This window comes from Rhizobium sp. Root1204 (genome assembly GCF_001424965.1).
GTDB lineage: Bacteria > Pseudomonadota > Alphaproteobacteria > Rhizobiales > Rhizobiaceae > Pararhizobium.
On the sequence record NZ_LMCZ01000043.1, the window covers coordinates 172,618 to 230,288 of the forward strand.

At 60.0% G+C, this 57,671-nt stretch carries 46 protein-coding genes (1 of these 46 running past the window's edge); 31 read left to right on the forward strand and 15 right to left on the reverse strand.

The window, feature by feature from the left end:
• The 3 genes in view from murG to murB are tightly spaced (each overlapping or abutting the next) and all read left to right on the forward strand, a layout consistent with a single transcriptional unit that may run on beyond the window.
• Positions 1-809, forward strand: the 3' portion of a protein-coding gene (murG, locus tag ASC96_RS30170) for an undecaprenyldiphospho-muramoylpentapeptide beta-N-acetylglucosaminyltransferase (protein ID WP_060506744.1). The gene continues 316 nt to the left of window position 1, outside the view; only the last 809 of its 1,125 coding nucleotides appear in the window; its start codon lies beyond the left edge, outside the window; the stop codon is at positions 807-809.
• Positions 806-2,221 (forward strand): UDP-N-acetylmuramate--L-alanine ligase, encoded by a 1,416-nt coding sequence (gene murC, locus ASC96_RS30175; protein WP_060506745.1) that lies wholly within the window; start codon positions 806-808, stop codon positions 2,219-2,221. Before murG ends, murC begins: the two co-directional genes overlap by 4 nt.
• Complete coding sequence (gene murB, locus ASC96_RS30180; protein WP_060506746.1) at positions 2,218-3,192, forward strand: UDP-N-acetylmuramate dehydrogenase; 975 nt, start codon at positions 2,218-2,220, stop codon at positions 3,190-3,192. Before murC ends, murB begins: the two co-directional genes overlap by 4 nt.
• 81 nt (positions 3,193-3,273) lie before the next feature.
• On the opposite strand, the gene ASC96_RS30185 is transcribed toward murB, so the two are convergent.
• Complete coding sequence (locus ASC96_RS30185; RefSeq protein ID WP_060506747.1) at positions 3,274-4,578, reverse strand: MFS transporter; 1,305 nt, start codon at positions 4,576-4,578, stop codon at positions 3,274-3,276.
• Between the two features lie 381 nt (positions 4,579-4,959).
• Between ASC96_RS30185 and aqpZ the strand changes: the two genes are divergently transcribed.
• From aqpZ to ASC96_RS30265, 16 genes are all read left to right on the forward strand, one after another.
• On the forward strand, positions 4,960-5,646 hold the full coding sequence (aqpZ, locus tag ASC96_RS30190; protein WP_060506748.1) for an aquaporin Z: 687 nt from the start codon (positions 4,960-4,962) through the stop codon (positions 5,644-5,646).
• A gap of 303 nt (positions 5,647-5,949) precedes the next feature.
• A complete protein-coding gene (locus tag ASC96_RS30195; RefSeq protein ID WP_060506749.1) occupies positions 5,950-6,888 on the forward strand; it encodes a D-alanine--D-alanine ligase in 939 nt (312 codons plus the stop codon).
• A complete protein-coding gene (locus ASC96_RS30200; RefSeq protein WP_060506750.1) occupies positions 6,876-7,808 on the forward strand; it encodes a cell division protein FtsQ/DivIB in 933 nt (310 codons plus the stop codon). Before ASC96_RS30195 ends, ASC96_RS30200 begins: the two co-directional genes overlap by 13 nt.
• The gene (gene ftsA, locus ASC96_RS30205) at positions 7,805-9,136 is read left to right on the forward strand and encodes a cell division protein FtsA (protein WP_060506751.1); all 1,332 of its coding nucleotides are present in this window, start codon (positions 7,805-7,807) and stop codon (positions 9,134-9,136) included. Before ASC96_RS30200 ends, ftsA begins: the two co-directional genes overlap by 4 nt.
• A gap of 93 nt (positions 9,137-9,229) precedes the next feature.
• Positions 9,230-11,011, forward strand: a complete 1,782-nt coding sequence (ftsZ, locus tag ASC96_RS30210; protein WP_060506752.1) for a cell division protein FtsZ — start codon at positions 9,230-9,232, stop codon at positions 11,009-11,011.
• 346 nt (positions 11,012-11,357) lie between these two features.
• Entirely contained in the window at positions 11,358-12,290 is a 933-nt protein-coding gene (gene lpxC, locus ASC96_RS30215) for a UDP-3-O-acyl-N-acetylglucosamine deacetylase (RefSeq protein WP_060506802.1), read from the forward strand.
• Positions 12,291-12,491: 201 nt separating this feature from the next.
• Positions 12,492-13,358, forward strand: coding sequence for an outer membrane protein assembly factor BamD (locus ASC96_RS30220; protein ID WP_060506753.1), 867 nt, complete (start codon positions 12,492-12,494; stop codon positions 13,356-13,358).
• A gap of 34 nt (positions 13,359-13,392) precedes the next feature.
• Complete coding sequence (recN, locus tag ASC96_RS30225) at positions 13,393-15,066, forward strand: DNA repair protein RecN (RefSeq protein ID WP_060506754.1); 1,674 nt, start codon at positions 13,393-13,395, stop codon at positions 15,064-15,066.
• A gap of 83 nt (positions 15,067-15,149) precedes the next feature.
• Complete coding sequence (gene ligA, locus ASC96_RS30230; protein WP_060506755.1) at positions 15,150-17,309, forward strand: NAD-dependent DNA ligase LigA; 2,160 nt, start codon at positions 15,150-15,152, stop codon at positions 17,307-17,309.
• A 106-nt stretch (positions 17,310-17,415) separates the two neighbouring features.
• Positions 17,416-18,060, forward strand: a complete 645-nt coding sequence (locus ASC96_RS30235) for a DUF47 family protein (protein WP_060506756.1) — start codon at positions 17,416-17,418, stop codon at positions 18,058-18,060.
• Positions 18,060-19,061, forward strand: coding sequence for an inorganic phosphate transporter (locus tag ASC96_RS30240; RefSeq protein ID WP_060506757.1), 1,002 nt, complete (start codon positions 18,060-18,062; stop codon positions 19,059-19,061). The genes ASC96_RS30235 and ASC96_RS30240 overlap by 1 nt, the downstream gene beginning before the upstream one ends.
• Positions 19,062-19,210: 149 nt before the next feature.
• Positions 19,211-19,957 (forward strand): fumarylacetoacetate hydrolase family protein, encoded by a 747-nt coding sequence (locus tag ASC96_RS30245; protein WP_060506758.1) that lies wholly within the window; start codon positions 19,211-19,213, stop codon positions 19,955-19,957.
• 192 nt (positions 19,958-20,149) lie between these two features.
• Entirely contained in the window at positions 20,150-21,025 is an 876-nt protein-coding gene (gene panC / locus ASC96_RS30250; RefSeq protein WP_060506759.1) for a pantoate--beta-alanine ligase, read from the forward strand.
• A 2-nt stretch (positions 21,026-21,027) separates the two neighbouring features.
• Positions 21,028-21,849, forward strand: a complete 822-nt coding sequence (gene panB / locus ASC96_RS30255) for a 3-methyl-2-oxobutanoate hydroxymethyltransferase (RefSeq protein WP_060506760.1) — start codon at positions 21,028-21,030, stop codon at positions 21,847-21,849.
• 182 nt (positions 21,850-22,031) lie between these two features.
• Complete coding sequence (locus tag ASC96_RS30260) at positions 22,032-22,748, forward strand: AzlC family ABC transporter permease (protein WP_060506761.1); 717 nt, start codon at positions 22,032-22,034, stop codon at positions 22,746-22,748.
• Between the two features lie 2 nt (positions 22,749-22,750).
• The gene (locus ASC96_RS30265) at positions 22,751-23,062 is read left to right on the forward strand and encodes an AzlD family protein (protein WP_060506762.1); all 312 of its coding nucleotides are present in this window, start codon (positions 22,751-22,753) and stop codon (positions 23,060-23,062) included.
• Positions 23,063-23,100: 38 nt separating this feature from the next.
• Here the strand turns inward: ASC96_RS30265 and ASC96_RS30270 are convergent, their stop codons facing one another.
• The 6 genes from ASC96_RS30270 to ASC96_RS30290 all read right to left on the reverse strand — a co-directional run bounded on the left by ASC96_RS30270 (position 23,101) and on the right by ASC96_RS30290 (position 28,534).
• Entirely contained in the window at positions 23,101-24,936 is a 1,836-nt protein-coding gene (locus tag ASC96_RS30270; protein ID WP_060506763.1) for an aminopeptidase P family protein, read from the reverse strand.
• A 345-nt stretch (positions 24,937-25,281) separates the two neighbouring features.
• Positions 25,282-25,461 (reverse strand): hypothetical protein, encoded by a 180-nt coding sequence (locus ASC96_RS33115; RefSeq protein ID WP_156393892.1) that lies wholly within the window; start codon positions 25,459-25,461, stop codon positions 25,282-25,284.
• A complete protein-coding gene (locus ASC96_RS30275; RefSeq protein ID WP_060506803.1) occupies positions 25,448-26,326 on the reverse strand; it encodes a 50S ribosomal protein L11 methyltransferase in 879 nt (292 codons plus the stop codon). Before ASC96_RS30275 ends, ASC96_RS33115 begins: the two co-directional genes overlap by 14 nt.
• Positions 26,327-26,412: 86 nt before the next feature.
• Positions 26,413-27,543, reverse strand: coding sequence for an NAD(P)/FAD-dependent oxidoreductase (locus tag ASC96_RS30280; RefSeq protein WP_060506764.1), 1,131 nt, complete (start codon positions 27,541-27,543; stop codon positions 26,413-26,415).
• A gap of 20 nt (positions 27,544-27,563) precedes the next feature.
• Entirely contained in the window at positions 27,564-28,163 is a 600-nt protein-coding gene (locus tag ASC96_RS30285; RefSeq protein WP_060506765.1) for an SCO family protein, read from the reverse strand.
• 104 nt (positions 28,164-28,267) lie between these two features.
• A complete protein-coding gene (locus ASC96_RS30290; RefSeq protein WP_060506766.1) occupies positions 28,268-28,534 on the reverse strand; it encodes a hypothetical protein in 267 nt (88 codons plus the stop codon).
• Positions 28,535-28,702: 168 nt separating this feature from the next.
• Here ASC96_RS30290 and ASC96_RS30295 point away from each other — a divergent pair, with 168 nt between their 5' ends.
• The 3 genes from ASC96_RS30295 to pncA all read left to right on the forward strand — a co-directional run bounded on the left by ASC96_RS30295 (position 28,703) and on the right by pncA (position 31,933).
• The gene (locus tag ASC96_RS30295; protein ID WP_112834599.1) at positions 28,703-30,676 is read left to right on the forward strand and encodes a methyl-accepting chemotaxis protein; all 1,974 of its coding nucleotides are present in this window, start codon (positions 28,703-28,705) and stop codon (positions 30,674-30,676) included.
• A gap of 2 nt (positions 30,677-30,678) precedes the next feature.
• On the forward strand, positions 30,679-31,143 hold the full coding sequence (locus ASC96_RS30300; RefSeq protein WP_037096270.1) for a chemotaxis protein CheW: 465 nt from the start codon (positions 30,679-30,681) through the stop codon (positions 31,141-31,143).
• A gap of 160 nt (positions 31,144-31,303) precedes the next feature.
• Complete coding sequence (pncA, locus tag ASC96_RS30305; RefSeq protein ID WP_060506768.1) at positions 31,304-31,933, forward strand: bifunctional nicotinamidase/pyrazinamidase; 630 nt, start codon at positions 31,304-31,306, stop codon at positions 31,931-31,933.
• Between the two features lie 6 nt (positions 31,934-31,939).
• Here the strand turns inward: pncA and ASC96_RS30310 are convergent, their stop codons facing one another.
• Both ASC96_RS30310 and ASC96_RS30315 read right to left on the reverse strand, forming a co-directional pair.
• Positions 31,940-32,437: a CreA family protein gene (locus ASC96_RS30310; protein ID WP_060506769.1), complete on the reverse strand. Its 498-nt coding sequence runs from the start codon at positions 32,435-32,437 to the stop codon at positions 31,940-31,942.
• 71 nt (positions 32,438-32,508) lie between these two features.
• The gene (locus tag ASC96_RS30315) at positions 32,509-33,759 is read right to left on the reverse strand and encodes a GGDEF domain-containing protein (RefSeq protein ID WP_060506770.1); all 1,251 of its coding nucleotides are present in this window, start codon (positions 33,757-33,759) and stop codon (positions 32,509-32,511) included.
• Between the two features lie 873 nt (positions 33,760-34,632).
• Between ASC96_RS30315 and ASC96_RS30320 the strand changes: the two genes are divergently transcribed.
• Both ASC96_RS30320 and ASC96_RS30325 read left to right on the forward strand, forming a co-directional pair.
• Positions 34,633-35,712: a DUF2778 domain-containing protein gene (locus tag ASC96_RS30320; protein ID WP_244482380.1), complete on the forward strand. Its 1,080-nt coding sequence runs from the start codon at positions 34,633-34,635 to the stop codon at positions 35,710-35,712.
• 226 nt (positions 35,713-35,938) lie between these two features.
• On the forward strand, positions 35,939-36,886 hold the full coding sequence (locus ASC96_RS30325; RefSeq protein WP_060506772.1) for a FecR domain-containing protein: 948 nt from the start codon (positions 35,939-35,941) through the stop codon (positions 36,884-36,886).
• Positions 36,887-36,929: 43 nt separating this feature from the next.
• On the opposite strand, the gene ASC96_RS30330 is transcribed toward ASC96_RS30325, so the two are convergent.
• Complete coding sequence (locus ASC96_RS30330) at positions 36,930-39,146, reverse strand: adenylate/guanylate cyclase domain-containing protein (protein ID WP_060506773.1); 2,217 nt, start codon at positions 39,144-39,146, stop codon at positions 36,930-36,932.
• Between the two features lie 192 nt (positions 39,147-39,338).
• On the opposite strand from ASC96_RS30330, the gene ASC96_RS30335 reads away from it, so the two are divergent.
• From ASC96_RS30335 to ASC96_RS30345, 3 genes are all read left to right on the forward strand, one after another.
• Entirely contained in the window at positions 39,339-41,141 is a 1,803-nt protein-coding gene (locus ASC96_RS30335) for a diguanylate cyclase (RefSeq protein WP_060506804.1), read from the forward strand.
• Positions 41,142-41,341: 200 nt separating this feature from the next.
• Positions 41,342-42,838 (forward strand): nucleobase:cation symporter-2 family protein, encoded by a 1,497-nt coding sequence (locus ASC96_RS30340; protein ID WP_244482382.1) that lies wholly within the window; start codon positions 41,342-41,344, stop codon positions 42,836-42,838.
• Positions 42,839-42,952: 114 nt separating this feature from the next.
• Positions 42,953-43,237, forward strand: a complete 285-nt coding sequence (locus ASC96_RS30345) for a GIY-YIG nuclease family protein (RefSeq protein ID WP_060506806.1) — start codon at positions 42,953-42,955, stop codon at positions 43,235-43,237.
• A 203-nt stretch (positions 43,238-43,440) separates the two neighbouring features.
• Here ASC96_RS30345 and ASC96_RS30350 read toward each other — a convergent pair whose 3' ends face one another.
• Both ASC96_RS30350 and ASC96_RS30355 read right to left on the reverse strand, forming a co-directional pair.
• On the reverse strand, positions 43,441-45,912 hold the full coding sequence (locus ASC96_RS30350) for a UvrD-helicase domain-containing protein (RefSeq protein WP_060506807.1): 2,472 nt from the start codon (positions 45,910-45,912) through the stop codon (positions 43,441-43,443).
• A gap of 103 nt (positions 45,913-46,015) precedes the next feature.
• Positions 46,016-46,426: a carboxymuconolactone decarboxylase family protein gene (locus tag ASC96_RS30355; RefSeq protein WP_060506774.1), complete on the reverse strand. Its 411-nt coding sequence runs from the start codon at positions 46,424-46,426 to the stop codon at positions 46,016-46,018.
• A gap of 209 nt (positions 46,427-46,635) precedes the next feature.
• Between ASC96_RS30355 and ASC96_RS30360 the strand changes: the two genes are divergently transcribed.
• The 4 genes from ASC96_RS30360 to ASC96_RS30375 all read left to right on the forward strand — a co-directional run bounded on the left by ASC96_RS30360 (position 46,636) and on the right by ASC96_RS30375 (position 56,467).
• Positions 46,636-47,853 (forward strand): efflux RND transporter periplasmic adaptor subunit, encoded by a 1,218-nt coding sequence (locus ASC96_RS30360; protein ID WP_060506775.1) that lies wholly within the window; start codon positions 46,636-46,638, stop codon positions 47,851-47,853.
• Positions 47,850-50,990: an efflux RND transporter permease subunit gene (locus tag ASC96_RS30365; protein WP_060506776.1), complete on the forward strand. Its 3,141-nt coding sequence runs from the start codon at positions 47,850-47,852 to the stop codon at positions 50,988-50,990. The genes ASC96_RS30360 and ASC96_RS30365 overlap by 4 nt, the downstream gene beginning before the upstream one ends.
• A gap of 225 nt (positions 50,991-51,215) precedes the next feature.
• A complete protein-coding gene (locus ASC96_RS30370; RefSeq protein ID WP_060506777.1) occupies positions 51,216-52,625 on the forward strand; it encodes an FAD-linked oxidase C-terminal domain-containing protein in 1,410 nt (469 codons plus the stop codon).
• Between the two features lie 83 nt (positions 52,626-52,708).
• Positions 52,709-56,467, forward strand: coding sequence for an AsmA-like C-terminal region-containing protein (locus ASC96_RS30375; protein ID WP_082512323.1), 3,759 nt, complete (start codon positions 52,709-52,711; stop codon positions 56,465-56,467).
• 43 nt (positions 56,468-56,510) lie between these two features.
• On the opposite strand, the gene ASC96_RS30380 is transcribed toward ASC96_RS30375, so the two are convergent.
• The 3 genes from ASC96_RS30380 to ASC96_RS30390 form a co-directional block, all read right to left on the reverse strand.
• Entirely contained in the window at positions 56,511-56,738 is a 228-nt protein-coding gene (locus ASC96_RS30380; RefSeq protein WP_060506809.1) for a ribbon-helix-helix domain-containing protein, read from the reverse strand.
• Positions 56,739-56,831: 93 nt separating this feature from the next.
• Positions 56,832-57,035 (reverse strand): DUF4169 family protein, encoded by a 204-nt coding sequence (locus ASC96_RS30385; protein ID WP_060506778.1) that lies wholly within the window; start codon positions 57,033-57,035, stop codon positions 56,832-56,834.
• 25 nt (positions 57,036-57,060) lie between these two features.
• Positions 57,061-57,591: an SspB family protein gene (locus ASC96_RS30390; protein ID WP_060506779.1), complete on the reverse strand. Its 531-nt coding sequence runs from the start codon at positions 57,589-57,591 to the stop codon at positions 57,061-57,063.
• Positions 57,592-57,671 lie beyond the last annotated feature (80 nt).

Here is a 57,671-nt window from a genome sequence, read left to right on the forward strand (position 1 = left end):
CACCACTGCTGGCCGCCGTACGTGCCGGCATCCCCTCGATGATCCACGAGCAGAACGCCGTCATGGGCCGCGCCAACAAAGCTTTGGCCAACCGTGTGCGGGCGATCGCCGGAGGGTTCCTGCCTGAAGCCGATGGCCCCTATGCGGCAAAGACGGTGACGACGGGCAATCCGGTGCGTCCGGCCGTTCTGGAGGCCGCGAAGGTTGCCTATCAGCCATCCGGAGAAGGCGAGGAGTTTCGTCTCGTGGTGTTCGGCGGCAGCCAGGGCGCCCAATATTTTTCGAAAAGCGTGCCGACGGCCATCAGTTTGCTCGATGACAATCTGAGGCAGCGGTTGAAGGTGACGCAGCAGGCGCGTGCTGAGGACATGCCGATGGTCGAAGGCTGTGTTGCCAAGCTTGAGATGACCGCCGATATTGCCCCCTTTTTCAACGATATGGCCGAACGGATTGCCAAGGCGCATCTGGTCATCTGCCGCTCGGGCGCCTCGACGGTTTCGGAAATCGCGGTGATCGGACGTCCGGCCATCCTGGTGCCTTATCCCTATGCACTTGATCACGATCAGGCGGCGAATGCGGCGGCGCTGGCTGCGACCGGTGGTGCCAAGGTGATCGCCCAGGCCGAACTTTCACCGGAGAAGCTGAGCAAAATTCTCGCCGGGGCGATGACCAGCCCGGAGAAGCTCGCGACAATGGCGGCAAACGCCAAACAGGCGGGCAAACCCGATGCCGCGCGCTTGCTTGCCGCCATGGTTGAAGCTATTGCCAGCGGTTCGACGATTGCACAGTTCAAGGAAACACGCTCATGAAAATGCCGCAGACAATCGGCCTGGTTCATTTCATCGGTATCGGTGGTATCGGCATGAGCGGTATCGCCGAGGTGCTGCACAATCTTGGCCACAAGGTTCAGGGCTCCGACCAGTCCGACAGCGCCAATGTTCAGCGCCTGCGTGACAAGGGCATCGAGGTTTTCGTTGGCCATAAGGCCGAGAATATCGGTGATGCGGAAGTCGTCGTGGTTTCCACCGCGATCAAGAAGAGCAACCCGGAACTGATCGCCGCGCGTGAAAAACTGCTGCCGGTGGTGCGCCGGGCCGAAATGCTCGCCGAACTCATGCGCTTCCGCAATGCCATCGCCATCGGCGGCACGCACGGCAAGACGACGACGACCTCGATGGTCGCGACGCTTCTCGAGGCCGGTGGTCTCGACCCGACCGTCATCAATGGCGGTATCATCAATGCCTACGGCACCAATGCCCGCATGGGCGAGGGTGAGTGGATGGTGGTCGAGGCCGACGAATCGGACGGCACCTTCCTGAAATTGCCCGCCGATGTTGCCGTCGTCACCAATATCGACCCGGAGCATCTCGATCACTACGGCAATTTCGATGCCGTGCGCGCCGCGTTCCGCCAGTTTGTCGAAAACGTGCCGTTCTACGGCTTTGGCGTCATGTGCCTCGATCATCCCGAAGTGCAAACGATGGTCTCGAAGATCGAGGACCGTAAGGTCATCACGTATGGTGAAAACCCGCAGGCCGACGTGCGCTTTTCCAATATCCGCATGGACGGCGCTACCTCGGTCTTCGACGTCGAAATCCGCCGCCGCCGCACCGGCAAGGTGATCCAGTTGAAGGATCTGCGCCTGCCGATGCCGGGCCGTCACAATGTCTCCAACGCCACCGCCGCTATTGCGGTTGCCCAGCGCCTCGGCATTTCGCCCGAGGATATTGCCAAGGGGCTGGCAGCCTTTGCCGGCGTCAAGCGCCGCTTCACCTTTACTGGCGAATGGAACGATGTTCGCGTCTACGACGATTACGGCCACCATCCCGTCGAGATCAAGGCGGTGCTGAAGGCCGCGCGCGAAGCCTGCCAGGGCCGCGTCATTGCCGTGCATCAGCCACATCGTTTCTCGCGTCTGCACAGCCTGTTCGAGGATTTTTCCGCCTGCTTCAACGAGGCAGATACGATCCTTCTGGCGCCGGTCTATTCGGCCGGTGAAGAGCCGATCGAGGGCATCAATTCCCAGGAGCTCGTCTCCCGCATCAAGGCCGGCGGCCATCGTGACGCGCGCTTCATCGACGGTCCGGAAGCAATCGCTCCGATTGTATCAGCCATTGCACAACCGGGTGACTTTGTGGTTCTCTTGGGGGCTGGCAGTATCACGTATTGGGCTGCGGCACTTCCGAAGGAACTCGCAGGCATTTCAGGAAATTCCGCATGAAACAGGTACACGGAGAAAAATTGCTGGCCTCGCTGGGGGATGGCGTCAAGGAATTGCGCGGACGTTTGACACCGGATGCGCCGATGGACCGCGTCACCTGGTTTCGTGCCGGCGGACTTGCCGAGCTGATGTTCCAGCCGCATGACGCAGACGATCTCATCACCTTCCTCAAGATGCTTCCCGCCGAGGTGCCCGTGATGGTTGCGGGCGTCGGCTCTAATCTTCTGGTGCGCGATGGCGGCATTCCGGGGGTTGTTATCCGGCTTTCCGCTAAGGGTTTTGGCGATGTCGAGCTGGTTTCGGAAACGCGGGTCAAGGCCGGAGCGATCTGCCCCGACAAGAATCTTGCGGCAATGACGCTCGATCATGGTATTGGCGGTTTCGCATTCTACTACGGCATTCCCGGCACGATCGGCGGTGCACTGCGCATGAATGCCGGCGCCAATGGCGGCGAGACGCGCGAGCGCGTTGTCGAGGTGCACGCGGTCGATCGCCAAGGCAACACGCATGTGCTGTCGAACGCCGACATGGGTTACAGCTACCGCCATTCGTCGGCGCCGAAGGGGCTGATTTTCACCCACGCCGTTTTCGAAGGCTACCTTGAAGACAAGGCGAAGATTCGCGCAGATATGGATGCGGTGCGCCAGCATCGCGAAACCGTACAGCCGATTCGCGAGAAGACCGGTGGTTCGACCTTCAAGAACCCGGAAGGCCATTCAGCCTGGAAGCTGATCGATGAGGCAGGTTGCCGCGGTCTGATGATCGGCGGCGCGCAGATGTCGCCAATGCACTGCAACTTCATGATCAACACCGGCCAGGCGAGCGGCTACGAGCTCGAATATCTCGGCGAAACCGTGCGCCAGCGCGTGTTTGAAACATCGGGCATCTCGCTCGAATGGGAAATCAAGCGTGTCGGCACGTTTATGCCGGGCTATGAGGTCAAGGAATTCCTCGGCGAACTGACAGCCTGAGCCGTTGCCAATGAATTGATATGAAGAAGCCGCCGTGGAGTGATCCGCGGCGGCTTTTTGGTGTTTGATGTTTGCTAAGCCTCAGACTTCATCCTTGCCGGAAAGCAGGATGCAGACCAGCGTGATCACGGCTGCTGCGCCGAGATAATAGCCGACATAAGCCATGCCGTAGTTCACCTGCAGCCATGTCGCGGCATAAGGAGCAAGCGAGGCCCCGAAAATGCCGGCGAGGTTGAAGGTGATCGACGAGCCGGTGTAGCGCACGTTGGTCGGGAAGGGGGCCGCAAGCGCCGTGCCGATCAGGCCGTAGGTCAGGCCCATCAAGGCCATTGCAATGATTGCAAAGACGAAGATGGCGGCTTCACCCGATGTCATCAGGATGTTCAGGAAGAACGAGAAGATACCGATAAGCACCGTCGTTACGATCAGCACTTCGCGCCGGCCAAAGCGTTCTGCCAGCTTGCCGGCGATCGGAATGAAGATACCGAACATGATCGAACCGACGATCTGGATTTCCAGTGCATCGAGGAACGGGATCTGCAGAACCTTGACGTTGTAGGAAAGCAGATAGGCCGAACCGATGTAGAACAAGACGAAAGTCGCCAGGGCTACGAAGGTGCCAAGCAGGAGGCTCCGCTTGTGGCTGCGGAACAGTTCCATCACCGGCACCTCGACGCGCTCATGCTTGTCGATGGCCTTCTGGAACGCCGGCGTCTCGGTGATCGACAGACGTACCCAGAGACCGACGGCGATCAGGATGATCGAGGCGATGAACGGGACGCGCCAGCCCCAGCTCAGCAACTGCTCCTGGGTCATCAGGTGCAAAAGCAGCCAGAAGACGCCCGAGGACAGGAACAAGCCAACAGGGGCGCCGAGCTGCGGGAACATGCCGTACCAGCTGCGCTTGCCTTCCGGCGCATTTTCCGTGGCGAGCAGGACGGCGCCGCCCCATTCGCCACCGAGACCGAAGCCCTGGCCAAACCGGCACAGCGCCAGCAGAAGCGGTGCGATGACGCCGATCTGCGCGTATGTGGGGAGCAGGCCGATGATGACCGTCGAAATGCCCATGGTCAGAAGAGCCGCCACCAGGGTCGTCTTGCGGCCGACCCGGTCGCCGAAATGGCCAAACACGACGGCGCCCAGCGGGCGCGCGAAAAATGCGATCGAGAAGGTCGCGAAGGAGGCGAGAAGTGCGGTGGTGGGATCGCTGTTCGGGAAGAACAACGCCGGAAACACCAGCACGGCGGCCGTGGCGTAGACGTAGAAGTCGAAGAATTCGATGGTCGTGCCGACCAGGCTTGCGAGGAGAACGCGGGCTGGCGAATTGAGTGGGCCCTTGTTCAACGGCTCTGCCGTCGGCGACGACGTGGAGAGTGTGTCGCTCATTATCATATGTCCGTCTTGGGAATGTTAGTGCCGTCTTGGGAGGCAGCCGCCCGGCTTTAACGCAGACGAACCGGCAATAAAACCCTTCAAGCGCAACTATCGGCAAGATTTCGGGGTGGATAGATTGTAAAAGTGTCGTCTGAGATGCAGCTTTATCGCCCTCTATTTCGTCAGGTTGATTAAAAATGCCACCTGATGCGCTCCTGGCGTGCTCAATCCTTGACCAGAATCGAATTGTCGCAAATCTTGGGTTGTGCACCCGGTGACCGGGTGCGGCAAACAGGCTGGGGTGCGCATGCGTTTCCTTCAGGGGGTCTGATGGGGCGCTGATGATGCGCATCGGGCACTTTAGGGGCATTTGCTCCGTTTGAAGGGGAAACCATGTTCAAGAAGCTTTCTGCTGAATTTTTAGGAACATTCTGGCTTGTGTTTGGCGGTTGCGGCAGCGCGGTGTTGGCAGCGGCCTTTCCGGACGTCGGCATCGGCCTGCTCGGTGTTTCGTTTGCCTTTGGTCTCACCGTCCTGACCATGGCCTATGCGGTCGGCGGCATCTCGGGCGGCCACTTCAATCCGGCTGTGTCCGTTGGTTTAACGGTTGCCGGCAAGTTTCCTGCCTCTTCGCTTCCCGGCTATATCATTGCCCAGGTGGCGGGCGGCATCGTCGCAGCCGCAGCTCTTTATCTGGTTGCGAGCGGCAAGGCTGACTTCCAGCTCGGCGGTTTTGCGGCCAATGGTTATGGTGAACACTCGCCAGGCGGATATTCGTTGACCTCGGCTCTGGTGATCGAAGTGCTTTTGACCGGCTTCTTCATCTTCATCATCCTGGGGGCCACTCACGGCCGCGTGCCGGTCGGCTTTGCGCCGATTGCCATTGGACTGACATTGACGCTCATTCACCTGATCTCGATCCCGGTCACCAATACATCGGTGAACCCCGCCCGTTCCACCGGTCAGGCGCTGTTTGTCGGCGGCTGGGCGTTGCAGCAATTGTGGCTGTTCTGGCTTGCCCCGATCGTTGGTGCTGCCATCGGTGCCATTATCTGGAAGGTTGTCGGCGAAGACGACTGATACGCTGCCATCCGACATGTTCCGCTTACGAAAGGCCCCGCAGAAATCGCTGCGGGGCCTTTCCGTTTTATCGGCCCCGTCAGCAGCCTTTTTCCTTGCGTTGAGAGTAACACTCTGATTCTAGGCGATGAATCTGAGCGCCGGCATGAATCGGCGGGAAATATTTTACCCATGTCTTGGATAGGGTTAACCAAAGTAAACGGTTCGTTAACCATAATGACGCTCTATGGGGGTGTGCCTGAAAGACGCGACTCGTCTGTGTCAACAAGCTAGGCGCAAGCAGCGATTTGTAAGGCTGGCGTAATGTCGGGGGTTTTTATGAGCAAGCATGTGGCTGTCCTAATGGGCGGATTTTCTTCGGAGCGGCCGGTGAGCCTGTCTTCCGGGGCTGCGTGCGCCGATGCTTTGGAGGCCGAGGGCTACCGCGTCACCCGAATCGACGTCGATCGCAATGTCGCGTCCGTTCTGGCGAATCTGCGTCCCGATGTTGCCTTCAACGCCCTGCATGGCCCTTTCGGTGAGGATGGTACCATCCAGGGCATCCTCGAATATCTTGAGATTCCGTATACCCATTCCGGCGTTCTTGCTTCGGCTCTCGCCATGGACAAGGCGCAGGCTAAGCTTGTTGCCGCTGCTGCCGGTATTCCTGTTGCTGAGGCGCGCGTCATGGATCGCCATGATTTCGGCTCGGCTCATCCGATGAAGCCGCCCTATGTCGTCAAGCCGGTTCGCGAGGGCTCGAGCTTCGGTGTGGTGATGGTCAAGGAAGATCAGTCGCATCCGCCGCAGATCGTTACGTCCAGCGAGTGGCGCTATGGCGATCGGGTCATGGTCGAGCGCTACGTGCATGGCCGCGAGTTCACCTGTGGCGTCATGGGGGATACGGCGCTTGGTGTCACTGAAGTGATACCGCAGGGACACGCCTTCTACGATTACGATTCAAAGTATGTGAAAGGTGGCTCAAAACACGTCATCCCGGCAGATATTTTACCAAATATTTACCAAAAAATACAAACACTCTCAGTCATGGCGCATCAGGCGATTGGATGCCGCGGCGTAAGCCGCTCCGACTTCCGCTTCGACGACCGTTTCTCTGCAGAAGGAGAGCTTATCTGGCTGGAGGTTAACACTCAGCCCGGAATGACTCCCACCTCTCTGGTCCCTGAAATGGCCGTTCATGCAGGCCATACGTTTGGTGAATTCCTCAAGTGGATCGTGGAGGACGCGTCGTGTTTGCGTTGAAGGGCAGGAAAGCAGCAAGAGGACGGGCTCCGCTGGAGGCGGTTGATCTTGATGGTCAGCGCGTTCTGCCGCGGCCGCTGCGCCGTGTTGTGCGTTTCCTTGTCAGTCTTGGAACGGGCCGCATCCACTTCATGCCGTATACCGGCACAGTCTCCGCTGTGGCGTTTTTCGCCGCGACCGGTTTTTATGGCATGTCGCTCGGCGGTCACAGTCAGGATTTTGCCCAGACGACCACCACGGCCGTTGGTTTTGCGATCGAGGACGTCAAGGTGTCTGGCAACGACCAGACCTCGGAAATCGACATCCTGCAGCAACTTGGGCTTGATGGTGCAACTTCGCTGGTTGCCCTCGATATCGGCGTGGCGCGCAAGCTGATCAGCGAAATGCCCTGGGTCGAAGACGTTGCCGTGCGCAAGGTCTATCCGGGCACGATCGAGGTTAGTCTGAAGGAGCGCAAGGCGTTCGGCATCTGGCAGCATGGCACCGATCTGTCGCTGATCGAAAAGAGCGGCAGCGTGATTGCGCCGCTGCGCGACAACAAATTCTCCGAACTGCCACTGTTCGTCGGCCGTGACGCCGAGACGACAGCCGCCGCGTTTTACGCCCGGTTCGAGCAATGGCCGGAAATCAGCAAGCGGGTCAAAGCCTATGTTCGCGTAGCTGGCCGCCGCTGGGATCTGATGCTCGACAACGGCATCACCATCAAACTGCCCGAGCACGATCTGGACCGCGCCATGCAGGTGCTCTCGACGATGGAAGAGGGGCAGCAACTGCTTGAACGTGACATTGCTGCGGTCGATCTGAGGCTGGAGGATCGCACCACGATCCAGTTGACCCCGGAAGCCGCTGCCCGCCGTCAGACTGTTCTGGAAGCCCGCACGAAGTTGTTGAAGAAGCAGGAAAAGGAAGGCCGTACATGAGCATCTTCGGCTCCTCGAATTTTGGGCTGCCGCGTCTGAAGCCGCTTTCTTCCAAGCGGTCGCATGTCGTTTCCGTGCTCGATATCGGCTCGACCAAAGTGGTCTGCATGATCGGCCGGCTGACGCCGCGCGCCGAAAGCCAAATCCTGCCGGGCCGCACCCATTCGATCGAAATCATCGGTATCGGCCACCACAAATCGCGCGGCATGAAGAATGGCGTGATTGCCGATCTCGACGCCGCTGAAAGCGTCGTCCGTCTCGCCGTCGATGCCGCTGAGCGTATGGCGGGGCTGACCATCGACAGCCTGATCGTCAACATTTCTGCTGGCCGTCTGCAAAGCGATATCTACACCGCTTCCATCGATCTCGGTGGCCAGGAAGTCGATTCGGCGGACCTGAAGAAGGTTTTGGCGGCTGCCGGCCAGCAGTCGCTGCGCCAGGACCGCGTCATCCTGCATTCGCTGCCCACGGGCTTCTCGCTCGACGGCGAACGCGGCATCCGGGATCCGCTCGCAATGTTCGGCGATGCGCTGGGTGTCGACATGCACGTGCTGACCGCCGAACGCGCTGCACTGAAGAACCTCGAACTCTGCATCAACCGTGCGCATCTATCGGTCGAAGGCATTGTCGCGACACCGTATGCAAGCGGTCTTGCGGCTCTGGTCGATGACGAGGTTGAACTCGGTTGCGCCGCCATCGACATGGGTGGCGGCACCACGACGATCTCGGTCTTTGCCGAAGGTAAGCTTGTTCATGCCGATGCGATCAGCCTTGGCGGTCACCATGTCACCACAGACCTTGCACGCGGTCTTTCGACCCGCATCGAAGATGCCGAGCGCCTGAAGGTCGTTCATGGTTCGGCACTGCCCAATAGCGCCGACGAGCGCGACATCGTTTCCGTTCCGCCGATCGGCGAGGACGACCGCGATCAGCCGACACATGTGCCGCGCGCACTGGTTTCGCGCATCGTGCGGGCTCGCATCGAGGAAACACTGGAACTGATCCGCGACCGTATCCAGCGGTCCGGCTTCTCGCCGATCGTCGGCAAGCGTGTCGTTCTGACGGGCGGCGCTGCACAGCTGACCGGTCTGCCCGAATCGGCACGCCGGATTCTCGCCCGCAACGTCCGCATCGGCCGTCCGCTCGGCGTTTCGGGATTGCCGGCAGCGGCAAAAGGCCCGGCCTTTTCGACGGCCGTTGGACTGATGATCTATCCGCAAGTCGCGGACATGGAAACACATGCGGCGCAGGGCGGTCTGCTCTCGTCGCTTGCAGGAAACAACAGCCGTATCGCCCGGATGGGTCAATGGCTGAAGGAAAGCTTTTGAGCCCTTCGGCTTCATGCTGACGGGATGCAATACGGGATTTAGTGATTTGGCCGGCTCGGCAAGGCGGCCAGAAACCAGGAAGGAACGGGAACAATGACGATCAACTTGCAAAAGCCGGATATCACCGAGCTGAAGCCCCGCATCACCGTCTTCGGTGTTGGCGGGGGCGGTGGCAATGCTGTTAACAACATGATCACGGCAGGCCTCGAAGGCGTCGATTTCGTCGTCGCCAACACCGATGCCCAGGCGCTGACCATGACCAAGGCTTCGCGCATCATCCAGATGGGTGTTGCCGTGACCGAAGGTCTGGGTGCCGGTTCGCAGCCTGAAGTCGGCCGCGCGGCGGCTGAAGAGTGCATCGATGAAATCATCGATCACCTCAACGGCACACATATGTGCTTCGTCACCGCCGGCATGGGTGGCGGTACCGGTACCGGTGCTGCTCCCGTCGTTGCCCAGGCTGCCCGCAACAAGGGCATCCTGACGGTCGGCGTCGTTACCAAGCCGTTCCACTTCGAAGGCCAGCGCCGCATGCGTCTCGCCGACATGGGCATCCAGGAACTGCAGAAGTCCGTCGACACCCTGATCGTCATTCCGAACCAGAACCTGTTCCGGATCGCCAATGACCGCACCACGTTCGCCGATGCGTTCGCAATGGCCGACCAGGTTCTCTACTCCGGCGTTGCCTGCATCACCGACCTGATGGTCAAGGAAGGCCTGATCAATCTCGACTTCGCGGACGTCCGCTCCGTAATGCGCGAGATGGGCCGCGCCATGATGGGGACCGGCGAAGCATCCGGCGAAGGCCGCGCAATGGCCGCTGCCGAAGCTGCAATCGCCAACCCACTGCTCGACGAGACCTCGATGAAGGGTGCTCAGGGCCTGTTGATCTCGATCACCGGTGGCCGTGACCTAACGCTCTTTGAAGTCGATGAAGCAGCAACCCGTATCCGCGAAGAAGTGGATCCGGACGCCAACATCATCCTCGGCGCGACATTCGACGAAGAACTCGAAGGCCTCATCCGCGTTTCGGTTGTGGCAACGGGTATCGATCGGACCGCTGCGGAGGTGGCCGGTCGCAATGCCGACTTTCGTCCGGTAGCAGCCAAGCCGATCGTTCGTCCGTCCATCGCAATCCCGGCAGCGCCAGTCCAGCAGACGGTTGCCGTTCAGCAGCCGGCTCCGGTTGCCCAGCAGCCAGTCGTTCAGCAGCAGCAGGCCGCCCAGCCGGTTCAGCAGACGAGTGATTCGATTGCCGAAGCCATCCGTGCAGCCGAACTGGAACGCGAACTGTTCCTGTCGATGCCGCGCGGTGGCGCAACTGCGCCGGTTCAGCAGGCTCAGGACGATTTCCGTCCGCAGAGCAAGCTTTTCGCGGGTGCTGCACCGGTTGAACAGCAGCCTGTCGTCCAGGCCGCCGCTCCGGTTCAGCGTGCGATCGAAACGCCGGTTTACCAGCAGCCCGTCGCCCAGGCTCCGGTTCGCCAGGAGCCCGCCGCTCCGGTAATCCGCCAGCAGGCCGAGCAGGTTCGCATGCCGCGCGTCGAAGACTTCCCGCCGATGGTCAAGGCCGAAGCCGAACATCGCGCACAGCCGGTTCAGCAGGAAGAGCGCGGCCCGATGGGCTTGCTCAAGCGGATCACCAATTCGCTCGCACGCCGCGAAGAAGAAAGCCACGATGTGGCTGCCGACATGACCTCCGGTGCGCCGGCCGCTGCCTCGCAGCAGCGACGTCCGTTGTCGCCCGAAGCCAGCGTTTATGCGCCGCGCCGGGCTGCTCCTCTCGATGACCGTGCCCGCGCTGCCTCGCAGCCGCGTGCACATGAAGACGATCAGCTCGAAATCCCGGCGTTCCTGCGCCGCCAGTCGAACTGATTTTTCTACCCACCTTCCTCCTTGCCGAAATGCCCGGGTTTGCGCCCGGGCATTTTTTATGAATTATTGAATTCTTCCAATATCTAAGCACCTTGTGTGCGTCGCGTAACAAAGCGAAAGAAACAGTGATTTGGAATGACGGACCACAGCAATTATCTTCACAATCAGAACTGATGGGACAGCATTGCGATTCTAAACGCGAAAGCTTGCATATTGGACCGGGCGGTGACGGCAAGACCTCGCTTCCCGACGGTGTGGCTTGCGGCTTTGGAAAGCGCACAACTCTTGTCCTATCGAGACATTCGGCGGCAACGCCACGTAGCATTTGAAGGCGATAGGCATGGGACTGGGAATTGGACTGCTTGGATTTCAGACAACGATTGCACACTCTGTAACTCTGAGCGGCACGGGCGTACATTCTGGCGCCGAGGTAGCGATCACCTTTCATCCAGCGGAAGCAGACAGCGGCATCGTTTTTCAGCGCGTCGCCGGTGAGCAGACGATCAGCGAATTCAAGGCGGTCTCTTCGCAGGTCGGCAACACCGATCTCTGCACCATCCTCGGCTTCTCGCCTGCCACCTCGATCGCTACGATCGAGCATGTGATGGCGGCCATCTATGCGCTCGGCCTCGACAATCTTCTGATCGAAGTGCACGGCGCCGAAATGCCGATCATGGATGGAAGCTCCGCGCCGTTCATCGACGCTATCGAGCAGACCGGTATCAAGGCGCTGGGCGTCAAGCGCCGTTATATCCGCATCCTGAAGCCAGTGCGTATCGAATCGGGTGCCTCCTGGTCGGAATTCACGCCCTATGACGGCATGCGCTTCGAAGTAGAGATCGATTTCGATTGCCCGCTGATCGGCCGTCAGGCCTGGAAGGGCGACATTACTCCGGCGGTCTTCAAGACGGAATTGTCGCGCGCCCGCACATTCGGCTTCATGCGCGATGTCGAGCGTATGTGGGCTGCCGGTCGCGGTCTCGGTTCGTCGCTGGAAAATTCGGTCGTCATTGCTGATGACAACACCGTCATCAACATGGAAGGCCTGCGTTACAAGGACGAGTTCGTCCGCCACAAGACGCTGGACGCCGTGGGCGACCTGGCTTTGGCAGGTGCGCCGTTCATTGGCTGCTACCGGTCCTATCGCGGTGGCCACAAGATGAATGCCAACGCGCTGAAGGCGCTGATGAGCGATCCGACCGCCTATGAAATCGTCGAGACAGCAACACAGCGCCAACGCTCTGCGCCGCGGGAAGTGATTGCCGTCAATGCGCCGTAAAGCGCAGCTACTTGTTCCTGAAAGGGAAAATCTGGTCTGATGTTTGATGAGAGCCGGTCTTTTGACCGGCTTTTTCATGACGGGACTGCCACAAAATTGCGTTAATCAATCATCATGACGTTGCGGTCTTGTTGCATCTTGATCTAAAACGCGGTTCATAGGCGGCGGTATTCTTACCGGTGCGGGAGTTGGGATTTACGAATGGTAATTGCAGGCCAGTTTGAATTGAAGAAGATGGCACGTGTTGTTGTCATTACGCTTGCGGCTTGTGCGGGTAGCGTTTTGATCACCGCCTGCCAGAACGATCCCGACATCGACATTACAAAGCTGGCCGCCGAGACAGACCCGCCGGAAGTACTCTACAATCAGGGCCTTGCCAACCTGAACGCGGGCAAGACGACGGAAGCGGCGCGCAAGTTCGACGCGATCGACCAGCAGCATCCCTTCTCGGAATATGCCCGCAAGGCGCTGGTGATGCGCTCCTTCATCAACTACCGCAACGGTCAGTACCAGGACGCTATAAATGGGGCGAGCCGGTACCTGAACCTCTATCCCGAATCCGAAGATGCAGCCTACGCGCAATATATTGTCGGTCTGGCCTATTCGAAACAGATCCCGGCGGTGACGCAGGACCAGAAGCCGGCCTTCAAGACGATCGAGGCGATGCAGGCGGTCATTACCAAATATCCTGATTCCGAATATGTCGAGGACGCGCAAGCCAAGCTGCGCTTTGCCAAGGACCAGCTGGCCGGCAAGGAAATGCAGGTTGGCCGCTACTATCTCGAGCGTAAGGAATATCTGGCCGCAATCACGCGCTTCCGTTCGGTCGTCGAATCCTATCCGAACACCAACCAGGTCGAAGAGGCGCTGGCGCGTCTGGTCGAAACCTACTTCGCCATGGGTATTACCAGCGAGGCGCAGACCGCCGCCGCCATTCTCGGACACAACTATCCTGACAGCCAGTGGTATGCCGACAGCTACAAGCTCCTGCAGACCGGCGGTCTGGAACCGCGTGAAAACGGCAACTCGTGGATTTCGCGAGCAGGCAAGAAGCTTCTGGGCGCCTAGAAACAGGACCCAAGACGAAGAGATTTGAACCGGGATGCTTTCACAGATCTCGATCCGCGATATCGTCCTGATCGAACGGCTTGACCTGTCCTTCGATGCTGGCCTGTCCGTATTGACCGGCGAAACCGGCGCCGGAAAATCCATTTTGCTTGATAGTTTGTCGCTGGCGCTCGGTGGGCGCGGCGACGGTTCGCTTGTTCGCCACGGTGGCGACAAGGGGCAGGTGACGGCGGTCTTCGATGTCGGCATGGGACATCCGGCCCGGCTTCTCGTTCGCGAAAACGGTATCGACGATGACGGCGACCTGATTTTCCGCCGGGTGCAATCGGCCGATGGCCGCACCAAGGCCTATGTCAACGATCAGCCGGTTTCGGTGCAGTTGATGCGCCAGGCAGGCCAGTTGCTGGTCGAAATCCATGGCCAACATGACGACCGCGCCCTTGTCGACACTCACGCCCACCGCACCCTTCTTGATGCCTTCGGTGGTCTTGCCGAGGAAGCGCAGGCGGTGTCCGGGCTTTACCGCATCTGGAAGGATGCCGAGCGGACGTTGAAGAAGCACCGCGACAAGGTCGAGGCAGCTGCCCGCGAGGCCGATTATCTGCGCTCCGCCGTCGAAGAACTCGAAGCGCTGTCGCCACAGGATGGTGAAGAAGACGATCTTGCCGAGCGCCGTTCGCGGATGATGAAGGCCGAGCGCATCGCTGTCGACATCAATGAAGCGAGCGAGTTTCTCAACGGCAACGGTTCACCGGTTCCGCTGATTGCCTCTATGGTGCGCAGGCTGGAACGCAAAAGCCACGAAGCGCCAGGTCTTCTTGAAGAGACTGTCGAGCTTTTGGACGCAGCCCTCAACCAGCTTTCCGACGCCCAGATGGCCGTTGAGGCGGCGCTGCGCAAGACCGAATACGATCCGAAGGAACTGGAGCGTGTCGAGGAGCGGCTGTTTGCGCTGCGCGCCGCAGCCCGCAAATATTCCGTACCGGTGACGTCGTTGCCGGCGCTGGCCGTGCGGATGATCTCCGATCTTGCTGATCTGGATGCCGGCGAAGAAAAGCTGAAGCAGCTGGAAGCTCAACTTGGCCTGACCAAGGGTGCCTTTGACGCGGCAGCCGTGGCTCTGTCGGCCAAGCGTCGCAACACGGCGACGGCACTGTCCGACGCCGTCATGGCAGAGCTTCCCGCGTTGAAGCTCGAGCGTGCCCGGTTCATGGTGGAAGTGACCTCCGATCCCGATGTTGCCGCCGCCGAAGGGATCGATGTGGTCGAGTTCCACGTTCAGACCAACCCTGGCACGCGGCCCGGCCCGATCATGAAGGTAGCATCCGGCGGCGAGCTGTCGCGCTTTCTGCTGGCGCTCAAAGTGGCGCTCGCGGATCGGGGCTCCGCGCCGACGCTCGTTTTTGATGAAATCGACACCGGGGTTGGCGGTGCGGTGGCGGATGCCATCGGCCAGCGGCTCAAGCGGTTGTCGAAAACCGTCCAGGTGCTTTCGGTCACCCACGCGCCGCAGGTGGCAGCGCGGGCCGCAACGCATCTCTTGATTTCCAAGGGGCCTTCGGCGGAAAAGTCCGAAACGATTGCCACCCGTGTGGCCCGCATGGACGACAAGGCCCGTACCGAAGAGATCGCCCGCATGCTGGCGGGGGCCTCGGTGACGGATGAGGCAAGGGCGGCTGCGGCGAGTTTGTTGGCTGGGAATGGGTAGTTCTACCCTCCGGTGAAGGATAGGGAGCATCTTCCCATTCCCCCAAAATTCTCTAAAACGACTCTCAAATCAGGAGTCCCAGCATGTCGACCTTATCCATTGCCGTTGAAGATTTGACGCTTGAAGATGCGGTAACAGAGTTGGAACGGCTGGCGGCCGAACTGGCGCGACACGATGCGCTCTATCACGGCAAGGATGCGCCGGAGATTTCGGACGCGGACTATGACGCGCTGAAGCGGCGCAACGAGGAGATCGAGGCGCATTTTCCGGAGCTGGTGCGGGCCGACAGCCCGTCGCGCAAGGTCGGCGCGGGACCCTCCGGCATTTTTCAGCAGATCACTCATGCGCGGCCGATGCTGTCGCTCGACAACGTGTTTTCCGACGTGGATGTGCAGGACTTCATCGGCAGCGTATACCGGTTCCTCGGGCTTTTGCCGGATAATTCGATCGCTTTCACTGCAGAGCCGAAGATTGACGGCCTGTCGATGTCGCTGCGATACGAAAACGGCAGGCTGGTCAGTGCTGCGACACGCGGCGACGGCACGACCGGTGAGAACGTCACAGCCAATATCCGCACCATCATGGAAATCCCGCAGACCCTGCCGGCCGGTGCGCCTGCAATCGTTGAGGTTCGCGGTGAAGTCTATATGGGCAAGAGCGACTTTCTGGCGCTGAACGCGCAGATGGTTGCCGAGGGCAAGCAGACCTATGTCAACCCGCGCAACACGGCCGCCGGCTCGTTGCGTCAGCTTGATCCGACCATTACCGCCAGCCGCAAGCTGAAATTCTTCGCCTATGCCTGGGGCGAAATTTCGGAGATGCCAGCCGATACCCAGTTCGGCATGGTCGAGGTGTTCAAGCGCTGGGGGTTCCCGGTCAATCCTCTGATGCAGCGTTTGTCGTCGATCGATGCGATTCTTGCGCATTACAATGACATCGGTCTCAAGCGCCCCGACCTCGACTATGATATCGACGGTGTCGTCTACAAGGTCGACCGGCTGGACCTGCAGCAGCGGCTGGGCTTTCGCTCGCGTTCGCCGCGCTGGGCAACCGCACACAAGTTTCCGGCCGAGCAGGCATTTACGACAGTCGAGAATATCGACATCCAGGTGGGGCGTACCGGTGCGCTGACGCCGGTGGCGCGGCTGACGCCGGTCACGGTCGGCGGTGTCGTCGTCACCAATGCGACGCTGCACAATGCCGATTATATCGAAGGCATCGGCAATGGTGGTGAGCGTATTCGGGAAGAGGACCACGATATCCGCATCGGCGATACCGTGATTGTCCAGCGGGCAGGGGATGTCATCCCGCAGGTGCTCGATGTGGTGATGGAAAAGCGCGTAGCAGCGGCGGAGCGCTATCAGTTTCCGAAAGTTTGCCCGGTTTGCGGCAGTCACGCCGTGCGCGAGAGAAACGAGAAGACCGGCAAACTCGATTCCGTCACGCGCTGCACCGGCGGCTTCGTCTGCCGGGCCCAGGCGGTCGAGCACTTGAAGCACTTCGTTTCGCGCAATGCCTTCGACATCGAAGGGTTGGGATCGAAGCAGATCGACTTCTTCTTCGAGGCCGAGGACCCGGCATTGTCGATCAAGACCGCGCCGGACATCTTCACGCTGGAGAAACGGCAGAATGGCTCGACCCTGACCAAGCTCGAAAATATCGACGGGTTCGGCAAGGTCAGCGTCCGCAAACTTTATGATGCTATCAATGACCGGCGCCAGGTGGCGTTGCACCGGCTGATCTACGCGCTCGGTATTCGCCATGTCGGCGAAACCACGGCAAAGCTTTTGGCGCGTTCCTACGGCAGTTACACAGCCTTCGCTGACGCGATGAAGGCGGCCAGCGATATCACCTCGGAGGCGTGGAGCGACTTGAATACGATCGACGGCATCGGTGATGTCGTTGCGCGGGCCATCGTTGAATTCTACAAGGAGCCGCGCAACATGGATGTCGTGTCGCGCCTGCTTGATGAGGTGACGCCGCAGGATGCGGAGGCACCGGTGGCAAGTTCCAGCCCGGTTGCGGGCAAGACTGTCGTGTTCACCGGATCGCTGGAGAAGATGACCCGCGACGAAGCCAAGGCCATGGCCGAGCGGTTGGGAGCCAAGGTTGCGGGCTCCGTGTCGAAGAAGACCGATCTTCTGGTCGCAGGCCCCGGCGCCGGCTCAAAACTGGAAAAAGCCCGCGAACTCGGCGTCGAAACCACCGATGAGGATGGCTGGTTCGTCCTAATCGGTGGGTAATCGCCCTTCCGTTGCCTTAAAATGCTTTCCTCGATCCCCTGTCTTCTCTATGAGGGCTGCCAGATTATGACAGTTTCGTGACAACGCGAAGATAGGTGGATGAACAATGCTGGGTTGGTTTCGCAAGCTGATGCCGCGCGAGGACAAGTTCTTCGAGCTTTTCGAGGCGCATTCGCGCACGGTCGTTGGCGCGGCCGAGGCGATGAAAGCTCTGCTTGCCGGCGAGGGTGATCTTGATGCCCATTGCGACCGGATCATCGCCCTGGAAGACCAGGCTGACGCGATCACCCGTGACGTCCTGCTTGCGGTCCGGCTGAGTTTCATCACACCGTTCGATCGCGGTGACATCAAGGACCTGATCCAGTCGATGGACGATGCCATCGACATGATGCACAAGACGGTGAAGACCATCCGGCTGTTCGAGCAGAAGACTTTTGATCCCGGCATGCGCGAAATGGGCGTTCTGATCATCGATTCTGCCCGGCTGGTTGCCGAAGCCATTCCGCTGCTCGACCGCATCGGCGCCAACGTACCGCGGCTGACCGCCATTGCCGAGGAAGTGACCCGGCTTGAGGGGCGTTCCGATCAGCTGCATGACGAGGGCCTCAAGGACCTGTTCCGCCGCCACGGCACCTCCAACCCGATGGCCTATATCATCGGTAGCGAAATCTATGGCGAGTTGGAAAAGGTCGTCGACCGTTTCGAGGACGTCGTCAATGAAATCAGCGGCATCGTGATCGAGAACGTCTGATGGACGCGACCCTCGCCTTGCCGTTGCTTATCGCCCTGATCGGCGTTGCGCTGTTCTTCGATTTTCTCAACGGCCTGCATGACGCCGCCAATTCGATCGCCACGATCGTCTCGACGCGGGTTCTGCGGCCGCAATATGCCGTCATGTGGGCGGCGTTCTTCAACTTTATCGCCTTCTTGTTCTTCGGCCTGCATGTTGCCGAGACGCTCGGAACCGGTATCATCGATCCGTCCATCGTCACGCCGCAGGTGATCTTTGCCGCCTTGATGGGGGCGATCATCTGGAACATCGTCACCTGGATTTTCGGCATTCCCTCCAGTTCGTCTCATGCGCTGGTGGGCGGGCTGGTTGGTGCGGGCCTTGCCAAGACCGGGGGCGACGCGATCGTTCTGACCGGCCTTCTGAAAACCGTCGGTGCCATCTTCATGTCGCCGATGATCGGCTTCATGCTGGCGCTGCTGCTTGTGCTGATCGTGTCCTGGGTTTGCCTGCGCCAGACGCCGTTTGCCGTCGATCGCAGCTTTCGCGGCCTGCAGTTCATTTCCGCCTCGCTCTACTCGCTCGGCCACGGCGGCAACGATGCGCAGAAGACCATGGGCATCATCGCGGTGCTGCTGTTCAGCCAAGGCTATCTCGGCGACACGTTCTTCGTGCCGTTCTGGGTGGTCATCACCTGCCAGTCGGCCATGGCGCTCGGCACACTGTTCGGCGGGTGGCGGATCGTCCACACGATGGGCTCGAAGATCACCAAGCTCAATCCGATGCAGGGGTTTTGCGCGGAAACCGGCGGGGCGATCACCCTGTTTGCCGCGACATGGCTGGGTATTCCGGTCTCGACCACGCATACGATTACCGGCGCCATCATTGGTGTCGGTGCGGCACGACGCGTCTCGGCAGTGCGCTGGGGGCTGGCGGGCAACATTCTGATCGCCTGGATCATCACGTTGCCAGCGGCAGCGCTGATCTCCGCGCTGTTCTATTTCGCGGTGGGGCTGCTCTAGTCGGCGAGGCGATTGACCATAGCCGTCGAAAGGCGGCTATGGCTTCCCGATCGCAAATTCGGCGCGACACCCGCCGCCAAATAGTATCCTATGGGGCAGGCGGTCAAAGAACTGCCGGTGTCAACCAGAACCCGAGGAACACGCAAGCGATGAAACTGGCCACTCTGAAAGACAGTACCCGCGACGGCAAACTCGTCGTCGTTTCCAAGGATCTGACCCGCTGCTCGGAAGTCGGCCATATCGCCCGCACCCTTCAAGCCGCGATCGATGACTGGGCGCACGCCGGACCCCGGCTGGCGCGGGTTGCCATTGGCCTCGAGACCGGCGCGCAGCCCACCATGCGGTTTCATGAACACGACGCTGCTTCACCGTTGCCGCGCGCGTTTTTCTGGGCTGGCGGCTCCGGTGGTTTTACCGGCCCGCGCGATCCCGTCACGATCAGGGAGGGGGCTTCGAAACTGTCCACGACCGCTCAACTCGCCGTCATTGTCGATGACGTGGGTGTGCAGGCGGATGCCGAGGCGGCAAAGCAGGCTGTTCTTCTCATCCTGCTCGCCAACGATGTTTCGGCTGATGGTGCCGGTGCTGTTTCGTCGTTTTCGCCGGTGGCAGTTACGCCGGACGAACTGGACGAAAGCGCGGATCTTTCCTTGCTTGTTCGTCTCAACGGCAAGCCGGTCGAGGGTGGCAAAGGCAGCGTGAAGGACAGTGCCACCGCTGTGGCAGCGGCTGCAGGTAAGCGGCCGCTGATCGCGGGTAGCATTGTTGCAACCGGCTCCTGCCTCGTCACCTCGGCCCTGTCTTTGGGCGACGTCGTTCGCGTCGAGATGAACGACCGTACGGGGCATTCTATTTTCGGTGCGATCGAGCAGACGGTCGAAACCCGCAGCAAATGAAGGGGCGGGCTCCGGGGCAACCGGAGCCTGTTTCTCTTCGTGACAATTCCTGCCTTCAATTCTTGAATTGTCTTTTTGCACTGCACACGTTAGGAAAGCCGCGCCGGGTTTCATGCGGATGCTCGCAGCGAAAACCGGCAAGGCCAGCCGCCGTGAACAAGGTGGCATGCTTGCGGATTGGAGGATCCCGAGATGGAAACAATCACAACCATTGCCGATCTGCGCGCCCGCCTGAGCGGCCATCGCCGCGCCGGAAAAACCATCGGTCTCGTTCCGACCATGGGTTATCTGCATGTCGGCCACATGGAACTGGTCGCCCGCGCCCGCGCGGCAAACGACATCGTCGTCGTCAGTCTGTTCGTCAATCCGCTGCAGTTCGGCGCCAATGAAGACCTGACCAAATATCCGCGCGATCTTGCTCGTGATCAGGCGATGCTGGTTGAAGGCGTCGCTGACTTTCTCTTTGCACCCGGTGTGAGCGATATGTATCCGCGGCCAATGGAAACGGTCGTCGATGTGCCGACGCTTGGCAGCGAGCTGGAAGGCTCGGTTCGCCCCGGACATTTCGCTGGTGTCGCCACGGTCGTTACCAAGCTGTTCAATATCGTCCAGCCGGATCGTGCCTATTTCGGCGAGAAGGATTTCCAGCAGTTGCAGATCATCCGCCGCATGGTCGAGGACATGGCGCAGCCGGTCGAGGTGGTCGGCGTGCCGACGGTGCGCGAAGCCGATGGTCTCGCCTGCTCGTCGCGCAACGTCTACCTGACGCCGGCCGAACGGGCGGCTGCGGCAATCGTGCCGAAGGCGCTCGATGAGGCCGAACGGCTGATTGCCGGTGGCGTGATGGATGTGGCAGCACTTGAAAAGGCAGTAGGCGATTTCATCGCATCCGAGCCTTTGGCAAAGCCCGAGGTGGTCGCTCTGCGCGACCCCGAAACCCTTCATGAATTGACGGAAATCAGCGAGAAACCGGTTCTTCTGTTGCTTTTTATCCGCTTCGGGAGCACCAAGTTGCTCGATAACCGGGTTTTCAGCCCAAAAACCGCAAAATTTGCAAAGGTGGCATAAGCATGAGTGTACAGGCAGTAAAGCGGCGCCTGAGCCCCGGCAATATCGAAGCATTGAAGGGCGAGCGGCCGATCGTCAGCCTGACGGCCTATACGACGCCGATTGCGCGATTGCTGGATCCGCATGTGGACTTCATGCTGGTTGGCGATTCCCTCGGTATGGTTCTCTACGGTCTTGATTCGACCGTCAGCGTGACCCTTGATATGATGATCGCTCACGGCCAGGCCGTCATGCGTGGGTCCGAAAAGGCCTGCGTCGTCGTTGACCTGCCGTTCGGTTCCTATCAGGAATCCAAGGAGCAGGCGTTCAAGAGTGCCGCCCGCATTCTCAAGGAAACCGGCTGCAGCGCCGTCAAGCTCGAAGGCGGCGCGGAGATGGCGGAAACCGTCGATTTCCTCACCCAGCGTGGTATTCCGGTGCTCGGCCATGTCGGCCTGATGCCGCAACTCGTCAATACGATGGGCGGTTACCGTTCGCTCGGCCGCAACGACAAGGAAGCAGCCAAGATCAGGCGCGACGCAAAGGCCATCGACGATGCCGGTGCCTTTGCAATTGTCGTCGAAGGTACGGTCGAGCCCCTGGCACGCGAGATTACAGAAGCGCTACGCGCGCCGACCATCGGTATCGGCGCATCGCCAGCCTGCGATGGCCAGATACTCGTGACCGACGACATGCTCGGTATTTTCAGCGATTTCAAGCCACGTTTCGTCAAGCATTTCGTCGAACTCGCACCGCAGATGTCAGCCGCTTTCGAGGCCTATGCCAACGAGGTCAAGGCGCGGACGTTTCCCGGCATCGAGCATACGTTTCAGGTCAAGCGCTGAGGCGTTGAAGGACGGGCCGGGCGTTGCCCCGGCTTCCGTCTGATCAGAAATTTGGATCACTGCATCAATCTTATTGAATTGTTCGATAGGTCCGCCGGACCTATCTGTGCGTTCCATCATGAACGCATCTCGGCACGTGTGACCTAGCCGATGGCTGCCGTCACTCCGGAAAGTTTCCTTCAATGACAAAAGATGATTTCTGGCAGGGCGTTCGTGGCGGGTTTCCCGTCATGGTGTCCGCCGCGCCCTTCGGGGCACTGTTCGGAGCGCTGGCGGTCGATAACGGGTTTTCCGTTTTCGACGCGGTGTTCATGAGCGCCACGGTTTATGCCGGTGCCAGCCAGATGGTTGGCCTGGAACTGTTCGGTCACAATGTTCAGCCCTGGCTGATTGTCCTGTCGATATTCGCCGTCAATTTCCGTCATATTCTTTATTCAGCGTCGATCGCCCGGCATATCCGCCATTTCTCCGGACTGCAGAAGTTCTTTGCTTTCTTCCTGCTGGTCGATCCGCAATATGCCGAGACGGAAAAGCGGGCGGAGCGCGGCGAGCCGGTGACTTTTGCGTGGTATCTCGGGTTCGGGATGATCATCTATCTGCCCTGGCAGATCATGACGCTGCTTGGCGCGATCTTCGGGCAGATGATCGGCGATCCGAAGGCCATCGGTCTCGATGTGTTGCTGCCGATCTATTTCATGGGGCTGGTTCTCGGGTTCCGCAAGCGCGACAACTGGCTGCCGGTCGTTGCGGTCAGCTCGCTGGCTTCGATTGCGGCCATGCATGTCGTCGGCTCGCCCTGGCATGTCAGCATCGGCGCTATCGCCGGTATCCTGCTTGCCGCCTGCATGCCGCTGTCGAAACGGCATGAGGAACCGGTGACGTTGGAGCATGAGGTCTGATCATGGATAATGCAGAACACATGCACCTGATCTACGTGATCCTCGCTGCGGCTGTTGCGACGTTTCTCACCCGCATCGGCGGCTATGTGATGATCACGCAGATGAAACGTATCCCGCCGCGCATGGAAGCGGCGTTGAACGCGGTGCCGGCAGCCGTGCTATCGACACTGGTTGCGCCCGCCTTCCTCTCCGGCGGCTGGGACGTGGCTGTGGCCATGCTTGTCGCTCTGGCCGTGGGTTTGCGCTACTCATCGCTCTGGATGCTGCTGGCTGGCTGGCTCGTCGTCATGGCGATCCGGCATCTGCTGGTCTAGTAAAAAGGCCCGCTCCTTGCGAAGCGGGCCGGATTTTTTTAGCGATTGAGCGGTGCCGTCGCCGCTTTCAGCCAGGTTTGCGCCGCCTCATCCGAAATCAACGGCAAGAGCTTTTCCTGCGTTTCCTGGTGGTACGCGTTCAGCCAGGACAGTTCCTCGTCTGTTAGCAGGGCCGTAACGACCAGGCGGCGATCGATCGGGCAGAAGGTGAGTGTTTCGAAGCCCAGCATAGGCAGGTCGCCGCCCTCGATTTCGGTGGCCGCAAATACGTGCATGAGATTCTCGATGCGGATGCCGAAGGAGCCGGGGCGGTAGTAGCCGGGCTCGTTGGAGAGAATCATGCCGGGCAGCAGTTCCTGCATCGAGGCGCGGGAAATGCGCTGCGGACCTTCGTGGACCGACAGATAGGAGCCAACGCCGTGGCCGGTGCCATGGGCGAAATCGGCGCCCGCCTTCCACAGGGCAATGCGCGCCAGCGGATCGAGGTCGATGCCGCGCGAGCCTTTCGGGAAGCGGGCAACGCTGATGGCGATCATGCCCTTCAGGACCAGCGTGAAGAAGCGGCGCTGCACGTGCGGTACGGTGCCGATCGCGACGGTGCGGGTAATGTCTGTGGTGCCGTTGACATACTGGCCACCCGAATCGATCAGGAACATGGTGCCATCGGCGATGGTAAGGTCGCTTTCGGTGGTAACCCGGTAATGCATGATCGCCGCATGCTCGCCAGCGCCCGAAATGGTGTCGAAGGAAACATCCTTCAGCGGGTTCTGCATCCGCTGGCCGACAGCCGCGCGGCAGGCTTCGAGCTTTTCAACGGCAGCGATCTCGGAGATCGTCCCCGGCTGTGTCTGGTCAAGCCAGGCGAGGAATTCGACCATCGCGGCACCGTCCTGCAGATGGGCGCGGGCCGAGCCTTCAAGCTCGGCAATGTTCTTGCAGGCGCGGGGCAGGCGGGCAGGGTCGATGGCTTCGATGATCGTACCACCGCTGACGCGGATGCGTTCGGCCAGCGCGAAAGGTGCATGGTCTGGATCGATCATGATCGTCTTACCGGTTGCCGCAAGGGCTGCGACCTTGTCGTCGAAGGAAGACGGTGCCTCGAGGCTGGAGAGTTGGGTGAGGTAGGCTTCCTCCTCGATCCCGGCCTTGCGCTTGTCGAGGAACAGTTCGGCCGTTGCATCAGCATGGACAATGGCACGGGCGAGGGGATGTGGCGTATGTGGCACGTCGCTGCCGCGGATATTGAAGGTCCAGGCGATCGACGATGGATCGGTCAACACGACAGCGTCGGCACCGGCCTTGGCGATCTCTGCCGCCATTGCTGTCAGCTTGTCCTTGGCAAGAATGCCGGAATGATCGAGCGGCTGGATCTTGACGCGGCCAAGCGGTGCGGCCGGCCGGTCCTTCCACTGGCGATCGAGAGGATTGTGGTCGAGGAAGACCAGCGAACCGCCGAGCCCTTCCAGGGCCTTTTCCAGCTTGCGGACTTCGGCACCCGTATGCAGCCACGGATCGATGCCGAGGCGGAAGCCTTTTTTACCATTGTGTTCCAGCCACAGATGCGGCGGTTCGCCGACGAGGTCCCCACCGGTGAAAACACTGCCGTCGACCTGCTCCTTGAGTTGCGTGACGTAGCGGCCATCCACAAAGACAACCGCTTGACTTTGCGTCACGAGAACAACGCCGGCGGAACCGGTAAATCCGGTGAGCCAGGACATGCGTTCGGCCGATGCAGGCACGTATTCGCCCTGGAATTCGTCCGCGCGCGGAACCAGAAAGCCATCGACGTTCAGGGCGGCAAGCGCGGCGCGCAGCGCATTGACACGCTCCTTGCCAAACTGAGGTGTGGAAGTGACTGCGAAAGACTGGAACATGGATTTTTCCTGCGATGGGAAGGAGCCGGGACCGGGATCGCGCTATGCGAGGCAGATCGATTCCTCAAGAGGGTGCGGACAGTCTAGCGGAAACAACCAGCGCTGCGAAAGCCCGTCTTTCTTGCCTAGTTTTTGTTGAACGATTTTTCCGTGTTGTGGAACGTATGCAGCATGTGCATGGCACCCATGCTGCAATGCGGCTAGACCTGCTTTCAAAATAGTCTATAAACCCACTCAACGAACACGGACGCAAATCTGTTGTTCACGCGAATGCCGAAAGGCAAGAGCTGCACGGTCTGAACATGGTTGGTCATCCTTCTCCTCCTCCCTCCCGGGTGGCCAATTTCAGACTGTGAAGAGTCCGCTTGAGCGCTCCTCCTCCTCAAGCTCGCGGACATGACCGGCTTGCCGGTCAGCGGGCGGTGCTTCGGCATCGCCTTTGTATTGAAAAACCCGCTTGTCCATGACGGACAGGCGGGTTTTCCTTTTTAAGGCTTTAGAAAACCCTCCGTCACGGACGGTCAAGATGAATCGTCACCCAGCCGTTGCGCCAGATGGTGCGGACATGGCGCAGGTGCTGGCCGTTATAGGCCGACAGCACCTTCCAGCGTTGTGACGCAAGAATGCCTGAAAGAATGACCGAACCACCCGGTGCCAGATGGCTGGCGAGCTGCGGTGCCATCTTGATCAGCGGACGCGCCAGGATATTGGCGATAATCAGGTCGAACGGACCGTGCTGTGCAAAGGCCGGCGAGTGGAAGCCGGGCGCGGTGATCGTGGTAACGCCGGTGGCGATGCCGTTGCGCTTGACATTCTCGGCGGCGACGCGCGTGGCGATCGGGTCGATATCGGTTGCCAGAACCGGGACGGGCTTGATCTTGCGGGCGGCTATGGCCAACACACCGCTGCCAGTGCCCAGATCGAGCGCGTTGCGAACTTTACGGGCGCGCATGACGGTTTCGATCACTTCAAGGCAACCCGCCGTCGTGCCGTGATGACCGGTGCCGAAGGCCTGGCCGGCGTCGATCTCGATAGCGATATCGTTCGGCTTGACCTTGTCGCGGTCATGGGATCCGTGCACGAGGAAACGTCCGGCGCGCACCGGCGACAGGCCCTCCAGCGATTTGGCAATCCAGTCGACATCCGGAATGACTTCCCGCTCGATCACCGCATCCGGGAACTGATCTGCGAGAACCCCTGCAAAGCGCACCCGCATTTCATCTTCTTCGTCGAAGTCAATATAGAGCGAGGCTTCCCAGATATCCTTCTTCTCGTCCATTTCCATGGTGGCGATGGCATAGCCTTCGTCCTCGAAGGCATCGGTCATCAAATCCAAAACGACTTCCGAGAGCTTTTCGGTCGTGGTGATGAAGAGGCGCAGGTCGGCCATGTCTTTGTCCTTGTCGGCAAGTGCTTGCCGTCGGGGCGGCTTGCGGCGCTCTAGCATGCCGGGCGATGCGAGGTAAAGCGCAGCGCCTATTGCGCGCCGGGAATCCAGGGGGGAGGCGGGGTGTCCTGACCGGCAGCATTGCGCAGAAAGGCAGTCGAAACGCTGGGAAGGTGATCGACCAGTGGCAGCAGGCGCGAGCGCAGTCCTGTCAGGACCGGGTTTTTCAGCGTGATGAAGGCCGTATTGCGCCGGGTATCCTTGAGCACGGTTTTGACCGCCGGAATCCGCAGGCTGGAATATTCCTGTTCGCGGCCTTCCGATATCAGAAAGGCAAGCCAGCAGGCGTCCTCGATGCCGAGATTCATGCCGCGTGCGCCAGCCGGTGAATGCACATGGGCGGCGTCTCCGGCCAGAAATACATGGCCACGGCTCATGGTTTCGACGTGGCGGAAGCTGATCCGGAATTCGGAACTCCAGGTTCGCTCCAGCACCATCGCTGGATGTTCGATGCGGGTTTCGAAATCTGCGTCCGTTGAAAGGTAGCGCAGTGTATCCTCGTTCACTGGTAACCGGCCGAGCACGCCGGGATTGAGGAAATTCAGTTCGATGAAACCGGTGTCGACCGGCTGTGCATAGCGATAATCCGCGAGGAAAAAACGGCTTTCGATGGCATTGCCCGGAAAGCCAAAACCAAAGGCTTTGCGCACGGCTGAATGGGCGCCGTCCGCGCCGACCAGCACGTCCGGCTCGGCCGTTTCGACCCGGCCGTTGGCATGCTGCAGGGTGATTACCGGCTTTTCGACGTCGCCGGACACAGTGGTGAGTTCGGTCGACCATTCCGGAAAGATGCCGAATGCTGACAGTCTTTGCAGCAGCAGCCGTTCCGTTTCGCCCTGGGCCAGGATCTGGATTGGGCAATAGCGGCTGCGGAAACTTTCTGTCTCGACCGTCGCCAATGGTTTGCCGGCGGCCAGTATCTTGAATTTCGTAAGTCGCCTGGCCTTGGCAAGGATCAAAGCGCTGACGCCAGAGGCTTCCAGCAGTGTCAGGGTCCTGGCATTGACGCCAAGCGCGCGGCTTTCGTGGATGGGGGTTGGCCCGGCCGCCTTTGCCACGATACGGGATTTCAGGCCCCGCCGCGCCAGTTCGAGTGCCAAGGTCAGCCCGGTTGGGCCGGCCCCGGCGATCAGAATGGACTTTTCGCTGCGCTCACCCATCAGGCCCTCGTGGCGACCCTTTATCTCTTGGTCAGGTTTTCCAGTTTCTTGACTGCGGTTTCCGGATTTTCCTCATAGGCGATCGTGCCGCTGAACTTGCCTTTGGAATCGAGCAGGAACACCGATGCAGTATGATCCATCGTATAGTCGCCGCCAGGGTTCTTTTCGTCCAGCGGAACTTTCTTGGCATAGACCCGGAAACCCTTGACCATTTCCATGACCTGGGCCGGCGGACCGGAAATGCCGGTGATGCGCTTGGAGACGTTGGAGACATACTGCCCGAGGACTTCCGGCGTATCGCGTTCCGGATCGACGCTGATGAAATAGGCCTGCAGTTTGGTGCCGTCGGGATCGACCTTTTCCAGCCAGCCGTTCAGCTCGAACAGGGTGGTCGGGCAGACTTCCGGGCAATGGGTGAAGCCGAAGAACAGGGCTGTCGGCTTGCCGGTAAAGGCTGCCTGCGTGATCGGTTGTCCGGTCTGCGAAACCAGTTCGAAGGGTACCCCGAATGGACCGGCGGCGATCTCTTCCTTGCCGGTGGTCATCTGATAGCTGATCCAGCCAAGTGAAGCTGCGACGACGGCAACGGCCGCCCAAAGAACGATGCGAAGTGTTTTCATGATGATGTCCGCTCAAAACCTGCCAAATATCGCTGTTCAGATAGCGGTTTGGTTCTGAGGTTGCAAAAGATTACGCCGCTAGCGTCAAAATGCGGCAGGCTTCGTCAGAAACACCAGGACATGCCGTTTTCGGCCATCGTGAGCAAAATTTCCGGCCCCTGGACGATCCATCCGATAAAGGCGGCAAGGCACAGGAGCAGGAAAACACCACCAATAGCGGCGATCATCAGGTTCTGCGGCTGTTTCCTGGCTTCGTCATGCATGCCGAGATGATATCCTGCCAACGCCAATTTTGAAAGTCGTTTCGCCAAGGGGCGGCAATGCGCCGCGAGGCCTGCCAGAGCTATTTTGCCCAAGAATTCGGCAATCATTTTAGCAAAAGTTTAATTTGTGTTTGCCATGTTCTAGGCGCGTGAAGGGGTGCCTATCCCTTGCTGACATGACGTCGCCGGTTTTTATCCAGTCCGGTCCTGCGCATCAACGCTCTCCCGAATTTGTGCGCTCACCGCTGCATTCAAGAACTGGATCAATGCCGCATGATGTCTCCTGCAATGATCGATCGCAAACTTTCCCTCAGCCAGCGGCTGGCCACGCTGGGGCTCGCCGCCTTTGTCGGCTTCGGTTCGATGCTCGCCGTCGGCTGGTATGAAAATTCACGGGTGGATCAGGCGTTGGACCGCGCGATCGTTGCCCAGAACGCGATCAAGAATGCCAGCACCATGCGGCTGACAAGCGTCGAGCTGACGCTGGTGGCGATGGATGTGATCGTTGATCGTGGCGATCGCCAGGTGTCGCAGGAGCGCCAGAAGCTGATTGCTGATTCGATCGCGGTGCTGGAGGCCGGAAAACCGGCGGCGATGGAGTTGGCCGCCTCGGTCGGCAAGCCAGAGATCATGGCGACGTTCGATGCTGATCTCACCGAGATGACCAAGGTCATTCAGACCGATTTGAAGAAGATGGTCGAGGACGGTGCAGCGCCGGAAGCGTTCGATGCGGTCGATGATGCGATTGATGGGGCGGGCGAGCGCATGACCATGTCGCTCGGCAAGCTCTACGATGAGGCGGGGATTGCGCTTGGCGCCCGTGTCGCCGAAGCAACGGTACGGTCGGCTCAATCCATCCAGTTGCAGCTCGCGCTTGGGCTTCTCGCCATGGCGTCGCTCCTGGCGCTGCTTTGTTTCCACGGCAACATTCTTCGCCGGGGTGTCTTTGCTATCCGCGACAGCATGCAGCGGATTCTTGGTGGCGATTATCAGGCGGCTGTTGAAGCCGTGAGACGCGGCGATGAAATTGGCGAGATGGCGCGTTCGGTCGAGATGTTCCGGGCTGCTGCCGTCGAAAAGCGCGAACTTGAGCAGGCAGCGGCGGCAAGCCGGACTGAAAACGAGATCGAGCGTGAAGCGCGCGAAGCTGCCAGTGCTGAAGAGGCGCGCCAAGTTCAGCGCGCAGTCACCGCACTGGGGCAGGGGCTCAACCGCCTGTCCGATGGAAACCTGACCGCGACGATCGATCAGCCCTTCCGCCACGACCTGGAGACACTGCGCCGGGACTTCAACCACACAGTCGAGAAGCTTCAGGGCGTCTTGTCCAACGTTCAGGAAAACAGCAACTCGATCCAGTCGAACAGCCGGCAGATGCGTGGTGCGGCCGACGATCTCGCCAAGCGGACCGAACAGCAGGCTGCCTCGCTGGAAGAAACATCCGCGGCGCTCGACCAGATCACCGTGACTGTGCGCACCGCCACGCAGCGCGCCGAAGAAGCGAGCCAGATGGTCGGCGAAACCCGCAGCAATGCCGAGGAATCCGGCCGTATCGTCCGCGAGGCTGTCGAAGCCATGGCCCGGATCGAGAACGCCTCCTCCGAAATCGGCAAGATCATCAATGTGATCGACGAGATCGCCTTCCAGACCAATCTGCTTGCGCTGAATGCCGGTGTCGAGGCAGCACGCGCCGGCGAGGCGGGCAAGGGGTTTGCTGTCGTCGCCCAGGAAGTGCGCGAACTTGCCCAGCGCGCGGCTGGTGCTGCCAAGGATATCAAGGTGCTTGTCGGCCGTTCCAGCAGCGAAGTCGGCACCGGCGTCAAGCTGGTGCAGGCAACCGGCGAGGCGCTTGGCCGGATCGGCACCGATGTGGCGCGGATCAACGGGCATATGACGTCGATCGTCAATGCCGCTCGTGAGCAGTCGGTCGGCCTGCAGGAAATCAACACGGCGATCGGCCAACTCGATCAGATGACCCAGCAGAATGCTGCCATGGTCGAACAGACCAATGCTGCCAGCCATACGTTGGCACAGGACGCTGAAGGTCTGACCGTTCTGATCGGCCAGTTCCAGCTCAGCGGTGCGTCTGCCCGCCCCATTCCCCAGCCTATTCGCGTCGCCACGCCAGCGACAGCGCGTCCAGCACCATCTCCCGCCAAAGCCCTGATGGGCAAGCTGGCGGGTGCCTTCAACAGCCCCGCGTCATCCGTGCCGAAGGCATCGGGTTCCGCCGAAAATTGGGAAGAGTTCTGATCATGTCAAACGCAATCAAGCAGTCCGGTGCCTATCTGGAAATCGTCTCGTTCCACCTGGGCGATCAGGAATTCTGCATCGATATCATGGCGATCCGCGAAATCCGCGGCTGGGCGCCGGTCACCCCTATGCCGCACACGCCGCCATACGTTCTTGGCCTCATCAACCTGCGCGGCGCGGTGATCCCGGTCATCGACATGGCCTGCCGTCTCGGCATGAAGATGACGGAGCCGTCGGAGCGCTCGGCGATCATCGTCACTGACATTGCCGGCAAGCTGGTCGGTCTCCTGGTCGAACAGGTCTCCGACATGATGACCATCAAGAGTGAGGCCTTGCAGCCGGCGCCGGAAATTATTCCAGAAGCACAGCGTGCCTTCTGCCGCGGCATCGTGGCGCTGGAAAAGACCATGGTCTGCTTCCTCAATCTCGATACGGTCATCGCCGACGAACTGGCGCAGGCCGCTTAAACAAGCCACGCTGAATGGAACAAGGACGCCATCCGTGAACCGGGTGGCGTTTTTTGGCGTTTGGACAGGCGGTACGACTTGCGAAACGCGTTACCTCATTGTGCGCTTTAGCCGTTGCGAATAGCATGTCTGCGCGAAGCCTAATTTCAGGAGATGACCCGTGAGATGCCTGCTGCTCGTCGATATCCAGAACGGTTTTTGTTCAGGAGGAAACCTTGCGGTACCTAATGGTGAGGAGGTCGTGCCGATCATCAATCGGCTGATCGCCGAAGGCCAATATGATCTCGTCGTCGCCTCGAAGGACTGGCACCCGGCCGATCATGGCAGTTTCGCATCGCAGCACCCGGGCAGCAAGCCCTTCGACACGGGCACGCTCAGCGGCAAGCCGCAGGTGCTTTGGCCGGATCATTGCGTCCAGGGAACCCTTGACGCAGACTTCCATCCCGGCCTCAATATTGCGGGCATCGACCACGTGCAGCGCAAGGGCGAAGATCGCAACGTCGACAGCTATTCCGCTTTTCGCGACAATGATCAGTCGGCGCTAACAGGACTTTCGGATTATCTCACGCGGGCGGGTGTTGGCACGCTCGATATCTGCGGTCTAGCGACTGATTATTGCGTCAAGGCTTCGGCGCTTGATGCCAAGGCGCTGTTGCCCGCTGTCAGCGTCCGCTTCATTGCCGATGCAAGCCGCGGCATCGATGCGGCCGGTGTTGAAGCTGCGATTGACGAGATGAAGGCCGCGGGCGTTCACGTCATCGCATCCAGGGACGTTTTCGCAAAGGAGTAGAATCGACTATTTCGGCGTACCGTTTGTCCAGGTAACCGGCTGCTCAAACAGCGGAATGGTGGAGATCGACATCTTGGCGGAGCCATCGGTCAACTCTCTCGAATGGGCGAGATAAATCAGCGTGTTGTTCTTCTTGTCGTAAACGCGGGTGACCACCAGCTTCTTCCAGACGAGGGAGAGACCCTCGCGGAACACTTCCTCGCCTCCCTGGCCAAGCTCGATGTCGCCGATCGTCACCGGACCGGTCTGGCGGCAGGAGATCGAATTGTTGGAGGGATCCTCGAACCAGTTGCCGTTCTTGAGGCGATCGATGACGCTGCGGTCGAAATAGGTGACATGGCAGGTGATGCCCGCGACCTTGGGATCGCTGACTGCATCGATGGTAATGTCATTGCCGAGCCAGTCGACGCCGACTTCCCCGACCGTTTCGGCTTGCGCGGAAAGACCGGCGAGGCTTGTCGCGAGAAAAGCGCAGGCGCTGATGAAGCGGATGGGAAGTGGCATTGTTGGTTCTCCGGATACGATGCCACTGAAATAGGATAGGCAGCCGCCAATGCAAGCGGCCTGCGCGCATATCAACCCGTGCTAGAAAGCGGTTGGCCCGGTCCTATGGCAGCGCGCATCTGGGCTGCGGCGCCGGCAAGGGCGCGGGCGCTGGCAACAGATGCGGCATGAAGGCTTCCGGCCATGCTCAGCCCGTCACGTCCCAATGCCTTTGCCTCATAAAGTGCCACGTCCGCCTGTACCATGGCATCGGACAACGAGCCGCCGGGATCGACCATGGCTATGCCGATGCTGACCGTCAGGCCAATTTCCAAGTCACTGTTGGTCTGCACGGGGGTCGTTCTGACAGCGGTGCAGATCGCCTCGGCAATCTCCGCCACCTCCAACCGGCCAGCGCCGGCAAGGGCGATACCGAATTCTTCGCCGCCCAGGCGCCCGAGGATACCCCGGCCTGCCAATGTCGCGTGAGCGATCCGGGTGAAGTGGACAAGGGCTGCGTCTCCACCGGCATGCCCATGAAGGTCATTGATCTGCTTGAACCTGTCCAGATCCAGCAGCATGAACGCCGTCTGCTGCCGGGATCCCGTGGCCGCCGCAAACATGCGCTCGAACGCGGTCATGAAGGCGCGGCGTGACAGGGCACCGGTCAGGTCGTCATGGGCGATCATGTGGCGGAGATTGGTGATCATCCAGCCATGCAGCATCAGGATGATGCCCAGAAAGAACAGCGGCATGATCAGCAGGCGTGCCGCAAGGAAGGCTGTCGCCCACATCGGCGGAGCAAGCATACTGTTCACAAGGTCGAAGCCGGTCATGGCCGTTACGACCCGAAAGGCATGAAGGAGAGCGACCAGGAAAGCCATGACGCAGCAAAACAGCATGTATGGTGCGATCGCCCGTTCCTCTGGCCAATGGCGCAGGATGGTCGCGCCGATGAGAACGCAGATGAGGCTCAAAAGCCCGTTGCCGATCACGATGCGTGCCAGGTGACTATGAGCGCCGTGGCTGAAGAACAGTAGTGCTGCGGAGACACCTGCAAGGCTGACGGCGATCAGCCATGCTCCGGGGAGCGTGCAGCCCAGGAACTGCCGAAAGCCGCTGAGCATCACAAGTCCGGCGGCGACTATCAGTATCCCGCCGGCTACCGTGTGAAACCACACAGGAACGATGCTGGCCGTCAGGGCCACAGATGCCGCAAGTGCTGTCAAAAAACACGCTGCACTGAAGCTTGCGACCCCCGGCACGCCGGTTTTGCGCAGCGACAGGAGCACGGGAAATGTGACCAAAAGGGAAATGACTGCAATAGCGGAAAGAAAGCTCATAGGCGCGGATTCCTGCCGGGTGGTGCTCAAAAAAGTTTGGTCCGGTGAAGCGGATAAGGCCAAATTCGTAGTCTCAGCGACTTAATTTTTTTAATCGAAAATCGCAGCAATTTTAATCAGTCCGGCAATAGGGTGCAATTTCCACGGGTATACGTTGCGTGAAGCGGGAAATGCCTCCGGGCTCCTCAAATCCAGGCTGCCCCGATGTTCCGTCAGGCTCCAAAACGCCCCGGCGGCAGGGGATAGAGGAAAAATCCAGCGCGTAAGAAACGGGTGGCGCGAATGCGCAACTCAAAGGATAACTGTGACCCTAAGCTGCAGAAATCGCCATGCCGAAGGCGGCGCCGTCTCCTCGTTCCAGGCGGCCTGGATCACGCATGTTGCCGGGCCAGGAGCAGGCTGCTGCCGATAAAAACCACGGATCATGTGAGCGTCTCCTTATTCTCGCCAAAAATAAAAGCTCTGAGACCGGACGCAAATGCAGTTTTTTGAGCTTCAGGTTGAACGCAGGCGTTGATGCGCCGGAGTTCCAACTGATTGCCAGACCATGATGTCCTGGGCGGGGAGGGTTGTCCTCATCGCTTTTTTGCCTGCGGCAGGTGCCGCTCTCCTGTGCCCACCATGCTCCCTGATTTTCTTGGAGCCCGTGTAAAGGAATTGGTTACCATACTTTGTCATTCTTTTGATCGACCGGCAGGCCCCGGCAAGCGCGCAATTTGGCGCAAACTGGGCTTTGGACCGGCCTCGGCGGCAATGTGCCTTGTTGCTCTCCGATTGAGTAATGCGTTTCGGGTAACGAGTATCATGGCGTTTGCAGCAGAAAAATGCAGTCATCCCGCATCTTCCGGCCGACCGGGCGCGCGTTCCAGGCCGTTGTCGCGTTTGCTCGCGGGGGCGACCGTTACCGGCATCGGCATTGCCGCTTCCATATGGATGGTCGCGACTTTCGCGGCGATGCAGGGCATGGGCTCGTCACTGCCGTCCAACAAAGGTCCGCGGCTTGAGGCTTCATTGGGGCTCAAACCGATCATCCACGCCACCCCGCAACAGCGTGTTGTACATCTTTCCAAGTTTTCGCGGATCACCGTTCTGCCGCGTATGAATCTCGTCGCCACGGCGGTTCCGCAAAAGAGCCTGGCCGCAATCGCGATGGCCAAGCCCGCTGTGGATTTTGCCGAAAAGACGCAGGTTCTGGCGCTGGCGACGGCTGCTGCGGCCAGAGGCGATGCGATCATTACCGGCTCGACGCCGGTCACGGCCAACGCGCTTGTCGAGACCGTGTCATTGAAAGAACAGGGACTTGGCAAGCCCTTCAGTCTGGTCATGCCGGAACCGGCATCGTCGCTGAACGGCATGCTTCCTGATCTCGGACCGGTGCCATTGGCGAAACCGCGCGGCATCGCCGATGCCGTCCGCAAGTCCGATGACAAGGCAACGAAGCCGGCAGCCAAGGAGCTTGCCTACGCCAAGCCTGATTTGCCGATGGACGACGACAACGAGGTTCGTCCGTCGTTCCGCGGCAAGCGAGGGGTGGCCTACTATGACATCTCGGCCGGCGTCGTCTACATGCCGAACGGCGAGAGGCTGGAAGCGCATTCCGGTATCGGCAAGATGCGCGACAATCCCGATTACGTTCACGTCAAGATGAAGGGGCCGACACCGCCCGGAACCTACAAGGTGACGATGCGCGAGTCGCTCTTTCATGGTGTCGCCGCAGTTCGCCTGACCCCGGTGGATGGCGTCGCGCCGCATGGCCGTGACGGCCTGCTCGCGCACAGCTATCTCCTGAGAAACCGCGGCGATTCCCATGGCTGCGTCGCCTTTGAGGAATATCCCCGCTTCCTGAAGGCGTTCAAACGCGGCGAGATCACTCATATGGTCATCGTCAAGAGCATGAAGGGTTTCTCAGCTCCCAAGCGCACCTTTGCTTCGCTGTTTTCCAAGGGCGCGTAGACCGGCGCGCTTCGATTTTCGGCAAAATCTGACGATACGCATCCAGGCCGCGAAATCTGAATGGTTTCGCGGCCTGGATGCGTTTTATCACACCATCCCCTCGCCAACGGTTTCACACACAGGGCCAGCCCAGCTTTGCCCCTCGTTTCTACGCCTCCATCTACCCATTACAGACCGAAAGACATGTCATTTAAGATATGCTAATATAAGGTATTGGGAGGGGGAAATGTTTGCTCCTTATCGAGTAGGCGTCATTGCGTTTGGTTTGCTGGCCTTCGATGTTGCGCCATTGAAGGCTGTTGAGTCGATCGGCAAGGCGGTTGAAATCAAAACTGCCGTGACGGGCACGCGTGGCGACCTGTCAATCAACGACCCGGTGTTCCAGGACGAGCGGATCCGAACGTCAAAATCGGGCCTCGGCCAGTTTATCTTCCGGGACGGGACCAAGCTCGCGGTTGGATGGGGCTCATCCGTCGTGGTCGATAAATTCGTTTTCGACGGCTCCAATTCCGTGAAGAAGCTGACAATCAAGGCTGCCAAAGGGACTTTTCGCTGGGTCAGCGGAAAATCCAACCACACAGCCTATGAAATTTTGACGCCGGCCGGGACGATCGGCGTGCGAGGAACGGCCTTCGATTTCTATATCGGTGGGGATGGGACGACGGCCGTGGTGCTGCTCGGCGGCGCGGCGAGTTTTTGTGGGGCGGGTGGTTGCCGGCAGTTGATGCGGCGTTGCGATTACGTCGTCGCCAGACGCAGCGGTGCCGTGACCGATGTCCGCCGGGTTGATCGCGGCATCTTTACCACACTTGGCACCACCAAGGCTCTGCCATTCCTGTCCGGCAGTCAAAAGCTTACCGCCAGCGGCGGTTACGGCGGTTGTGGTCTTGCGAGAGCGGTCGATATCAAGCCGAACGATGTTCCCAAGCAAGTGCGACCAACGCCCAAGGAGCAAAAACCGGACCGCGACAAGCCAGATCGTGATAAACCGGACAAGGATAAACCGGACAAGGACAAACCAGACCGGGACAAGCCGGATCGTGATAAGCCAGACCGTGACAGACCGGATCATGACAGACCCGACCATGACAGGCCGGATCATGACCGTAACCACGACAAGAACGATAGGGGCAATGGCGATCGTAACGAGCCTGACAGGCCCGGTAACCGATGACCAATGGCGCTATGACGGGGCCAGGACGACTGGGACCGGATATTCAGCGGGTAGGGCTGGAGGACGGTATTTCCGGGGCGCCACTTGCGTAGATGGGGCCATCGTCTTCCTTTTGAGCCGCGCTGTGCGAAAAATGTTCGGTCCTGCGTGAGATGCGGCGATAGAACTCTGTCAAATTGACCGGTAGTACAGTTGCCTTCACTTTTGCGGCCTGCAGGAGTTTTCGTATGACCGGGGACTTGGACGCCAGTGCTTCGATCATCTGCAGATGGATGCTTTTCAGATCGTGAAACTCTGCGGAGGCGGCGACACGGTCGTCGCCGATCACCGCGAAGGTGCGCGTCCTTGTACTCTTGCCCTTGAGCGGCAAAGCGCCGGCTTCCAGCAAGGCATAATGCGACGCGCGATCCGCGGTGCTCTCCGAGATGAGTATGTCGAAACAGACCTCCTTGCAGGCTGTTTCAATACGCGCTGTGACGTTGACGGTATCGCCAACGGCGGAATAGTTGAAATGCGTCTCCGCGCCCATATTGCCGACGCAGGCGAGGCCGGTATGAATGCCTATGCCAATACCAACGGTCCGCTCGAGTCCAAATCCGAAGGCGTCCTCGGCATTGAGACGGGCAAGGGTCTCCCGCATACCCAGCGCCGCACGGACCGCTTTCCCAGGATGATCGGTGACATCGACGGGTGCATTCCAGAAAGCCATGATCGAGTCGCCGATAAACTTGTCGAGCGTGCCTTCGTTGGCGATGACGTGACGGCTTAGCGCGTCAAGAAAGGTGTTCAGGAAGCCGACGACTTCGGCGGGCGTCAACCGTTCGCTGATCTCGGTGAAATTTCTGACATCGACAAACATTACCGTCAGTTCCCGGTCATCGCCGCCAAGACGTAGGGCGTTCTGGGTGTGCTCGATGCGATAGAGCAGTGATGGGGAAAGGTAGTGACCGAAGGCCAGCCGGACTTCGCGCCGCTCCCGGTCTATCACCAGAAACCGGAATGCCGTTGCGGCGAAATGCGTGATGGAGCCGCTGACAATGGGTGCCAGCGGGTCGAAGAGAAGCCCGCCATAGATGAATGCACTCCATGATGCGGCAAGAGCGAGCGCTGTGATCGAAAGGCCGCAGGCCAGCGCAATTGCCGGACTGAGAAAGGTGGTCAGGAAAACCAGCAGGCTGCCCGCCACCGCGATAGACAGGATTTCAAGTCCATCGGCCCAATCGGGGCGCGACAGAAAATGCCCTGACAGAATCTGCTCAACGATCTGGGCTTGAAGCGAGACACCAGGGACATTTTCGCCGAGCGCCGTTGTTCTTATGTCCTGAAGGCCGGCGGCGGACGTGCCCACGAAGATGATGCTGCCGTTGATCTTGGCTGCTGTCCCTTCCGGGATATCGCCGTCAGCCAGCAGTTCCCGCGTTGAAATATAGCGGCCGGCATTGTCAGGCGTGACATGGAGCCACAATTCTCCCGCGGCGGTCACCGGAACGACGAAGTCGCCAATCTTGATCCTGGTTATCGTGTCGGGCACATCGGCCGCATCTGCGAGCAGATAGGTGGAGGCGCCCTGGGCGACGCGCAATGCTTCCAGTGCAAGGTTTGGATAGAGTTGTTCGCCGTCGCTGAGCAGCAAGGGTACGGTGCGCACCACCGACGACGGGTCGCCGGGCGTCAGGCTGATATGCCCGAGACCTGCGGCATTGGCCTCAAGTTGCGGCCGCAGCGGCGTTGAACCGAGGATTTGCGGGGGTGCATTGAACGGCGGCTCACCGGTAAAGGCAAAGCCGGCCTTCATTTCGGGGCGGCTGTTTCCTTTGTTCGACAGTGCAAACCCGAGCACGACGGGTTTCCCGGCAATCGCTTGCGCGAAAATTTCGTCATTGTCCGGCAGTCGCGCAAGCAGCGACGGGTCGATCCCCGCGATGTCGCGAATGACGGTGCGGGGCGAAAGACGGTCGGGCTCTGAAAAGAGGATGTCAAAGGCGATCGCAGAAGCGCCCATGGCGGAAAGGCGGACGACCAGCTTAGCCATCCGATCCCGTGGCCACGGCCACTGGCCGAACTCCTCAAGCGAAGCTTCGTCTATGTCCAATACATGAACCGGCATATCCTGAAAGGTACGCGGCGCGATGCGCTGATATTCATCAAATGCGACTTCGCGGGCCTGTCGCAGCAGCGGCGGGTCGCTTGCCCGCAGGATCGTAAGGATCGCGACAATCACCAGACCGACAATGACGCCAATTTGCTGCGCGCGTGTCATGACTATGCCATCCACCCCTAAGACCGGTTGAACTTAGCACAAGCGATGACAATGGGGAAAACAGGCATATCTGGCTTTGGGAGTGCCTCCTTATGAGACAGCGGGTCAGCGCGCCCGTGTGCGCAAGGTTGGGGAATTGCCACCGCGAGCACCGTGCTTTAATCCCGTCTACACTCTCTGGGGGTGGCTTTCATGCGAATCAATGCGATCACGAATTGGGCCTACGGCGTGACAGTCGTCCTGACCGTGCTTTCGGGCGGCGCTTTCATCCTGTCCACCAACAGTGCCAACGAGGAGCGGTTGGCGGTCGAAGAGCATCTGGCGCTGGATACGCTCGCGGAAGAATTGGCGCTCGGGGCCGAGGAGCGAAGCGACGAAGCCCGTCTGTATGTCATGCGCGGTGACGAACGCCATCTGGAAGCGTTTCACGCGAAGGAAGGCGAGGAGCGCCGCCGTGAGGCGGCGATCAAGAGTATCAAGGAACAGGGCGCCTCATCCGCAGAACTGGCAGCGCTTCAAGAGGTCGAGCTGGATGCCGAGGCACTGGACAAGATCGAGGCTGCCGCTATTGGCACCTATCGCAACGGCGATCAAGCGGCAGCACGGGAGGCACTCTTTGGTGCTGAACATGAACGCCTGCAGACGGATCTGCTCGATAGTGTCGGGCGGTTTCGCGATCTGACCGGGGCCCGTACCGGCGCTGCGCTGAATGCTGCGCGGTTACGAAGCGACTGGTTCGGTGTCGTCGCCAAGACGATGCTGGGGCTGACGGCGGCACTGTTCCTCGGTGTTCTCTATTTCGTCCTCAAGCGCCGCATCGCCATGCCGCTGACGCGTATGACCGGTATCGTTACACGGCTGGCAAAGCAGGATTATGCCGTGGACGTTCCGCTGGATCAGCGCCGCGATGAAATCGGCGAAATGAACGAAGCCATCCATATTTTTCGTGCCAATGGGCTGGAACGCGACCGGCTGGATGCGGAGAGCCGGCTCGACCAGCAGACCAAGGATTTGATCCTGCAGATGATGCACCGGCTGCAAGCTTGCCAAACGCAGAGCGAACTGGCCGACGTGGTGGCGCGGTTCGCACCGCAGATATTTCCCAATCTCGCCGGTCACCTCTATGTCTTGAACGAAAGCCGGACACTGCTGTCGACCGTTGGAAGCTGGCTCGATCCGCAGCAATCGGCAGCATCCTTTGCGTCCAGCGCCTGCTGGGGACTGCGGCGGGGCCGTCCGCATCTGAGCAACCGCGGTCACAGCGACATTGCCTGCCAGCATCTCGAGGAGACCAATGTCGCCGGTCTTTGCGTACCGCTGACGGCGCAGGGCGATACGATCGGGCTTCTGTATTTCGAGGAGCGTTCCGGGGCGGTGACGGACGTCGAAACCTCACGCCTCTATCTGGAGCTGATTGCAGAAAACATCGGCCTTGCCGTTGCCAATCTTCAATTGCGCGAGAAGCTCACCCATCTTGCCGTGCGCGATGCGCTGACGGGGCTGTTCAACCGGCGCTGGCTGGATGAGACCCTCAACCGCCACGCACGCGAGGAGGCAACCGATCCGCTGGCCTGCCTGATGATCGATATCGATTATTTCAAGCGCTTCAACGACGAGTTCGGGCATGATGCCGGCGATGTCGTCATGCAATATGTGGCGCAGATCGTCATCGACACGGTGGGGGAATCCGGTAGTGCCTACCGCTTTGGCGGCGAGGAATTCACCGTGCTCCTGCCGGGGATGACTGAGGCGGCAGGCTTCGAATTTGCCGAACAGCTAAGGACCAGGATCGCGACGGCGCCCTTGTCGCACCGCGGCCGAATCCTAGGATCGGTGGCCGTTTCCATCGGCGTTGCATCCGCTCCCGCAGGCGGAACGGTGCCGACATTGCTGACGCGGGCAGATGCAGCGCTCCTGAATGCCAAGGCGAGCGGGCGCAACATGACGGTATCGGCCGGAAAATTGATCCTGGGCGACATGCAGGATTCCGCGTAGAAGCAGCTTATCTGTCACAGGCTTTCTTCACGCCGTTAGGCGGCCTGCAAAACGCCTGCCAGGCGTGGCGTTCACCTCTAAACGCAAAAACACTTTCAAAAAAAACGCATACAGTCAAAAATCGTTGGCCCGCTATGGTTTCACAACGTGCATTCGGGAGAAATGCATGGAAGCACGAACGTATTCTGGGAGGAGTGGTTTTGCTGCAGAGAAATGTTGAAACTGCACCCTTGGTGAGGCCCGAAGACGAACGGCTGGGGGCTGGCGCGACTGTGGTCTATGGACTGCAGCATGTGTTGACCATGTATGGCGGTATTGTCGCCGTGCCGTTGATCGTCGGGCAGGCCGCCGGTCTTTCACCAGCTGAAATCGGCCTTTTGATCACCGCATCGCTGTTCGCCGGTGGTCTTGCAACGCTGCTCCAGACGATCGGCCTGCCGTTCTTCGGCTGCCAGTTACCGCTGGTGCAGGGCGTTTCCTTTGCCAGTGTCGCGACCATCGTCGCGATCCTCAGCGGTGGCGGCGAGGCGGGCGGGCTGCCGGCGGTGCTCGGTGCCGTCATGGTCGCATCGTTTGTAGGTTTGCTGATCACGCCAGTGCTGTCGCGGATTACGAAGTTCTTTCCGCCACTGGTCAATGGCATTGTCATCACCACGATCGGGCTGACGCTGATGCCGGTGGCGGCCAATTGGGCGATGGGCGGAAACCGCAATGCGCCCGATTTTGGCAGTATGTCCAATATCGGCCTTGCGGCGCTGACGCTGTTGGTCGTGCTGTTGCTGAGCAAGCTTGGCAGTGCCTCGATTTCGAGATTGTCCATCCTGCTTGCGATGATCATCGGGACGATCGCCGCCGTGTTTTTCGGCATGGCTGATTTCTCCAAGGTTGGAGACGGGCCGATTGTTGCCCTGCCGTCGCTGTTTCACTTCGGCCTGCCGGTGTTTCATCTGGCTGCTGTGATTTCGATGTTGATCGTCGTGATGGTCATTCTGGTGGAGACTTCAGCCGATATTCTCGCTGTCGGTGAAATTATCGAGACGAAAGTGGATTCAAAACGGCTTGGCAACGGGTTGCGCGCCGACATGCTGTCGAGCCTGATCGCGCCGGTGTTCGGTTCGTTCACACAGAGCGCCTTTGCCCAGAATGTCGGACTGGTGGCCGTGACGGGCGTGAAAAGCCGTTATGTCGTCGCGGCTGGAGGTCTCATCCTGGTGACGCTCGGTCTCTTGCCGGTGATGGGACGGGTGATCGCCGCCATTCCGCCGTCCGTTCTCGGCGGCGCAGGTATCGTGTTGTTCGGCACGGTGGCGGCAAGCGGCATCCGGTCGCTCTCCAAGGTCGATTATAACAACAACATGAACCTGATCATCGTTGCCACCTCGCTCGGTTTCGGCATGATCCCGATCGCCGCACCGCATTTCTACCATCAGTTCCCCGGCTGGTTCGAGACGATCTTCCATTCCGGCATCTCGTCCTCGGCGATCATGGCGATTTCGCTCAACCTGTTGTTCAATCATTTCCGGACGGGAAATTCGGACCAGCAGTCCGTCTTCGTGGCGGGAACGGAACGCAGCCTGCGGTACCAGGATATTTCGGAGCTGCACGACGGCGACTATTTTCAAGGTGGCAAGCTTTACGATGCCAAGGGCAACGAAGTGCCGGTTATGGCGCAGCCGGGAGGGGCGCACGGGCATTAGGCCAGCCGGTCAGGTTTTTGAGCGGCCTTGCTTCAAGAAAGAAGCGGGCCGCGCTCTGCCGATATGGATCCTCGGGCTTGACCCGAGGATCCATTCCGAATCATGATTGCAACCATGGCGGGCTATGTCTACATCGTCACCAATCACAGGCGAGGAACGCTTTACATCAGTGTGACTTCCGATCTCGAACGCCGTATTTTCCAGCATCGAGAAGCGATGACACCTGGGTTCACCGCCAAATATGGCTGCAATCAACTCGTCTGGTACGAAGAACATTTATCCATCGGCACTGCGATCCAGCGCGAGAAATCGCTCAAGCGCTGGTACCGGCAGCGGAAGATAGAATTGATCGAGGCGATGAATCCGGACTGGCGGGATTTGTATCACGAGCTTTGGTAGGTTTGGGCGTGGATCCTCGGGGCTAGCCCGAGGATGACGGACTTGGTGTAGTCTGCGAAGATACTCAGTGTAGCCGCGGAGTTGATGAACTTGGTTGAGCCAGCGGATAGTGGACTGGTCGGTCCGGGTGCCGTTCAAGCTACCGCATCCCCAAAGCAGTCATCCTCGGGCTAGACCCGAGGATCCACCCCCACGCCTATCGGTCACACCTTCTCTACAAACCCGTCGAGCACCCGCTTCTGTCCGGCCCGATCAAAGTCAATCGTCAGCTTGTTGCCTTCGATCGCCGCAATATTCCCATTGCCGAATTTGATGTGAAACACCCGGTCGCCGACGGAGAATTTCGAGGGTTCATCGACCTTCGACTTGGCGATCAGTTCGCCGTCGATGGTACGGGCTTTGGGGCCACTTTCGCCGTAACCGATACGCTCGATGGACACGCCGGAGCGGTTGCCCCAGTTGTCGCGGGTGGCGTCGGTCTTGTTGGCCTGGGCGCGTTTCCAGCCGGGGGTGGAATAGGTGTTGGCGAACGGCTCCTGCTTGTCGAAGCGCGACTGGCCGTAGCCGCCGCGATTGTAGCCGCCGTAGGACTGTTCGGCTTCAGAGACTTCGACATGGGCCGTCGGCAGTTCGTCGAGGAAGCGTGAGGGCAGCGTCGATTGCCACAGGCCATGGATGCGGCGGTTGGAGACGAACCAGATATGGCAGCGGCGTTTTGCCCGGGTCAGGCCGACATAGGCAAGGCGGCGTTCTTCCTCGAGACCGGAACGGCCACCTTCGTCGAGCGCACGCTGGTGTGGAAACAGGCCTTCCTCCCAGCCGGGCAGGAAGACAGTCTCGAATTCCAGTCCCTTGGCTGAATGCAGCGTCATGATCGAGACCGCGTCGAGTTCGGCATTCTGCTCGACATCCATCACCAGCGCGATGTGCTCGAGGAAGCCGCGCATGCTCTCGAACGCTTCCATCGAGCGGACGAGTTCCTTCAGGTTTTCCAGTCGGCCCGGCGCTTCGGCGGATTTGTCGTTCTTCCACATATCCGTATAGCCGGACTCTTCGAGAATGGTTTCGGCGAGCTCGGTATGCGGTGTGTTTTCAAGCAACCCCTGCCAGCGCTGGAACATCGAGACGACGTCGAACAGCGACTTTCGGGGCTTGGGCTTCATTTCATCGGTTTCGATGATATCAGCCGCGGCCGCCAGCATCGGGATATCGCGCTTGCGGGCATAATCGTGCAGGGCGCGCACCGTCGTGTCGCCAAGGCCGCGCTTGGGCGTGTTGACGATACGCTCGAAGGCAAGATCGTCGGCCGGTTGGCAGACGAGACGGAAGTAAGCGAGCGCATCGCGGATTTCGAGGCGTTCATAGAAGCGCGGGCCGCCGATGACGCGGTAATTCAGGCCGAGCGTGACGAACCGGTCTTCGAACTCGCGCATCTGGAAAGAGGCGCGCACCAAGATCGCCATGTTGTTGAGCGGATGCTTGGTGCGCTGGAGTTGTTCGATCTCCTCGCCGACGGCGCGGGCTTCCTCTTCGGAATCCCAGGCGGCGTGGACCTGCACCTTGTCGTCGTTGGGATCGACGCGGTCAGTGAACAGCGTCTTGCCGAGGCGGCCTTCATTGTGGGCGATCAAATGGCCGGCGGCACCGAGAATATGTTCGGTGGAGCGATAATTGCGCTCGAGCTTGATCACCTTGGCGCCCGGAAAATCCTTCTCGAAACGCAGGATGTTGTCGACCTCGGCACCGCGCCAGCCATAGATCGACTGGTCGTCGTCACCAACGCAGCAGACGTTCTGCGGCACGCCCTTCGGCCGTTGGGCGAGCAGTCTCAGCCACATATACTGAGCGGTGTTGGTATCCTGGTATTCGTCGACGAGGATATAGCGGAATTTGTCGTGGTATTCGCGCAGGATATCCGGATTGGTGCGGAACATGCGGATCGGATGCAGCAAAAGATCGCCGAAGTCGCAGGCGTTCAGCGTCATCAGCCGGGCCTGATAGGCCGCATAGAGTTCGCGGCCCTTGCCATTGGCAAACGAGCGGGCGTCGCCTTCGGGGATTTCGGCAGGGCCAAGGCCCTTGTTCTTCCAGCCATCGATCATCTGGGCGAACTGTTTGGCAGGCCAGCGCTTGTCATCAATGCCATCGGCCTGGATCAACTGCTTGACCAGCCGCACGACATCATCGGTATCGAGGATGGTGAAGGAGGATTTCAGGCCGACCAGTTCGGCATGGCGGCGCAGGAGCTTGACGCCGATTGAGTGGAATGTGCCCATCCACGGCATGCCTTCGACGGCGCCACCGACGAGAACGCCGACACGCTCCTTCATCTCGCGGGCGGCCTTGTTGGTGAAGGTCACGGCGAGGATCTGAGAGGGGAAAGCGCGGCCGGAGGCGAGGATATGGGCGATGCGGGTGGTGAGCACGCGGGTCTTGCCGGTGCCCGCACCAGCCAGCACCAGAACCGGGCCGTCCAGCGTTTCCACGGCTTCGCGCTGTTCCGGGTTGAGGCCGGAAAGATAATCGGGCGCACGGTGCTGGTCCCGGGCGGCCATGGCACGCGCAGCGATGCCGCTAGCAGGGGCAGGCGGGGCCGGTTGCGGGCTCAGGCCACGCTGTGGACGCGGCGCCGGTTCCTCATCAAAGAAGGGAATATCGTCAAAACCATTGCTCATGCGGCTCAATGTAGTGATTCGGAGCCGAAAGGCCAGAATTCCGTTCTGCTTTTATTCCAGAATGTCCAGCTTGCCTGTGGAGACAACCGCTTTTTGGCCGCGATCAGGGTCGATGATCGGCATCGAAGGTTGGATCGACGGGGAGCTGCAGAGCGGTCGCGAGCTGGTTGGTCTTGGCGGCCAGGGCGATGACACGCAGCAGATCGGCGTGCTGTTCGGCCGTCATGCCCTTGGCTTTGGCGGCTGCCGTATGCGAATGTGCACAGTAGCCGCAGCCATTGGTGACGGAGACGGCGATGTAGAGCATCTCTTTCACGAGCGGATCGAGCGCCGACGGCGTTGCCATCACGGCTTTGACCTCGGCCCAGGTGGTTTCGAGCAGATCGGCATCGAAGGCGAGATAGTGCCACATATTGTTGATGAAATCGGATTTGCGGGTCGCGCGGATGTCGTCGAAGACGGCTTTGACGCGAGGATTGGATTCCGAATCGTGGTGTTTTGCGATGGTGCTCATGAGGCCCTCCGATCAGCCAAGGTTAGAGCCGCGAGGACGTGCTGTCGAGCGCCGGGAAGGGCGCGAGGGACCGAAAAGGGCTTTTGTTACAATTGCGTAATGAAGGCATTCTAGCATTGCCTGCAATGCAGCAAAAAGGGATAGTTGCCGCAGGAACGGGGTTCGCGCGCCAGTGTGGCCGAAACCCGCTTAATCAATTGGAGTTTTGCATGCGGCTTTGGAAGCAGCTTTTGATCTGCCTGGTCATTCTTGCCGTCGGCCTTGGCGTCTGGGTTCGCTTCGTGCCGGGTGCCACTGCAATGCTGGCCAAGGTGGGCGTGCCCGAGCAATTGCTGGCTTATGTCGCGAAACCGGCGGACGGTGCCAAGCAGGGTGAAGCACAAGGGCAGGCTGGCCGGAGCCAGGGGCGCGGTCAGGGCGGTGGTGCGCCGCTTGTCGTCACCCAGCCAGCCGATACGGCTGTTGTCAACGATCGGCTGAATGCCATCGGCACCGGCGAGGCCATCCTGTCGGTCAGCGTCACACCGCTTGCGACCGGTAATCTGACGGAAATTCTGGTGAAATCCGGCGACCGCATCGAAAAGGGGCAGGTCATCGCCAAGCTTGACAGCGACGAGCAGAAGATCGCTGCCGCGCAAGCCAAGGTCGCCCTTGATAGCGCCCGTGAAAAGGTCGAGCGCAACCGCAAGCTTGGCAATGCCGTCTCGGTTGCCATCCTGCGTGAAGCCGAATTTGCCATGCAGGCGGCTGAGCTTGCGCTGCAGACGGCGGAACTCGACCTGAAGCGCCGCGACATCGTTGCACCTTCCGGCGGTATCGTCGGTATCATCACTGCCCATCCCGGGGACTATGTCACCACCTCGACGCCGATCGCCGTGGTTGATGACCGTTCGCAGATTCTCGTCGATTTCTGGGTGCCGGAGCGGTTTTCGACCAAGGTCTCGGTTGGCCAGGATATTTCGGCTACTGCCATCGCGCTGCCGACCTCGGAGCTTTCGGGCGTCATCGACGCGATCGACAACCGTGTCGATCAGGCGAGCCGGACGCTGCGGGTCCGGGCGCGGATCGACAATCCCGATGATACGCTGCGGGCCGGCATGTCATTTTCGGTGTCGGTTCGGTTTCCCGGCGATCACTATCCGACGGTCAATCCGCTGGCGATCCAGTGGAGCGCCGACGGATCCTTCGTCTGGCGTGTCGAAGATGAGAAATCGCACCGTGTTCCGGTCAAGATCATCCAGCGCAATTCCGACAAGGTTTTGGTCGATGCAAAACTGACCAAGGGCGATGATGTTGTGGTCGAGGGCGTGCAGCGGTTGCGTGATGGCGGCACCGTTCGCCTTGCCGGAGAGCCGCGCCAACAAAAGCAGAAACCACAGCAGAGTGATCAGGAACAGAAGATCTCCGAGGCGGAGACTGCGAAATGAGTGGCGGTTCGCAGCATAAGGGTGCGGGTAGTACAGCTGGCTTCACGGCACTTTTTATTCGTCGGCCGATTTTTGCGCTTGTCGTTAATACCTTGATCATCGTCGCGGGTCTTGCCGCGTTGAACGGTATTGAAATCCGCGAATTGCCACAGGTGGACCAGCCGGTGGTCTCGGTCAGTACCCACTTCGACGGTGCCTCACCGGAAACGGTGGACCGCGAGCTGACGTCGGTGATCGAAGGCGCGGTTTCGCGCGTGCAGGGCATCAAGGATATTTCCTCGACGTCGCAATATGCGCAAAGCCGCGTGACGTTGCAGTTTTCCGACACGACGGATATCGGCCAGGCTTCCAACGATATCCGCGATGCACTTGGCCGGGTCAGCAACCAGTTGCCGGAGGATGCCGACGAGCCGCGCATCGTCAAGGCCGATGCCGACAGTCAACCGATCATGCGCCTGGCGCTGACGTCTGACACGCTGTCGATGGAAGATCTGACGCTTTTGGCCGAAAACGAGATTACCGACCGGCTTGCCGCCGTCGAGGGAGTCGCCGATGTGCAGATCAACGGCGATCAGGAAAAGATTTTCCGCATCGACATCAATCAGTCGAAGCTTGCCAGCCGTGGCCTGACGGTTGCCAATTTGCGCTCAGGCCTTGCCAGCGCGTCGCTTGACGTGCCGGCGGGGTCTTTGACCAGCGCCAATCAAGACATTTCGGTGCGCGCCACCGCCGACCTGCAAACGCCGGAACAGTTCGAAAACCTCATCCTCGGCGACAATGTCCGTCTCGGCGATATCGCCACGGTGACGCTCGGCCCGGACATAGGCACGTCGTCATTGCGCTCGGACGGTCGTCAGGGCATCGGCCTTGGTATCATCCGGCAAGCGCAGTCGAATACGCTCGATATTTCCGAGGGCGTGAAGCGGACCGTGACGACCATTGCCGAAATCCTGCCGGCAGGCACGCAGCTCAAGGTCACCAGCGATGATGCGGTGTTCATCGAAGGGGCGATCCACGAAGTCGAAATCGCACTGGTTGCATCGGTGATCATCGTGACGCTGGTCATCTACATGTTCCTGCTCGACTGGCGGGCGACGCTCATCCCGACGCTGACCATGCCGATCGCACTGATCGGCACCTGTGCGGCGATCTACCTGGCCGGCTTCTCGATCAATATCCTCACGCTTCTCGCCATCGTTCTGGCAACGGGACTGGTGGTGGACGATGCGATCGTGGTCCTGGAAAACATCGTGCGGCGGCGGGGCGAGGGCATGGGGCCGCGGGCTGCCGCCGTGCTTGGAACGCTCGAAGTGTTCTTTGCCGTTATCGCCACCACGGCGACGCTTGCGGCCGTGTTCGTGCCACTGTCATTCCTGCCGGGACAGACCGGCGGGTTGTTCCGCGAATTTGGCTTCGTGCTGGCTTTTGCCATCCTCCTATCAGCCTTCGTGTCGCTGACGCTCTGCCCGATGCTGGCATCGCGTATGCTGAAACCGCATGCCGAGAACCGTGGCCATACCGGTTTCATGGGCCGGATCGGTGCGCTCGCGGCAGCCTTCTACAAGCGCACGCTTCGCGCCTGTCTCAATTCGCCGCTGATCGTCTTCATGGTCGCGATCATGGTGACGGCGGCCGGTGGTGGCGCCTTTACGCTGTTGAAATCCGAGCTGACGCCGACCGAGGACCGGTCGCGCATCATGGTGCGGATCCAGGCGCCACAGGGCGTATCGCTGGAGTATACCCAGGCCCAGATGCGCCGGGTCGAAGATGGCCTAAAGCCGTTGGTCGATAATGGCGAGATTGCCAATGTCTTCTCCGTGTCCGGCCAAGGTGGCTCGGTCAATACCGGCTTCATGGTGCTGACGCTGGCGCCCTGGGGCGACCGCGACCGCACGCAACAGCAGATTTCCGCCGATATTACCAAGATAACCGCAAATATTCCGTCGATCCGCGCCTTCCCGATTCAGCCGAACAGCCTTGGTATTCGCGGTGCAGGCAATGGCCTGCAGGTGGCGTTGGTTGGTAACGATTACGCGAAGCTGGGTGACGCGGCGTCCAAGCTGGTGCGGCAGATGGAAGACAGCGGCCGCTTCGAAAACGTCCGGCTGAACTACGAGGCCAACCAGGCGCAGCTGTCGGTAACGATCGACCGCGAAAGGGCATCCGATCTCGGTATCGATATTGTCGGCCTGTCGGCGGCGCTGCAGGCCATGCTCGATGGCAATAGCGTGCTCGACGTCTATGTCGATGGCGAAGCCTACCCGGTCAAGCTGTTGTCGACGACCAATCCGGTCAATGACCCGACCGACCTGCAAAACATCTTCCTGAAGACCGGTGACGGCAAGATCGTGCCGATGTCGACCATTGCTACCGTCGAGGAAAAAGCCGTTGCGCCGCAATTGTCGCGCGAACAGCAGCTTCGTTCCGTGTCGCTGTCGGCCGGGCTCACCTCCGGCATTGCGCTCGGCGATGCGTTGACGATGGTCGAACAGATGGCTGAGCCGTTGCTGCCGCCGGGATCGCGCGTTGTACCGCTCGCCGAAGCCGCGACCCTGGACGAAAATGCCAACGGCATGTTTGTGACCTTCGGGTTTGCGCTTGTCATCATCTTCCTGGTGCTGGCCGCGCAGTTCGAAAGCCTGATCAGCGGTCTGATCATCATGTCGACCGTGCCGCTCGGGCTCGCCTGCGCCGTATTCGCCATGTTGCTGACCGGCAATACGCTCAATATCTACAGCCAGATCGGGCTTGTGCTGCTGGTCGGTATCATGGCGAAGAATGGCATACTGATCGTCGAATTTGCCAATCAGTTGCGCGACCGGGGCGAGGATCTGCGCTCCGCAATCGAGAACGCGGCCAATATCCGGCTGCGCCCGGTGATGATGACAATGATCGCCACTATCGTCGGTGCCGTGCCGCTGGTGCTGGCAAGCGGAGCCGGTGCCGAGGCCCGCGTGGCGCTGGGCTGGGTTCTGGTCGGTGGTCTCGGGCTTGCAACCGTCGTGACGCTCTATCTGACACCGGTCGCCTACCTGGTCATCGCCCGGTTTACCAAGCCGCATGTCGATGAAGAGCGGCGACTGCAGAGCGAGATGCAGCATGCCGAGACGTTGCAACTGGCGGAAGCTGCGGAATAGGTGTTCGGCGGTGGCCAGCACGGTCACCGCCAACTTCCCCATCTTGCGCCCAAGGACGGCTAGGCTATTTTTCCCCTGTGTCCGGACTGTCTCACTTTGTCGCAATTCTTTGCTAAACCCGCTACGTAGCGGATGAGGTTCTGGACAAAGTGATTCCGATTTGCACAGTAGAGCGTTGAAATCTAAGAATTTCCACGATGCTGAGCGGTCGTTCGGGGAAGAGATATGGCGCTGAAAGCGATCAGGGCGGGCAGCCGCAACGAAACCGGTATTCATGCAGCATTGCCGCTGATGGCTGCGCGGTTCGGTGATCGATTCCAGACTGGGCAAGCCATTCGTGCCCAGCATGCCCATACAACCACCTATATTCCAGCGCAGTTGCCTGACGCCGTCGTTTTTCCGGAGAGTTCGGAAGAGGTCGAAGCGATTGTCGCCATTGCCGTTGAGCATGGCGTTCCGTTGATCGCCTTCGGTACCGGTTCGTCGCTGGAGGGCCATATCAACGCGCCACATGGCGGCATCAGCGTCGATATGAGCCGCATGGACAAGGTGCTGGAGGTCAATGCCAGCGACTTCGATTGTACCGTCCAGCCGGGTATCACACGGGAGGCGTTGAACGTCTATCTGCGCGATACCGGCCTGTTTTTTCCGATCGACCCCGGTGCCAACGCCTCGATCGGTGGCATGGCATCGACGCGCGCTTCGGGCACCAATGCGGTGCGGTACGGCACGATGAAGGACAATGTGCTGGCAGTGACTGCGGTCACGGCCGGCGCCAAGGAAATCCGCACCGCACACCGCGCCAAGAAGTCGTCGGCAGGTTACGATCTCACCCGCCTGTTCGTCGGCTCTGAGGGCACACTTGGCATCCTGACCTCGGTCACGCTGAAACTGCAGGGTATTCCCGAACTGATCGCCGGTGGGGTGTGTTCGTTTCCGTCGGTTGGTGACGCCTGCAACACGGTGATCCTGACGATCCAGTCGGGTATTCCGGTAGCGCGCATCGAACTGCTCGACGCCTTGCAGATGAAAGCCAGCAATGCCTATTCGGGGCTGTCCTTTCCCGAAGCGCCGACATTGTTTGTCGAATTTCATGGAAACGCGGAAAGTGTCGCACTGCAATCGAAGCAGTTTGCCGAGATTGCCGCTGAATTCGGCAGTTCCGAATTCCAGTGGACCGCCAATACCGAGGAGCGCAATGCGCTGTGGAAAGCGCGGCACAACGCCTATTGGGCACAGAAGAGCCTGGCGCCGGGGCTGGCTATCCTGTCCACCGATGTCTGTGTGCCGATTTCCCGGCTTGCCGATTGTGTCGAGGCGACCCACGAAGACATTGCCGCGCATGGCCTCATCGCCCCGATCGTCGGCCATGCGGGCGATGGTAATTTCCATGTCGGGCTGCTGTTTGATGACAAGGATGATGCCGATATTGCCAAGGCGGAGGCTTTTGTCGCGCGCCTGAATGCGCGGGCTCTGGCCATGGATGGCACCTGCACAGGTGAACACGGCATTGGCCAGGGCAAGATGCCGTTTCTCGAAGCCGAACTTGGAGATGCGCTGGATTTGATGCGGCAGGTGAAGCGCGCGCTCGATCCCGGCAATATCTTCAATCCCGGCAAGATTTTTGCCATGTGAAAACGGCGGGTGGGTGTTAAGGAGTGGTAGGTGCCAAGAACGGCGCTAGCTTCCTCGGTCGAATGGGATAGGATTTTCAACTGGTGCTTTCGCGAATTCTGGTCTTTGTCGGTGGTCTTCTGGTCGTGGCGCTGTTTGCCGCGCTGATTGCGCCTCTGTTCGTGGACTGGACCGACTTCCGCAAGGATTTTGAACGCGAGGCAAGCCGGATCATGGGTAAGCCTGTTGTCGTTCACGGCAGCGTCGATGCCCGCCTTATTCCGTTTCCCTCGGTGACGCTCAACGACGTCCGTGTCGGCCAATCTGAAACCGGCGAGCCACTGATCCAGGTCGCGCATTTCTCGATGGATGCGGAACTTGCGCCCTTTCTTTCCGGCGAAGCGCTGATCTTCGACATGCGGCTGGAGCAGCCCAAGGCGAAGATCAGGTTGCTGCCCGATGGTACGCTCGATTGGGCGCGGGGGCGCAAGGCGTCCATTCCCGCCAAGACCGTGATCCTTGAAAACGTCGCCATCACCGGTGGCCAGATCGATTTTATCGACGAACAGACCGGCCGTACCCGGCATGTCACCGGGCTGGAGGCTGATCTCTCGGCCCGTTCGCTGGCCGGTCCGTGGAAAATGGAGGGCCGTGCTGCGCTTGATGGCGAAGCCGGCAGTTTTGCGTTTTCCAGTAGCGCAGCCGATGAAACCGGCACGCTTGGCCTTCGCTCGCGGCTGACGCCGGATAAGCGGCCTTTCGGTGTGGAACTCGACGGCGACCTGAAGATCGTCGATTTCAAGCCGGTCTATCAGGGCAAGTTCACCCTGACGGAAAACAAACCGGCGGAAGCGCAGAAGCCGCAGGACCAATCGGCAGCGCTACGGGTGACGGGCGGGTTCGAACTCACCAATGAACGCATCCGTGTTCCGGACTACCGGCTGGAAATCGGACCCAAGGACGATCCCTATCTGGTCACCGGCGAGGCAACGCTCGATACCGGCAAGGAGCAGGAATTCCTGCTTCTGGCCGACGGTCAGCAGATCGATGTCAGCCGCATCGGCAATGCGGGTGCCGCCGGAAAGACTGGCCGGGACCCGGCAATTTCGGTGCGCCAGCGGCTTGCGGCGATCATGGCGATCGCAGCCGATATTCCGATCCCGCAGGTGCCGGGAAGGGCGAGTTTGAAGCTGCCGGCAATCGTTGTCGGCGATACGACCGTACGCGATGTGCGCCTTGACCTGCGGCCTGACGGGGCAGGCTGGATGGTGGACAATGCCGTTGGTCAACTGCCCGGCCGCACGCAATTTGAGGCAAAGGGACGGCTGCAGCTGACAGGGGTGCGTGCCTTTCGCGGTGAGATGCTTGTCGCGTCCAATCAACCCTCCGGCCTTGCATCCTGGCTTGCAGGCTCTGTCGATCCAGCCATCCGCAAACTGAAGACTGCCGGTTTTTCGGCGACGGTGAACCTGACCGACATATTGCAGCAGTTCGAACGGCTGGAAGTTGCAGCCGGTCCCGCCGTGCTGCGCGGCCGTATCGAGCGGCAGGCGCTGGAGGGCGTGCCGCCAAACCTGTCATTGCAACTCGCAGGCAACAGTATCGATCTGGAAGCACTGCAGGCGCTGGCTGGCCTCGTGGCAGGAGACGCGTCCACCGCGACCCTTCTGTCGCACACGATCGCGGCAGACCTTTCGGCGGAGAAGTTCTCGGCGTTCGGCGAGGATGCCAGCGACGTGCAGCTGGTGGCGACGCTGAAGAATGGCCAGCTGCAGGCCGAACGCGTATCGATCGGCAATATCGCCGGCACGCAGCTTGCCCTGTCCGGACGGATGAGCGGCGAGATGACCGCGCCGGTGATTTCGGCCAAGATGAAGCTGGCATCGCCGGACCTTACACCGTTTCTGAAGATGATCGAGCGGCATGCCGAAGCGCACCCGGCATTGGAACGGCTGGTGAAGAGCGGTCCCTATTACAGCAATGCGGCACTGGACCTGACGCTGTCGGCGGGCAGCCAGGACGGCAAGGCACCGGTGACGTTCGGTATTGTCGGCTCAGCCAACGGCACCAAGATCGCCGCCAATTACCAGGCGCCCGATATCGCTCAGGCGCTTGCCGGGCAGGGCATCCTCTTGGAGGCGACGATGGAAAATCCGTCGGCGCCGGTTCTTCTCGGGCAGGCGGGTTTTGATCCGCTGCCGTTCGATGCCGATGAGAATGCCATTCTGTCGGTAAAGCTGCAGGGCACTGACGGCCAGAAAGCCAATGCCGGTCTGACCTTCACGACGGCGCGCACGGCACTTTCGGCGAACGGCGATATTGATCTTTCGCGCGACAATTTCCTGTCGGGTCAATCGAAGATCTCGCTGGAAAGCCAGGATTTCGAGCCATTCCTGCTGCTGCAGGGAATTGGCCTGCCACAAATGGGAACCGGCTTGCCGCTGGCACTGAAGGCAGATGTCGCCACGACGGCCGATGCGGTGACCTTTTCGGCAATCGAGGGCAAGGCGGATGGCAACGCATTTTCCGGCACGTTTGCTGTCGACCGGAAAACGCCGGGCAAGGCGACGGGACAGATTGCACTCGACACGCTGGATATGGCCTGGGTCGGCGAAGGTATCCTTGGCGCCGTGCAGGATGGCGCCAGCGGGGATTTGTCTGAACTGCCTGTGGTCCAGCCGGCCTGGAGCGGGTTTGATGTCGCAGTCGATATCTCCGCCAAGCGCTTCTGGCCTGGCGTCTATGGGGCTGTCTCCGACATGTCGGGCAAGCTTGCCTGGAAGGGCGACCAGATTTCGATCGACACGATTGCCGGCAACTGGCTGGGCGGAAAGATCGAAGGCCGTCTGCTGCTCGGAAATGGCGATGGCTCCGGCTTCTTCCAGACGCGGCTCAACCTCAAAGATGGCGACCTCGCGGCTGCTGTCTGGAAAACCGGCGGCGCAGCCGTTGCCGAGGGGAAGTTTGACCTGACGCTTGCGCTTGAGGCATCCGGCAAGACGGCGAAAGCCATGGCTGAATCTGCCAGCGGTTCGGGGACGGCGACGTTACGCGACACTGTCGTGCACGGCCTGAACAGCGCAGTGCTGCCCGATATTATGGCGGCCGCGGACAGGATCGAGGGCGATATCACGCCGGCATCGGTGAAGCCACTGGCCGAGAAGCTCGTGCTTTCCGGGCAGACGGCCCTGGGTGCGGTGCCGGTGCCGTTCAGCATCGCCGGCGGCACGTTGCGGGCTCAGAACGTGACTGCGGGCGATGCCGCTGCCAATCTGTCTGGAAATCTGGAAATCAGTTTTCCCGATGAGCGGATGACTGGCGGTGTCACGGTCGATTTCCGCCCGGGCGAGGAAGCGTTGACGGGCGCAGAAGCACAGGTGAGCCTTGATTATGCCGGGCTCCTGCATTCGCCTGGCCTGACCTTCGACGCAACCGACCTGTCCAACTTCCTGTCGCTCAGAGCGTTCGAGCGCGAGCGCCGCCGTGTCGAGACGCTGCAGGCAAACGTGCTTGAAAAGCAGCGGCTGCGCCGGGAAGTGGCGCTCTACAAGGCCAATGCCGCCGAGCGTGAGGCGGCACGCCTGCGGGCGGTTGAGGAGCAACGCCGGCGCGCGTTGGCCGCGAAGGAGGCCGCGCGGCAAAAAGCGGAAGCTGACAAGAAGGCGGCCGAGGAGGCTGCGCGAAAAGCCGAAGAACAGAAAAGCCAGAACCTGCCGCCGTTCGATCCGACAGGCGGCGTGATCCGGGGCGAGGAACTCAGCGCGCCGCAGGATGGCACGACGCCCGCCGAACAGCCTCCGGTCATCCAGACACCGCAGCAAGGGCTTAATTTCGAAGTATTGCCGGGTGTGCGGCCACAGTAAATTTGCAATGGCACTGACAGGCGAGGCGGCGCCGATGCCTGGCTCACCGCCTGCTGGCTTTGATCCAGGTCAGGACATAAACCCTGAGCGCCGAGGAAAGATTGCTCTCGGCTGCGCGTCCATCATCGATCTCGGCAATCAACTGCGCAAGCGGGATTTGGCGGTCTTCGGCGATCGTCTTCAGTTCCTGCCAGAATGGTTCCTCCAGCGAGAAGCTGGTGCGGTGGCCATGCAGTGTCGCCGAATGCTTGCGGATCACAATGCGCCTCAGAAGTTGAATCACATCCGTCTGAAAGTGATTCCGGAAAATGGGCTTATCTGTTGATTTTCAAACGGATTGTGGGTTTTCGTGCGGGCGAGGCGGTTACTTCCCGTTGTCCGGTTCCGCCGGTGTCTCGCGCTTTCCCTGGTCGAGCGCTTTATTGGCCTTGTCGTTGAGCGCCTTGGTCAGTTGCTTTTCGGCTTTCGTCCGCCCAAAGGAAATCCGGTTCTGATCCGCCGACTTGTCCTTCTCCGTCCGCGCCTTTTGCTTGCGGAACTGACGGAGATTAACGACGTCGCCGGTCATGATGAGCCTGTCCGAAGTTGGGTTTTCAGTTCTTCTTGCGGAAGGAATCCAGTGAAACCACCGATCCGCCTTCCTTCTTGCCGTCATCGCCGGTCTTGCCAGCGTCTCCAGCATTGGCTTCGGTATCCTGCTCGCCGGATTTTTCTGCGGCTGCGACAGGGTAGGCGGTGATTTCAGCGGTCTCTTCTTCGTCGAAGGCCGCGACATCGAATTCAAGCTCGAAGTTGACGGACGGATCGTAGAAGCCGCGGATCGCGTTGAACGGGATCACCAGCTTTTCCGGCGTGTCCGAGAACGACAGGCCGATTTCGAACAGCGTTTCGGTGACCTTCAGGTCCCAGAACTGATGCTGCACGACGATTGTCATCTGCTCGGCATACTTGGCCTTCAGATGCTGGGAAATGCGCACGCCGGGCGCGCCGGTGAGGAAGGTGATGAAGAAATGATGGTCGCCGGGAAGGGCACCGGTGGCTGCGACTTCGATCAGGACCTTGCGAATGACGCTGCGAAGCGCATCCTGCGCCAGAATGTCGTAGCGGATATGGTCTTGGCCCATAAGATCCCCGTCTTTCTTGTAACTCAACTCTGTCACACTTATGCCATTTGCTCTGTACGCAGGAAAGTCCTGATATACGA

Bases quoted from the DNA above. Each gene is read 5' to 3' on its own strand.
- murC (WP_060506745.1), top strand. From the start codon at position 806: ATGAAAATGCCGCAGACAATCGGCCTGGTTCATTTCATCGGTATCGGT.
- murB (WP_060506746.1), top strand. From the start codon at position 2,218: ATGAAACAGGTACACGGAGAAAAATTGCTGGCCTCGCTGGGGGATGGC.
- ASC96_RS30185 (WP_060506747.1), bottom strand. From the start codon at position 4,578: ATGAGCGACACACTCTCCACGTCGTCGCCGACGGCAGAGCCGTTGAAC.
- aqpZ (WP_060506748.1), top strand. From the start codon at position 4,960: ATGTTCAAGAAGCTTTCTGCTGAATTTTTAGGAACATTCTGGCTTGTG.
- ASC96_RS30195 (WP_060506749.1), top strand. From the start codon at position 5,950: ATGTCGGGGGTTTTTATGAGCAAGCATGTGGCTGTCCTAATGGGCGGA.
- ftsA (WP_060506751.1), top strand. From the start codon at position 7,805: ATGAGCATCTTCGGCTCCTCGAATTTTGGGCTGCCGCGTCTGAAGCCG.
- ftsZ (WP_060506752.1), top strand. From the start codon at position 9,230: ATGACGATCAACTTGCAAAAGCCGGATATCACCGAGCTGAAGCCCCGC.
- ASC96_RS30220 (WP_060506753.1), top strand. From the start codon at position 12,492: ATGGTAATTGCAGGCCAGTTTGAATTGAAGAAGATGGCACGTGTTGTT.
- recN (WP_060506754.1), top strand. From the start codon at position 13,393: ATGCTTTCACAGATCTCGATCCGCGATATCGTCCTGATCGAACGGCTT.
- ligA (WP_060506755.1), top strand. From the start codon at position 15,150: ATGTCGACCTTATCCATTGCCGTTGAAGATTTGACGCTTGAAGATGCG.
- ASC96_RS30235 (WP_060506756.1), top strand. From the start codon at position 17,416: ATGCTGGGTTGGTTTCGCAAGCTGATGCCGCGCGAGGACAAGTTCTTC.
- ASC96_RS30240 (WP_060506757.1), top strand. From the start codon at position 18,060: ATGGACGCGACCCTCGCCTTGCCGTTGCTTATCGCCCTGATCGGCGTT.
- ASC96_RS30245 (WP_060506758.1), top strand. From the start codon at position 19,211: ATGAAACTGGCCACTCTGAAAGACAGTACCCGCGACGGCAAACTCGTC.
- panC (WP_060506759.1), top strand. From the start codon at position 20,150: ATGGAAACAATCACAACCATTGCCGATCTGCGCGCCCGCCTGAGCGGC.
- panB (WP_060506760.1), top strand. From the start codon at position 21,028: ATGAGTGTACAGGCAGTAAAGCGGCGCCTGAGCCCCGGCAATATCGAA.
- ASC96_RS30260 (WP_060506761.1), top strand. From the start codon at position 22,032: ATGACAAAAGATGATTTCTGGCAGGGCGTTCGTGGCGGGTTTCCCGTC.
- ASC96_RS30265 (WP_060506762.1), top strand. From the start codon at position 22,751: ATGGATAATGCAGAACACATGCACCTGATCTACGTGATCCTCGCTGCG.
- ASC96_RS30270 (WP_060506763.1), bottom strand. From the start codon at position 24,936: ATGTTCCAGTCTTTCGCAGTCACTTCCACACCTCAGTTTGGCAAGGAG.
- ASC96_RS30275 (WP_060506803.1), bottom strand. From the start codon at position 26,326: ATGGCCGACCTGCGCCTCTTCATCACCACGACCGAAAAGCTCTCGGAA.
- ASC96_RS30280 (WP_060506764.1), bottom strand. From the start codon at position 27,543: ATGGGTGAGCGCAGCGAAAAGTCCATTCTGATCGCCGGGGCCGGCCCA.
- ASC96_RS30285 (WP_060506765.1), bottom strand. From the start codon at position 28,163: ATGAAAACACTTCGCATCGTTCTTTGGGCGGCCGTTGCCGTCGTCGCA.
- ASC96_RS30290 (WP_060506766.1), bottom strand. From the start codon at position 28,534: ATGATTGCCGAATTCTTGGGCAAAATAGCTCTGGCAGGCCTCGCGGCG.
- ASC96_RS30295 (WP_112834599.1), top strand. From the start codon at position 28,703: ATGTCTCCTGCAATGATCGATCGCAAACTTTCCCTCAGCCAGCGGCTG.
- ASC96_RS30300 (WP_037096270.1), top strand. From the start codon at position 30,679: ATGTCAAACGCAATCAAGCAGTCCGGTGCCTATCTGGAAATCGTCTCG.
- ASC96_RS30310 (WP_060506769.1), bottom strand. From the start codon at position 32,437: ATGCCACTTCCCATCCGCTTCATCAGCGCCTGCGCTTTTCTCGCGACA.
- ASC96_RS30315 (WP_060506770.1), bottom strand. From the start codon at position 33,759: ATGAGCTTTCTTTCCGCTATTGCAGTCATTTCCCTTTTGGTCACATTT.
- ASC96_RS30325 (WP_060506772.1), top strand. From the start codon at position 35,939: ATGTTTGCTCCTTATCGAGTAGGCGTCATTGCGTTTGGTTTGCTGGCC.
- ASC96_RS30330 (WP_060506773.1), bottom strand. From the start codon at position 39,146: ATGACACGCGCGCAGCAAATTGGCGTCATTGTCGGTCTGGTGATTGTC.
- ASC96_RS30335 (WP_060506804.1), top strand. From the start codon at position 39,339: ATGCGAATCAATGCGATCACGAATTGGGCCTACGGCGTGACAGTCGTC.
- ASC96_RS30345 (WP_060506806.1), top strand. From the start codon at position 42,953: ATGGCGGGCTATGTCTACATCGTCACCAATCACAGGCGAGGAACGCTT.
- ASC96_RS30350 (WP_060506807.1), bottom strand. From the start codon at position 45,912: ATGAGCAATGGTTTTGACGATATTCCCTTCTTTGATGAGGAACCGGCG.
- ASC96_RS30355 (WP_060506774.1), bottom strand. From the start codon at position 46,426: ATGAGCACCATCGCAAAACACCACGATTCGGAATCCAATCCTCGCGTC.
- ASC96_RS30360 (WP_060506775.1), top strand. From the start codon at position 46,636: ATGCGGCTTTGGAAGCAGCTTTTGATCTGCCTGGTCATTCTTGCCGTC.
- ASC96_RS30365 (WP_060506776.1), top strand. From the start codon at position 47,850: ATGAGTGGCGGTTCGCAGCATAAGGGTGCGGGTAGTACAGCTGGCTTC.
- ASC96_RS30370 (WP_060506777.1), top strand. From the start codon at position 51,216: ATGGCGCTGAAAGCGATCAGGGCGGGCAGCCGCAACGAAACCGGTATT.
- ASC96_RS30385 (WP_060506778.1), bottom strand. From the start codon at position 57,035: ATGACCGGCGACGTCGTTAATCTCCGTCAGTTCCGCAAGCAAAAGGCG.
- ASC96_RS30390 (WP_060506779.1), bottom strand. From the start codon at position 57,591: ATGGGCCAAGACCATATCCGCTACGACATTCTGGCGCAGGATGCGCTT.